The sequence below is a fragment of the Nocardia harenae NBRC 108248 genome (genome assembly GCF_001612885.1).
GTDB classification, from domain to species: domain Bacteria; phylum Actinomycetota; class Actinomycetes; order Mycobacteriales; family Mycobacteriaceae; genus Nocardia; species Nocardia harenae.
Window position 1 is genome coordinate 1 of the sequence record NZ_BDBH01000008.1, and the last position, 57,671, is coordinate 57,671.

The window sequence follows — 57,671 nt, forward strand, 5'->3', positions numbered from 1 at the left end:
CCCCAAGATGGAGGCCTGCCTGCGCGCGGTGCGGGGCGGCGTCCCCACCGCGCACGTGATCGACGGCCGGGTCCCGCACTCGGTGCTGCTCGAGCTGTTCACCGGAGAAGGAATCGGCACCATGGTGACCCCCGAGGAGACGATATGAGCTCGGCCGACCTGCAGGGCCGGTGGAACGCCGCCCTGATGAACAACTACGGCACCCCCAAGATCGCGCTGGTGCGCGGCGCGGGCGCGGTGGTCTACGACGCCGACGGCAAGCGCTACCTCGACTTCCTCGGCGGCATCGCGGTGAACAGCCTCGGCCACGCGCACCCCGCCATCCTGGCCGCGGTCGCGCAGCAGCTCGGGACGCTCGGGCACGTCTCCAACCTGTACGTCAGCGAGCCGGTGATCGAGCTGGCCGAGCGGCTGCTCGCCCAGTTCGGCGGGGGTCGCGCCTTCTTCTGCAACTCCGGCGCCGAGGCCAACGAGGCCGCGTTCAAGATCGCCAGGCTCACCGGGCGGCCGCACATCGTGGCCTGCGAGGAGGCGTTCCACGGCCGGACCATGGGCGCGCTGGCGCTCACCGGCCAGCCCGCCAAGCGGGAGCCCTTCGCGCCCATGCCGCCCGGCGTGCGGCACATCCCCTACGGCGATGCCGCCGCGCTGGAAGCAGCGGTGGACGAGCACACCGCCGCTGTGGTTCTGGAGCCGATCCTCGGCGAGAGCGGCGTCATCGTTCCGCCCATCGATTACCTCGCCAAGGCCCGCGAGATCACCGCCCGCCACGGCGCCCTGCTCATCCTGGACGAGGTGCAGACCGGCATCGGCCGCACCGGCGCCTTCTACGCACACCACGCCGCCGGCATCGTGCCGGACGTCATCACCCTGGCCAAGGGCCTCGGCGGCGGCCTGCCGATCGGCGCCGTCCTGGCCCGCGGCGCCGCCGCCGAGCTGCTGCAGCCCGGCGCGCACGGCACCACCTTCGGCGGCAACCCGGTCTGCGCGGCCGCCGCGCTGGCCGTGCTGCGCACCATCGACGCCGACGGGCTGCTCGCGCACGTCGAGTCGGTGGGCAAGCGGCTCGTCGACGGCATCGAACTGCTCGAGCACCCCGAGGTGGACCACGTGCGCGGCGCCGGGTTGCTGCTCGGCATCGGGCTTCGACGTGGCATATCGGCGCAGGTGGAGACCCGCGCCCGGGAGGCCGGCTACCTGGTGAACGCCCCCAAGCCGGACACCATCCGGCTCGCCCCGCCGCTCGTGCTCACCGAAACCCAGGCGGAGAGCTTCGTCGCGGATCTGCCCGCGATCCTGGATGCCGCCGCTGCCGACGCCAAGGAGGAAGCGTGACCTCGGATTCCATCGACGGCGGCTCCGTGACGCCGATCGAAGCCGCCCCCTCGGCCGCCCCGACCGCGCAGGAGTCCGCCGCCGATTCCGCGGCCGGGCAGGGCACTGCCGCGCATCCCGCGCCCGGGCGGGGGGCGGCCGCCGGTCCCGCGCCCGCGGCGGGGGTCGTCCCCGCAGTAGTCGCCGGCCCGCGCCACTTCCTCCGCGACGACGACCTCACCCCCGCCGAGCAGGACGAGATCCTCACGCTGGCAGCCGAACTCAAGGCGGCACCGTTCTCCCGCAGGCCGCTGGACGGCCCGCGCGGCGTCGGCGTGATCTTCGAGAAGAACTCCACCCGCACCAGGTTCTCCTTCGAGGTCGGCATCGCCCAGCTCGGCGGCCACGCGGTGGTCGTCGACGGCCGCGACACCCAGCTCGGCCGCGAGGAGACCCTCGCCGACACCGGCCGCGTCCTCTCCCGCTACGTGGACGCCGTCGTCTGGCGCACCTTCGCCCAGGCCCGCCTGGAGCAGATGGCCGCCGCCGCCACCGTGCCGATCGTCAACGCCCTCTCCGACGAATTCCACCCCTGCCAGGTCCTCGCCGACTTGCTGACGCTTCGCGAACGGTTCGGTTCGCTGCGTGGCCGCACCCTCGCCTACTTCGGCGACGGTGCCAACAACATGGCGCACTCCCTGCTGCTCGGCGGGGTGACGGCCGGGCTGAACGTGGTGATCGCCGCCCCCACCGGCTTCGTCCCCGACCCCGCCGTCGTCGCCGCGGCTACGAAGCGCGCCGCCGAAACCGGTGCGACCGTGCTCGTCACCGACGACCCCATCGCCGCCGCCACCGGCGCCGATGTCCTCGTCACCGACACCTGGACCAGCATGGGCCAGGAGAACGACGGCCTCGATCGCGTCGGCCCCTTCCGCCCCTTCCAGCTCAACGCCGCGTTGCTCGCGCATGCCGCACCGGAAGTCGTTGTCCTGCACTGCCTTCCCGCCCACCGCGGCGAGGAGATCACCGACGAGGTACTGGACGGCCCGCACAGCGCCGTCTGGGACGAGGCCGAGAACCGCCTGCACGCCCAGAAGGCGCTGCTGGTCTGGCTGCTGGATAAACGCACGGAGTCACTGCCATGAGCCGTCCTTCCGCCATGGAATCCGGCTGCCGACGATCGGGAGCACCACGATGACCGCTTCCCGAAGCCAGTCCGGCCGGGGCCCCGCCATCGCGCGGACCCGGGCCGGACGGCAATCCCGCATCATCGAACTGCTCGCCGCTCACCCCGTCCGCAGCCAGGGCGAACTCGCCGCACTGCTCGCCGCCGAAGGAATCGAAACCACTCAAGCCACCCTCTCGCGCGATCTCGACGAGCTCGGCGCGGTGAAGCTGCGTGCCGCCGATGGGGGAGCGGGCGTCTATATCGTCCCCGAGGACGGCAGCCCCGTCCGCGGGGTCACCGGTGGCACCGACCGCCTCTCCAAGCTCCTCGGTGACCTGCTGGTCTCCACCGATGCCAGTGGAAACATCGCCGTTCTGCGCACCCCGCCGGGGGCCGCGCACTACCTCGCGAGCGCGCTGGATCGGGCGGCGCTGCCGTGGATCGTGGGGACGATCGCCGGGGACGACACGATCGCGGTCATCGCCCGGGAGCCGCTGACCGGCACCGAGCTTGCCGCGAAGATCGAGGAGCTGGCCTGATCGCCACCCGACGAAGGAGCACATGAGGCCGGGAACCGAGCCTGAGAGCATCCGAGCGCCGGCGCCGGTGGCTTGGAAGGTGGCGATGGCGGTATCGGCCGCAGCCACCGCACAGCGCGGACGACTCGGACGATTCGGCGGCCAAACGCATCGACCAGCACATCGCCGTCGCGCGCGACCAACGCGACACCTTCCTCGCGGCAATTGGCAAACTACAGGCCACCGACCAACAGTCCGCAACCGATCTCGGCTCGACGGCACGCTGAGAACCGAGCTGGGCGCTGGGCCGAAAAGCACTCGGCCCTTCCGAAGGACGCGGATCACCGAAGGTCGGCGAGCAGCACATCCAGGAGGGACTCCTCGTGCACGACGAGCCCGGTGCGGTGCATGGCCGGTGCGAGGTCGGGATCCCATGGAGTCGGTGCCTGCTGACCGGTGAGCGGCAGCCGATGAACGCCGGAGTCGATGGCGGCCAGATAGTCGTCGGCGGACATTCGCCAGGGCTCGGCGCCGGCGGCGTGAAGCCGGGCGGCGATACCGATGCCGGGCCAGTCGAAGTCGCCGTGGTAGCGGATGCGGACACGTTCGGCGAGCGCGATCCCGGCGGCGGACGGATTGCCGCTGAAGCAGACGAGCGGTTTCGGTACGAGACTCTCCGCCGCGCGCTGGAGAACCTGCGGATTCTCGCAGGCGGCGACGGTGACGTCCCGGGCGGTCAGCGGGATGGGGTAGGCGGCGAGTTCGGCCAGTGTGAGGTGGGTGACCAGTCCCAGCTCGGTGCGGGTGCGGAGCATCGCCGACCACTGGTCACGCCCGGGCGGGCGCAGCCCCCAGGTGAGGACGGTGCCGGAGACCGCGTCGACGGTGATGCCCGCGAGCTGCCACAGCGTGCTGCGATCGCGGGGGGTGAGCGGGTCGGGCCGGTCGAAGGCCAGGCTCAGCGCGCGGATCGCCAGCCGGCCTGCAAGCCGGTCGCTGTCCAGCGCGTGCGCGTCACCGGCGACGTCGGTGGCCAGCTGGCCGAGCATCCGAGGTGGCTGTCGCTGGTCCAGCGCGATCGCCACCGCTTTCGCGGCGGTGGCGAATTCGGCGTGCTCGGGAGCGGCGGCGCGCAGCAGCAGACCGGTGCCGCGCAGCCACTGCTTCCACGCCTCGGCCCAGGGCGCTGCCGCCAGCCCGGTCTCCTCGAGCACCCGCTCGACTTCGGTCCACAGCGCGCTCACGGTGTCCCGGCGGGCCAGCCGCTCCGAGGGGCGATCGCGCAGCGGGCCGCCGGTCAGCTCGGCGAGCACGGTGATCAGCCCGGTTCCGGCGGCGCTGTGCCGCAGCGCCGCGTCGAGTTCGGAGATCGACACGGTGCGCCTGCCGGGGGCCACCCGGCGCGCGAGCAGACCTGAAATTCGCTCCGCCGCATCGGAATCGAGATCCCCCCTGACCGTGCCGGTGATGGCGTGACCGGTGCGTTCGAGCCGTTCGCGCAGTTTCGCCCAGAACTCGTCCAGGCTCGGTGCGGCGAGGAATTCGCGGGCCCGCGGCGGGAGGGCCATCAGCGGCCTACCGCGGTGAGGAAGTGTTTGTTGCGTCCGTCCCAGTGAATGTGGGTAGGGACGACGCAGCTGTCGCCCATCCGGCGGATCTCGTAGATGTCGAGCGCGGGCACCTCGGGGACGGTGCCCCACAGTGCGTGGCCGGTCATCACGAAGTCGATGTCCAACCGGACCAGCAGCCCCATGAGCTCGCCGATCGCCCGCTCGTCGACCTTGGCGAAGGCGTCGTCGAGCAGGACGAGGCGCAGTGCGCCCGCGGCATCGGGCAGCCCGGAGAGGTAGCCGTCCGCGGCCGCGAAGAGCGTCACGTACGAGACGAAGCGGGTCTCGCCCTGCGAGATCTTGGCGCGCCGCGAGATCTTCCTGGTCTGTCCCTGCTCCGGGCCGAGGATGGTGACCTCGACCGCGTGCCAGGAGCGGTAGTCGAGCGCTTCCCGCAGGTGGGCGGCGTACCCGGCGGCGGCGTCGGCGGCGTGCAGCCGCTCCACCCGCGCCCGGACCAGCGCGACCAGCTCCGCGCTGTCGTCGTCCGGACGCAGTTCGTCGGCCTTGCCGACGAGCTCCATGAGCCTGCGCAGCTCGGGGTCGGCGTCGTTCAGTTCCCAGCGGAGCCGCACGCCGATGTTGTGACTGGTCCTGGTGTGGGCCAGGCTCGCATTCATCGCGTCGACGAGCTGCCCGGCCTGCAGCGCGCGGCGGCGCAGCTCGTCGGTGATATTGCCGAGGATGAACTCGGTGAAGACCTCGCGTTCCCGCTCGGTCAGCGCGGTCCGGCCGCGCTCGACCTTGTCGGTGAGGTGCGCCAGCACCGCGGGAAGGTCGTGGTGGTGCTCGGCACCCTCGATGTGCACCAGGATCACGCCGGGTCCGTCGATCTGCGAGATGTCGAGCTGACCCGAGGTGTCGGCGCCGAAGCGGGTGAGCGCGTTCCCCAGTTGCGCCTCGGTCGTCGCCCGGTGGCCGCGCAGGCGGGCGATGATCGCGTCCGCGGTGTCGACGCAGGCCGCCGCGTCCTGCGGGTCGGGAATCGGGGCGAGCGCGGTATCGGTCGCGGCGGCGGTGAGTCCGGGGAGCCGGAGCCGCGCGGCCAGGAACTCGGCCGCTCGGCGCAGCGCCGCGGCGCCCTCGTGCACGGCCGCCTCCGCGAAACGGTGGTCGGAGGTCGCCTGGATCTTCTTCGCGCGGGCCTCGTCGCGGCGCGTGGTCGCCGCACCGAGCTCGACTCGGGTGCGCCCGAGTTCGCGCACGCTGTCCGCGATCTCCGCGTTCAGCTGCTGCTGCGGGAGCTCGAGCGCTTCCCGGCGCGCCTCCAGCTTGACGGCTTCGCGTTGCCATATGTCGCGCCCGTCAGCCGCCGTCGCCTCGTCCTCCGCCCGCCGGGTGCGGCTGTCGAGGAGCCGCCGGTAGGCGCTGTCCGCCGCGGTACGTTGCCGTTCGGCGTCCCGGCAGCTCCGCTCCAGCGCGGCGCAGGCGGCGCGAGCGGTCTCGCACCCATCGCGCGACCGGAGGAGGTCGTCGAGCTCGGCGGGGAGACCGAATCCTTCGCACAGCGCGCGGTGTTCGCGCTCGGCCGCGCTCCACGCCGCACGGTGCGCGGTGGCGTCCGCCCTGGCGGTGACCGCGTCGGCGCGCAGCCGGGTCGCGTGGCCTTCCTGGGTCCGCGCGTGCTGCCTGGCGGCCACCAGTTTCTGCGAGCGCGGTGCGGTGCGTACCAGGTGGTCCAGCTCATCGCGGCGGCCGCGCAGCTCCAGCTCTTCGGCCTCGAGTTCCTCGATCGCGGCGGCGACCACGTCCAGCTCGCGCTCGATCTCGCGCAGTTCGGCGCGGCGCGCGGCGGCTCTGGCGGTCGCGCCGATGTGGCGTGCGGCGGGCGGGTGGTGCCTGCCGCTGAGCATGCCGTTGCGCCAGCTGCCGTCCCCGGCGATGGCGGTCACCGCGTCCGGATCTCGCCACCCGATCGCGGCCAGAATCTGCTCGACCGCGGTGGTCGCCTCCGGTGCGGCGGGATCGGGCCGCAGCACCAGGGAGAGCGGTGTGGTGGCCGGCTGCCCCGCGCGCAGCAGGACCTCGCCGTCGTCGGCGTGCAGTTCGCCCTCGGTGGTGCAGTAGGCGGTCAGCAGCCCGGCGGCGAGCAGCGCGCCTTCGATTCCCGCGTGCTCGGATTCGGGCGTTTCGTCGCGGAAATCGATGGCCCGCCAGAGCGGGATGCCGCGGCCGGTGGATTGCCACGGCGCCGCCGGTGGTTCGGGGTCCTCGGCGGCCAGCAGCCGCACACGCCGCTCCCGCAGCGCACGCATGCCCGCGCGGTGCTGCTCGACCTGGAGCGTGATCGCGGCCGAGCGCCCGACGAGCTCGTCCCTGACCGGCTGCGCGAGCTCGGCCGCCAGCGTGTCCAGAGCGGTGAGCTGCGCATCGTCGGCATCGCCGCAGAGCGCCTCGGGATCGGCGAGTAGCGCGGCGAGGACGGGATGCGCGCGGTCCACATTCGGCAGCAACTGGGTGGTTCCCGGTGCGGCGAGCCAATCGCGCCAGCCGCGGTTGATCTCGACGGCGATCTCGTCCCTCGCCGCGGCGTCGGCCTCGGCCCGCGCCGCCGCCTCGGCGGCGCTGTGCTCCCGGTCCGCGGCGACATCCTCCAGGCCCCGGATCCGGCGGTGCTCGTCGTCGAGCCGCCGTGCCTCCCGTACCCGCCGGTCGGCCTTGTCCCGCCGGTCGGCGGCCGCCCGGCGTGATGCCTCCGCACCCGCCCGCGTCTCGGCGAGATCGCCGGGGACGAGGGTGCGCACCGCCACCCGCGGGCGGGTGACCTGGATCGGCGCCTGGTCGAGGGAGTCCATGACGGCGTCGATGGACTGGTCCTCGTCGGCGGATTCCACCCCGATCGAGTTAGGCAGCCTGCCGTGCGGGAGATCGACCGCGGTGAGCCCGGCCACCGCCTCGCGCAGTGCCGCCCCCGCTTCGGCGGCGGCCTCGCGGAGCCCGGCGGCGGCGTCGGCGTACCGCTGCGCGGCGGCCTCCTCCGCTTCCCGCGAACGCCGCGCGGCGCCGAGCCCCTGCTCCGCACCGCCGCGCAGCGCGGCCACCGTAGACTCGTACTGCTCCAGGTCTTTCAGGTCGTCGAAGAGCGGGCGTTCACGCAGCGCCGTGATGGCATCCTTCAACTCGGCCTTGGCCGCGGTCAGCTCGGTCACCTCGACCTCGGCGGCGCTCTCGGCCGCCTCGAATCCATCCCGCTCACCGGCGAATTCATCGCGGGTGCGCCGGGCTTCGATGAGGCCGATGGCCGCCGTCCGCAGCGCCGCGGCGCTCTGGGTGAGCACGCCGGCGGCATACCCGCGATAGACCGCGTGGAAGCGCCTGACCTGCTCCAGGGTTCCGGCCAGCTGCTCCTGCGCCAATCGGGTCGCGGTGAGCCCGTCCAGCCTTTCGCCCGCCGCTTCCAGCGTCCGCTCGTTCAGCGGTGGCAGCGCGTCGGAGAGAATCTGCGGGAGCTTGCCCTCGTCGATCCGGTTGCCGACGTCGGGGGAGCGCAGCGTGTGCAGCAGCTGGATCAGCCCGGTGAACCGGTCCCGGTCACCGTCGCCGCGCAGCCCGAACACCCGGGCGCGGACGTGCTCCCGATGCTGCTCGGCGTCGGTCAGCGCGTCGGCGCCGATCAGGTCGCGCAGCCGTTCCCTGGAGAGCGCCTGCCGGTCTTCGTCGAGCAGCGGCAGCTCCGCACCGACCCGGCGGCCGGTGACGAAGAACTGCACCTCGGAGCGGTGTGCCGAGGCGCTGTACCTGATGTGCGCGCCGAGCGTGAGATAGCCGCCGGGGCGCGCGAGTTCGAGCCACAGGTAGCCGATCCGGTTGGTCTGGCCGCGGGCGCCGGTGCGCATCAGTTCGTCGAGGCTGACCTTCTGCGACCCGGTCGCGTCCATCCGCCGCCGGTCCGCGTCGAACAGGAACGGCAGCAGCATCTCCAGCGCCCGAGACTTCCCGGAGCCGTTCGCGCCGCGCAGGATCAACCTGCCACCGGAGATGGCGAACTCGGTGTCCAGGTAGTGCCAGACGTTGACCACGCCCGCGCGGACGAGCCGCCAGCGCTCCTCGAAGTGTTTGACCGGCGTGGCGTTCACGGTGATTCCTCCCCCTGCACCTCGAGGGTGAGCTGCGTGGTCACGGTGATCCGCGGCCGATACCGGTGGGCGGGCGGCAGTAGCCGCAGCCCGCCGTCGTGCCGTTCGGCGAGGCACAGCGACCGCAGCAGCTCGACGATGTCCTCGCGCAGCCGATCCGGAGCCGCGCCGTACTCGGCCTTCCAGATCCGCCGGTGCCGCTCGATCAGCGTGCCGAGCACGGTGTCGACGAGATCGAACGGGAAGTACTCGCCGTCGCCCCGATCGGCGAGCTCGCCGATGAGCAGCAGCGCGGCCTGCTTGACGGTGCCGGGGCCGGGAAAGGCGATGTCGCCCAGTGCGTCGGCCGGGTCGTAGGCGAGCGCGCCCTCGGCCCTGACCTCGAGGGTCAGCCCGAAGTTGTCGTTGAGCAGCCGGGCGAGCTCGTTCCGCTCCCTGGAGAGCACGTCGAGCTCCTCCGGGCTCAGGTTCTCCCGCAGCACCGCCGGGTTCTCGGTGAGCCTGCGCCGGAGCCGCTGCCGGGGAGCCCCGGTCTCCGGGGCCAGCACGTCGTCCGGCCCGACAGCGGGCCCGATCGATCGAATCAGGATGTGCGGCAGCAGTGGCCTGCACACCGTCAGCAGCCCCTCGCTGTCCTGGCTGTCACCCCACTGCGCGACGGTGCCGTCGGTCTCGGTCAGCACACCCCACTCGATCAGCACCCCGAGCGCGGCCACCAGCCGCCTGCGCCCCGGCAGCCCGTCGGAGAGCGCGATCTGCTGTTCGGCGGCGTCGGCACGGATCTGGGCGACCAGTTGCGAGATCAGGATCTGCTCCCCGACACCGGGGGCGAGCAGTGCCGCGCAGGCCAGCGCGACGAGCGTGTAGGTCGCGGCGTCCAGCGGCGTCCCGCTGCGGCGCGCGAGATTGCGCAGCGGGGCATCGGCTTCCGGCGGTGATTTGGCCAGCCGCGCGAAACCCGGCTCGACGACGAGCTGGTAGCCGAGCTGGGTGCCGAACATCGTGCGCAGCGCGGCCGCGTGCCGCCGGATCAGCGCGAGCGATTCCGGGGCGCGCGCCGCCGTCACGATCGGCGTCTCCAGCAGGACGCGGGCGGCCTCGCGCACGGCGGCCGCCTCGTACGACCGGGTGCCGAGCGACCGGGCCCGGCCGGTGTCGTCGGTCATCGTGCCACTCGCAGATCCGTGGCGCCGCCCGCCTCCGCCACCGGTCGGACGGAGAGCGTGTACCCGTCGACGGTCAACGTGCCGTCCGGAGATTCCACCCGGGTGTGCCCGCCCGCCACCGCCGCGACCACCAGCCCCAGGTCGTGGTCGACGAGGACGATGTCGTCCGGGAAATCCGTGCGCACCGCCAGCAGCCTGGCCAGCAGGTCGAGGAGGACCGTGCGGGCCGCCGCCGAGAGCTTCCCGCCGTCGAGATTCCCGCAGGCGAGCAGCTCAGCGGCGGCTTCGCGGTGACGCTGCGCCTCGGCGCGGGCCGCGGCCTCGATGATCCTGCGATCGGCGGTGGAATCGGGGACCCGCGACACCCGGCCGCGCGACACCCGGTTTCCGCGTTCGCGCAGCGAGACCGGGACATCGATGGGGTCGGCGGCGCGCCACGATGTCGTTGGCGACACCCGCGGGTCGGGTTCGTCGGGGCCGAGACCGAGATGCCTGGTCGGCCAGGCGCCGAACGCCGCCGCGAACAACCGGCTCGCCTCGTCGTCGGCGGAGTGGTCGAGCCAGTTCGCCAGGCGCAGCAGGTCGGCGCGGCGCGAGTACCCGGTGCGGGACGAGTCGAGAATGCGCTTGGCATTGGCGATCAGCTGTCCGAGCGCCTGACCGGCGGCGTTGCGCAGCTGCCCTGGGCCGGAATCGGCCCCCGAATACCACTGGTGCAGCTGCGTCCAGTCCGTGCGCGACCGGCCCGCCGAGCGCTCGACCGCGACCTCCTCGCCGAGGCTCAGCCCCGGCAGCGCATCGAGAACGGCCAGCAGCTCAACGATGCGGGGCAGCACCCGGTCGAGTGCGCGGGCGATCAGCGGAGCGTGCCGGTTGACGTCGGCGTTGATCAGGTCGACGTAGTCCAGCAGCAGCTCCTTGAACCGGGCGTACTCGTCGCCGCCCAGATCGAACCGGGAGAGCATGCCGGACAGGTAGGCGTAGAAGTCGGTGACGCTCGCGGTGAACAGCCGCTGGTTGTTGAAGATCGTCGTCACGATGCCCGCCAGCCGCTCGTCCCGCTCGGGGGTCGCGACGGCGTCCAGTAACCGGGGGATGTCCGCGAGCGCATCCGCGATCCGGCCCAGCAGCTCGCGGGCGACCTCGCGCGCCCCATCGGCGGTGGCCATGATCTCCAGCGCGCTCCGGTGCACCCGGCCGCCCAGGGTGGACACCTGGTAGCGCGAGCGCGCCCGCAGGTACTCGGCCACCGTGCCGACCCGGGCGTCCCGCAGCGACGGAATCAGATTCCCCCAGCGGACGAGCTGTTTGCAGCGGGCCTCGACGAGTTCGGCGGGCAGCGTGGTTCCCGTCGCGGCCAGCTGCTCGGCTGCCGCCGCCGCCGACATGTCGGCGAGCAGCGACGCCGTGAACAGCGACATGATCGCCAGGTAATCGCCGCGCTCCTCCGCAGTCAAGTAGCGGAACAGGTCGAGGTTCGCCACCCCGCCCGGTTCCGTCTCCGATTGCGAACCACCCCCGTCGCGCATAGCGACCACCATAGAGCCGGGCACCGACATCGTGCCGAGCTTGTGCCCGGCGGAAACTCGAACCCATCCGACCGCGTTGTCTGGTTCCCTCTCCCACAGCTACGCTGTCCGCGCCGGGGACGTGAGCGTACGAAGGGGGCCGGGCGGATGCTGCATGCCGATATCGAGCAGATACGAATTCTCGCGGGGAAGCTGGGCGAGGCGGGTGATCGGATCGACGGGGTCGATGTCCGCACCAGCGCCGATGCTCTGGGCTCGGCGCTGCCGGATCAAAGCGCGCCGTCCGTGCTCGCGCAGGCGCTGGGGCAGGCCGCCGAATTCGTCGAGGGTGCGTACCTCCGTGCGGCGGACCGCTACCGGCAGGTCGGCACGGCGTGCGTGGTGTGCGCCGATCGCGCGGAGACCACCGAGGAAGAGTTCGCGGGCCGGCTCGCCGCGCTGGATGTGCACCGTGCTTAGGCGCTCCACCGTCGAGTCCTGGAATGTCGAGCCGGTGCGGGCGTGGGCGCGGCAGCTGGCCGAGTCCCGCACCGACGTGATGGACGAGGCCGATACGACCCGCAACCACTTCCAGGCCGCCGCGAGCGTGTGGCAGGGCCGCGCCTACGACGCCGCCTACGACCGGGTGGCACAGGATCACGACCAGGTGCGCAAGCTCGCCATGGAGATCGACGAGCTGGTGGGCGTGGTGGAGGCCGTGGTCAACGACGTCGAATACCACAGGCAGTCGCTGCTCGGCCGGGTCGCGGACGCGCAGGCGCTGGGCATGGTGATCGACGACGTGTGGAAGGTGATGGACTACGACACCGCCGAGCCCGGGGTCAGGCAGGCGCACCAGGAGCTGATCGACGGCGCCCGCTGGCCGTTCGAGGACGCGGTGTCCAAGGCCGCCCAGCGCATCGCTGAGCAGGCGGTCGAGATCCGCTCCGCCGGCGACCTGCTCGGCTCCAGCCTGGACGTGGCCGACGCCGACACCCAGGCCGCCCGCTTCGGCCGCGGCGACGGAGCCGAGCTCGCGGACGCGGTGCGCCGCAACGACGAGGCGGCGATCGACCGCATCACCGCGCAACTTCCGCAGCCCGTCCTGAGCCAGTTCGAGATCGACCAGCTGGCCCGCGGTGAGGAGGTGACCACGCTGCCCGCGAGCACCCAGGACTATTACCGGGCGTTCTTCGACAGTGCGGGCAAGGACGGCATCCTCGGGCTGAACGAGCAACTGCAGAACCGGGAGAAGGCGGGCGATCCGATCGCCGCCGTGCAGCGGGACAATTTGGCCAACAGCGTGCTCGCCGTTTCCAACGAGAACGTCAAGAGCAGCAATGGGAGCCCCGGCTCCTACGACGACCTGCCACCCGACCTGCAGACCCTCATCTCCGGGCACCCGACCGAATACGTGGGCGACACCCCTATGTCCGGCCCGGAACTCGCCGACCACTACGCCGAGGTAGGGGAGTTCGCCGATCTTCTCGACCAGTCCAGTCCCGGCATGCAGCCCGGCCACCAGCTCGGTGTCGAGCTGGGAAGGCAGAGCGAAGAGATCATCGACTTTCTGAACAATTCCGACGGGAAGCTGCCGCCGGGCTTCGACGAGGGCACCGACGAGGACATGCGGGAGTCCGCCCAACAGTTGCTCGGGGTCGCCACCCGCAACGATGACGTGAGCTACTCCCTGCTCACCGGCAACGACATGCCTGAACGCCCCGACCTCGGTCCGGACTACAAGCCGGGCAAGTTCGATGCCGACGATTTCCGCGACACCATCTTCCGCGAAGAGTGGCCCGACGACGGGAAGTCCGCCGCTGGGCTTCTCGACTGGATCGCCGAGGATTCGAACAAGCCGGGCGAGGAGGGTGATCGCGCCCGCCAGACGCTCACCGACCTCCCGGACTATTTCGCCCCCATGAGCGGCCCCTCCGACCTCTCGGTATCCGGTCGCCCGGAAATGCAATCCGAAGACGGCCAGACCTCCTACGAGAAGAACGTGCGCGCCTTCGCCGAGAACCCCGCGCTCGCGGACTCGCTCGCCAATGTCATGGGCAGCAATATCGACGCCTACATTTCCCCCAACGTCGTCGACAGCGGCGTCCGCGGCGATCAGGCAGCGCTTTCCCAGACCGATGCCGACCGCCTGCTCTTCCTCTCCAGCCAGTCCGAGGGCGGCAGGTTGATGCTCGAAGTGAGCAGGCAGGCCTACGAGAGCGACATGATCAGCCGGGCGCTCACCGAAGGAAACGGCGATCCGCAGCGCTGGCTCGACATCTACGGTTCGAACCTCGCCGACCTCAATGCCCGGCACACCAGTGCGATCACCAATGCGCTGACCTTCCAGGATCAGGAGAAAATCAACGAGCATAATGACGCGGCGCAGGAGACGTACGACAATCGGCAGAAAGCCGGGGACATCGCGAAGTCCGCGCTGCTCGACACTTTGGATCCCGGTGGTAAGGGGCCAGCGGGGGTGGTGGCCGGGCCGGTGTACGAGGTGTTGAAGGAGCAGGGGTACGAGGGGGTGATGGACAAGTGGAACCCGGAACCGGACCCCGTGTCCGCGCAGTATCCGGATGCGAGCCGCCTCGACGCCGAGACCAACGACAGAATGCGGCAGAGCGTCCTGACTCAGCTCTTCGAACAGGGAGAGCTGGCTGATCACGGCTATGACCTGGACGGACGCCGGGTAGACCTCATCGGTCCCGATGGACGATTGATCGAGACCGAAACGTCGGCGAGCCGGGATCAAGCATTGAACGAAGTCTTCGCACAGGCCGGCTTGATCGGATTCGTCAACGACTATTCGCGGGACTATTCACTCGAACTGCGAAACGGTATCGCGACACGTCCGGACGATCTCGAGATTCTCCTCACCGGAAAGTCGGCCCAATGATGATGAAGCAGTCCCACCCGCGCGCCCTGTGTGCACCCTTGGCCGCCGTGGTCGTGGCCCTATTCGTGTCCTCCTGCGATGCGGCTGAGGAGAACCGCCCGGGATCAGTACCGCAGACAACCGTGCAGTTGTCGGACTTCGACCCCTGTGACGACCACGTACGAGCTGTTCTAGCCGACTCCGGTCTTACGGACGCCAAGCGATTCGAGATGCAGAACATGGTCGGAGACAGGCCAGGGCGGGGTTGCTCGTATCGAAGGCAGTCTGACTACCAGCTCGAAATAGCCACCACAGCAGCGAGATTGGGCTATGTCGGCACCATTTATCCGGAACGATACGATGCGGTTCGGGTCGGCGGCAGGCCGGGGGAGATGGCGAGGGCGGAGGTCGGCATCGTGGGCTCGGCCGAGTGCAGGCTGATGGTCGAGCTCGCACTCGGCGGTCTGTGGTTCCGATTGAGCGACTATCGGTCGTCGGCGCCCGATCCGTGTGTGGAACTGACCGATATCGCCACCGAGGTGGTCGGTCTGCTCCCGTCCGGGAATTGAGATACCACTCGATTTCTCTGTTCTCAAGCCGATCCACTTGAATTCGTGGAGTCGTACTCCACGAAGTGCAGCAACAAAGTGGAATCCGGTACCGTGTCCGATCCGGATGACCCGTTGATTCTTCTCACAGGAAGACCTGCAGAATGAGCCGGTGGCTCGGGCTCGCCACAGCTGTCCTCTGTACCGCTGTGTTGTCGGGCTGCGCGACAGATGTTCGCGATGGTTCGAGTGCGACCACCTCACAGGAGCCGACCTACTCCGACTTCGATCCTTGCGAGGACCTGTCGCCAGAGTTCGCGGTGAAGCATGGCCTCGAGAAGCTCAGCGGGAGGGTGTCGGCGAATGCGGTGGGAAATCGACCCGGCCGCGTGTGCACGTACTTGAAGCCGTCGCCCGGCTACCGCCTGTTCATCGCGGCGACCGCTGCCGATCTGGGTTATCCGGGAACTTTGGACCAGGAGAGGTACGACCCGCTACAGATCGGTGGCAAGGAGGCCGAAATCAGTGTTCCGCAGATCGGGGCAGAGGGCGCCTACGAATGTCGGCTGGTTCTCGCTCGCTTGCCGAGGCCATCGAGATGTGATGAGCTGACGAGGTATCGCAGGGGGGACGGATATGAGGGTTGATCCACAGCAGCTACGCGCGCTCGCGGCGTCGATGACCGACATCGGCGGCAAAGTCGACGCGCTCGACGTCCGCACCAGGGGTGACGCAGTCGCCGCGGCACTGCCGGGGTCGCCGCTCGGCGCAGTCTGTGCGACGGCCACCGAGTACGTCGAGGGTGCGTGGCTGCGGATGGCGATGCGGCATCGGCGAGTCGCCAACCTGTGTCGGGGTAGCGCCGACAACTACGAGGTCACCGAGAACGAGTTTCGTGACAAGCTCGCGCAGATGGCCGAGAACCTGTGACCGAGGTCCCGACACGGACCCAGCTTCGATCGTGGGAACCGTGGAAGCTCTCCGAAGCGGGCACTGAGGTCAAGGTGCGCAACTCCGACTTCCTCGGTCTCATCGACAGCGCCGCCGCGCAGATTCGGGAAGCGGGCAAACAGTGGGAAGGCGACGCGTACTGGTCGGCCTATGACCGAGTCGTCGGCGATCGCGACAATGGCAACAAAGTGAAGCAAGCGGTCGATGAGCTTGCCGATGCCATGATCGACGGTGGCGCGGTGCTCACCGACTACCGCAGGGTCGTTCTCGACAAGGTCGCTCTCGCCACCGAAGACGGCTTCACCGTTTCCGAGAGCTGGGCGGTGGCCGCACAGGGCGGATCCTCGGACGATCGGGAAGCCGATCGTCTGGCCCACCAGACGGCTGTCGCCACTGCCCTCAACGAGTTGCTCGGCGCGCAGGCCGGAATTTATGCCGCGATTACCACCGCGGCGGAAGAGGTTCGCGTCCGAGGCGACGATCTCGGTGAAGGCGACAGCGCGGACAACTCGAGCGGCCAGTTGCTCGGGGTCTCGGATCCGGTAATTCTCGCACCCGGGCAGACCTCGCCCGCTCAGCAGGAGATCGATGCGAAATACGATTACTATGCGTCCCTGATCGAGAAGAACGGCGGCTCAGTCGACTCCGGACCGGACCAGAAGAATATGATCGCGATCCGTCGGGAAACCAGTGTCTACGCGAACAACGGGCAGGGAGTCTATGACGACAAGGCTGTCCTGATCTGGGTCGATGACCACGGCGTCAGGCACGTGAGCGAATACCGGGCGAATACGGACCCGACGGCGCGGTACATCGACAACCCCAGCGAGACCCGCGACGTGAACAGCGACGGAACGCGGGAACTGGGCCGCCTCCCCGCGGGAACCTACGAGTACGGACACAACTGGTTTAAAAACAAGCACGACACGGTGGGAGATGGAAACGTCTTTACGATGCCGGAAAGCGCTCGGGTCGCGGCGGAATACGACACGAACCACGACGGATTCTTCAATGACAATGCCACCGGGCCGGGCGGGGAGTCCATGTTCTGGCATTGCGGGCGAGAAGGCGACGTTGCCAGCGCAGGGTGCCAGACGATGCCTCCCGATGATTGGAGCCGCTTCACCTCCGATATGGGCGTGTCCGTGACCGACAAGTACACGGGTGAACAGGTTCCGCTGCGCTATACGTTGGTGAACGAGGATCCGGCCAACGGGAACACGGAGTACAGACATGTCGAAGAGGGAGTCGCCTGAGCATTCCAGGCCGCCGGCGCCGGCGGCCTGGAAGGTGCCGATGGTGGCGGCGGCCGTCGCGACCGCGCTGTGCTGCGCCCTGAAGCTATGGGCGGATGTGACGACGTTCGGCGATGAGGAATTCTGGCTGCCGCTCGGACTTCTGCTTGCCATACCGGTAGCGGTGTGGATGGTCCTGATCGCGGTCGGCTGCGTGCGGTACGCGAACTGGTGGCGCCTGGGGCTTCTGGTCCCGCTGCTCGTGGTGGCGACCGTGGCGCTGGCCGGATTCGCGGTACCGGGCCGGATCGGCTGGCAGTTGGCTCGAAGCGATATGGATCGGGCCGCCGCGGAATGCGACACGCTGCAGAGCGGACAGTCGGACAGCTCGTACAGAAGTGCGGCAATCGGGGTCTACGAGTTCCATCATATCGAGAGCGGGGGCGGCGGAGAATGCGAGTTCTATCTGTCGAAGCATTACCCGGGAGTGCGTAGCGGGTTCCTCTATCTACCGAATGCCGCGGCTCCGGTCAGCGATATCGATCACGAGTACGTCTCCCTCGGGGATTCCTGGTACTACTTCAGGGCATGATCTCCGCCGCGGCTTCGAGCTGCGTGCAAGAGAGTCTACCCCAGCAACTCCGACCGCCGCCCACTCCACGTCACCACCACCTGATCCCGAGCCCGGCTCGCCGCCACATACAGCAGCGACCGCTCCCGCAGCCGCGCCTCGTTCACCTCTTCCGCGGGCACCCCGCCGAGCCCGGCCTTCGCGGGCACGTGCGCCTCATCGATCCCGGCGAGGATCACCCGCGAGAACTCCATGCCCTTCGCGCGGTGCATGGTCAACACCTGGACGTGCCCGGGCAGCGCCGGGCTGTCGTCCAGCACCCGCGCGCTGACCCCGCGTTCCGCGAGCGCACGGACCAGCTGACCGCGATCACCGAGCCCGCGGGTGAGCACGGCGATGGTGGACGGCTCGACCGCCGGGTCGTCCAGCCACTCGTTGATCCGGCTCGCTACCGCTTCCAGCTCGTCGGCTGCCGAATCGCAGGGGAGAAACTCCGGTTTCGGCCCGGTGCGCGCCGAGCGGTAGTCATGCGCCGTCTCCTTGCCTTCTTCGAGATCGTGATACTCCGCCCCGCTGAGCACCCCGACCGCGAACGCTAAATTCTGCGCGGTGGTCCGGTAGTTCAACGTCAACCGCCGCGACCGCCCCACGATCTTGATCCCGAGCCGAGCGAGCACAACGGGCTGACCGTAGATCCGCTGATGCGAATCCTCGGCGATGAACAGATCGTTCGGCCCCTCGGCGACCAACGCCCGCAACATCAGCCAGTGGGTCGCGTGCAGATCCTGCGCCTCGTCCACGATGACGTGATCGGCCAGCCGTGCACTCTCACGCTGCCGTAGGTGCTCCGACGCGATCGCGAGAATCTCCGCGAACCCGAGCGTCTCGTCCATCCGGCTGCGCCGCCGATACGCCGCGACGAGCTTCCAGATCGCGAGCCGCTGCTGCCGGGACAGCCGCACCCCGCGCCCGGCCCGCGCGACCCGCGCGTACTGCTCGACCGTCGTGATCTTGTTCGCCAGCACAACCGAGGTGTACTCGGTCTCCAGGAACCAGGCCGAGGCCAGCCGCTGCTCCAGACCGCTGTCGATGGTCTGCAGCAGGTCCCGCCACACCTGGTCCTGTCGCGTCCGCGCGACCGGGATCTCGGTGCGCACCCCGAGCACCGCCTCGACCGCGGGCCCGATGTCGTCGGCCTGCCGGACGATGTCGTTGGCCAGCTTGTCCAGCCCCGCGACGTAGATGCCGCGGTCACCGGGGCGCTTCGCGATCTCGATGCCGGGGTCGAGCGCGCGCAGGTCGGTCTCGAGGTTCTTGGCGAGCGTCTTGTTGAAGGTGGTCAGCACGATCCGGGCGGCGGGGTTGCGGGCGAGCAGGTTGCGCGCGCGGTGGATCGCCACGACCGTCTTCCCGGTGCCCGCGCCGCCGGAGAGCCGGAAGGGGCCGCTGTAGTCCTTCTCGGCGTATTCGCGCTGCTCGGGGTGGAGGAAGACCCGCCAGGCCGCGAAGTCGCCGCCCTCGATCACCCGGCGCAGCTCCTCGCTGCCCTCGATGTAGGTGAACTGCATCCGGGAGGCGGGCCTGGTCAGCGCCTCGATGATCCGGTCGTCCTCGTCGGCGGTGGTGTCCACCGGCGTTTCGGGGAAGCGGTACTTCTCCCGGATGTCGTCGATGCTGGTGCCGCTGCCGAGCTCGAGCAGCGCGTCGGCCTGCCACTCGACGGCGTCGGCGGCGATGTCGGTGAGCTCGAAGTCGTCGGCGGCGGCGAGCGCGCGCCTGGCCAGCGAGGCGTCGAGCCCGAGCCGGTCGGTGAGATCGCCGAGCCCGAAACCGGCCGCGGCGAGGAAGCCCTGCGCCTGCTTCGGCTCGGCGGCGGGACGTTCCGGCTCGGCGGCGGGCACCTCGACGGCGTCGGCGACGACACCCTCGAGGATTCCGTTGACCGGATTGACCTGCAGGACGGCCCGCTCGGCGATGCCGTTGGCGACATCGTGCTTCCAGGTCCCCAGATAGACGTAGGTGGTGCCGCCCTCCTTCGGGTCGACCCGGAAGAGCACGGCGCGGTGGTTGAGATCGACCCGGCCGGTGCGCACCCGGCGGTCCACCGCGCCCTTCAGCGGCTCGATGTGCAGGCCGGGGGAGGTGTCGTCGGCCTGCAGCTTGGCCAGGAAGGCGAAGACCCGCTGCACGAGCGAGCCGTCGAGCTTGGCGGGCGCCTTGCTCTCGTTGGTCATGACGATATTGGCCATCACAGCGCTCCGTTCGCGGTCAGGGCCGCGAGGATCGGCGGCAGTTCCGGCGGGCAGATCGTCCAGCCCTCGGTGGTCAGGGAGGTGGTGGCGCTCTCGTCGAACAGCACGCCGACCAGGGGGCCGGGCCAGGCGAGGTCGACGACTTCGCCATCATCGGTCTCGAATCCCTGTGTGGGCAGCGGTGTTCCGGCCTCGGCCAGGGCGAGCACGAGGGTGCGCTCGGCGTCGGAGATGCTCTCCTCGACGAGCCGCTGCCACTCCGGGGTCAGCTCCGCCGCGCCCGCCTCGACCCGCGGCTCCGGCGCTGAGGTGTCACCGGCCAGCAGGCTGCGGGTGGTGACCAGGTGGCTGTCGTTCAGCCCCAACCAATTCGAGAGCCGCAGCCAGTCCCGCCAGCCGTCGCCTGCGCCGACGACGTCGTCGCGGTCGTCGAGCACGAGCACCGCGGTCACCGTCTTGGTGGCGGCGCGCAGGGCCGCGGTGAGGGTCAGCGGCCCGTCCACATACGAGGCGCACGCGTGGTCACCGGCGGGGATTCCGGCATCGGGCCGATCGAGCAGGTCCAGCGCCCACGCGCCGAGCGCACCGCCGTCGCCGCGCACCCGGTTGCCGAGCAGGAACAGCGCGGGCAGCCACTGCCCGACCTTCGCCCACTCGCCGATGTCGGGCTCGGCCATGAACTCGAACAGCTGGGTGATCGGGTCGGCGATCAGCAGATCGACCACCGCGCGGCGCAGCGTCCCCTGCTGCACGATGAACTTGCTGCCGTTCTCCGAGTACCAGGACGGCCGGATGTGCTCCTTGGCCTCGAACCGGTCCAGATCCTGGCTGCCGAACGCCCACACCATGACCCCGCCGGAGCGCAGGATCTCGCGCTTGCGGGCGTCGTCGGCGACCCGGTTGGCGCCGGGATCGGCGTGGTACCGCTTGCCGTCGGCGAAGATCGCGATCACCGGAATGTCCGGGTCGAGGGTTTCCAGCGCGAAGTCGGGCAGGCTGTTGCCCATCTGCACCTGCGGGGTCAGGGTCCAGGTCCGGGTGCGCGGGCCGGGCACGGTGATGGTGGCCTTGTTGGCGTAGGTGCCCGGCGTCTCCTTGATGGTGGCGCCGAGCAGCCGCAGCCGGTCCAGGAACGCGCGGTAGAACCGGCGCTCCAGCGGTGACTCCTTGCTGCCGACCTGCTTCGCCGGGCTCTCCTCGACGATCGACGCGGACCACGCCGCCCAGGACGGCTCCCCGCCGAGGATGCCGTCGAGGATCTTCGCCGCGGTCTTGCGCGACACCTTGTCCAGCTCGTTCGGCGGGGTGAACGGCAGCAGGCAGTTGTGGCAGGCCAGCCGGGACTCCTCGGCGCAGGAGCAGCCGTGCAGCAGCTCCCTGGCCGCGGCCAGCACCGACCACACCTTGGCCGGGTCGGCGAACTCGGCCAGGTACCCGGTGCCGCCGGGGACGGTGTCGTGGATGAGCAGCGCCTGCTGGTTCCGGTCGTGCAGCGCGTCCGGGATGGCGACGACGTCGAGGTGCTCCGGGGCGCCGCCGATCACCTGGCGCAGGCCGAGCAGCACGGCGGCGCTCAGACTCGGGTAGGCGAAGATGTCGTAGCGCAGCTCCGGCGGCATGTGCAGCAGCACCGCCTGGGTGCGCAGCGTGCGGGCCAGCGCGATCTCGCGCACGTGCGCCTCGTCGGCGGCCCTGCGGAACCGGCACCAGGTGCGGTGCTCGTACGCCTCGTTGCGCCCGGCGACCCGGTCGAGCTGGCCGCAGCCCGAGCACACCCGGAACAGGCCGGTGGTCACCTCGGTGCCCGCGATGCTGCGCCTGCTGCCCTGCGAGGTCCGCCTGCCCATGTTGAGCCAGCGAATGTCGATGTGGCGCAGGTACTCCGCGCCGAAGTCGTGGTCGGCGGCGAACCAGCGGCGGGTGATGTTGTCCGGGTTCACGTCGGCGGCGGTGAGCACCGAGTACACCTCGCGGTGGCGTTCGTCGCGCGAGTCGGTGATGGCGGCCTCGTCCCGGCGCACCTCCGCCGAGACCTTCGTCAGCTCCACCACCCGCAGCTGCTGGCTGACGTCGGCGATGGCGCCCTCGCCGCAGCGCGGGCAGCTGCCGCGGTGCGGCGGCGCCTCCCCGCCCGCGCTGATGTCGGCCCAGCCGCAGGACGGGCACATGCGCCAGGTGTGGATGCTCGCCTCGCCCGCGCCGAGGTCGACGGCGTCGATCCGCACGGCGAGACCCTGGGCGTAGAAGGTGGCGCCGGGGGCCAGCTCGGTGAGCGCGGTCCTGGCGCCGCGCTGGTAGGTCTCGGTGTCGCCCTGGTACTCGTTGCTCTCCGGGTCGATCCAGGTGATGCCGACGTCGAGCGTCACCGAGTCGTCGAGCAGGGTGTAGTTCGGCAGCACGCCGTAGCGTTCCAGCACCCCGACCCAGTGCTCGGCGGTGAGATCGCTGAGGTGTCTGCCGAGCAGCCGCAAGGTGCCCTTCGCCGAGCGCAGCGCGCGCTTGTCGTCGTCGGTGGCGGCGGGGGAGTTGGCGCGCTGCTCGAACTCGGGCATGGCGGCGTCGATGGCGGTGCGGCGTTCCACGAGCTCGTCGACGTCGCGCCGCCACCGGTGCACCGCCTCGGTCAGGTGCCTGCGCAGTCCGCTGCCGTCGTCCCCGCTCGGCGTCGCCCAGCCGCGCAGGCCGGTGCGGGCCGGGTCGTCGAGCAGCCCGCCGAACTGGGCGAGGAAACCGTCGAGCAGCTCGTCGGCCTTCGCCTCCGCGGTCCCGATGAGCCCGGCCATCCAGCTGTGCTCGTCCAGGCTGCCGAGCACCGCGCGGGCGTCCACCGGGTCCAGCGCGCCTGCCTGCCTGGCCAGCCGGTCCGCGATGTGCGCGACGTACTGGCGCTGCAGGATCTCCTCGGCGGTGAGGAAGGTCGCGGGCGGCCGCACCTCGCCGGAGATCACCGAGAGCGGTTCGTAGAGCTTCGGCAGGTGCTCGCCACGCCCGCGCACGAAGGCAAGTACCAGCGAATTGCCGGTGAGCCGCCCGGCGCGGCCGACTCGCTGCAGGTAGGAGGCGACGGTGCGGGGCAGGGAGCCGAGCAGGACGGCGGAGAGGTCGCCGATATCGATCCCCATCTCCAGGGTCGGCGTCGCGACCAGCACATTCGGCGCCGTCGGGTCGGCGCTGGCCTGCTTGAACTTGGTCTCGTACTCCAGCCGTACCGCGGTGGGCAGCAGCGAGGTGTGCTCGCGAGCGACCACCCGCTTCATCTCCGAGCGGTCGTAGAGCCTGCGGTAGAAGTTCTCGCCGCGGTGCGCGCGGTGCAGGGTGCCCGGGCAGCGGGTGAGCAGGCAGGGCGCGCCCTCGAGCTGGTCGACCACGGTCGCGCTGCCCGGATTCTGGGTCTGGCACACCCCGCACACCAGCAGGTGCCCGCCCGCCTCCAGATCGGCGAGCGCCGGGGCACCGACCAGAACACCCTTGTCGCTCAGCAGATACGCGGTGAGCCCCTTCTCGGTGGTGACCGTGGTCAGCACCCGCTCCTCGGCGAGCACGGCGAAGAGCGATCGCGCCAGGAACCCGCCCTCGAACGGCGACACCCCGAGGCAGCGGGCGGCCCACCGCGCGTACCAGGAGGAGGGCGCGGTGATCGGGTCGAAGCCCTCCGGGACGGTGCGCGCCCCGATCGCCGGGAACGCCGGCGCCGGGCGGCCCTTCGGGAAGGCGGGCATGCCCTGCCCGCGCGGCCGCCCGCCCCACACCCAGCGCCGGTTGGCGTCGCGCTGCACGAAGGTGTCCAGCCACGGGTGCCGGATCGCGCCCTGGGTGCGCATGCGCTCCACGGTGCCGCGCACCCACCGCCCGACCGCGGTGACCGCCGGCTCGGAGAAGGCGAGCTGGTGCTCCGCGCCGTCGAGCGCCCGCCGCCCCAGCCCGGCCGCGTCGTTCAGCGCGACCTCCGCGACGACGCTGCCGGTGAGTTCCAGGGTGCGGCCGAGGCGGGACTGCAACCCGAACTCGAGGTCGATGTCGAACTGCACCCGCCTGCGCACCCGGGCCAGCGCCGCGCGCCGCTCGGCGGCGGGCTTGTCCGGCTGCCAGAACGCGACGAACTCGTCCCGCTCCACGACGTCGGGCGCGAGCAGGTGGTAGCGCCGGGCCGGATCGCTCCCCGCGCGGTCGAGCACCGCGTCACACAGCTCGGCCAGCGTCACCATCGCCCCGCCGGATGCCGTCGCGCCCAACGCATTCCGCAGCGTGGAGCGCAGGCTCAGCGTGTGCGAGCGGGCCTGCACGAAACCGGCCCGGTGCGCGGCGTCCTGCACGCTGTCGGTGAACATGAGCGCCTTCTTCTCGTCGGCGTCCAGATCGGCGTCGCCGAACATGTTCGACAGCGCCACCGAGAGCTGCGTCGCCACCGCGCTGCCCAGGAACCGGATGCCGTCGGCGGCATTGCAGGCCGGGCAGACGTCCTTCTGCGACTCCTCGTCGGCGCCCGGCCCGGTGAGTACCAGCACCGGCAGCGCCTGCCCCTCGAGCACCTCCGCGCTCTCCGGGTCGGGCGTCTCGTCGCTGAGCTCCCGGTCGCCGAGCCGCAGCCAGCGCAGCCCCTCCACCGCCGCCTCCTGCCTGGCCTCCAGCGGCGCCGAGATCAGCGCGCGGATCCGCGCGTCCCCGGTGAGGTGCAGGCTGCGCACCGACTCCTGATCGGGGTCGAGCCAACTGCCGGTCGGCGCCATCCGCACCCCCCAGCCCGAGCGCCCGCAGTGCCGGCAGAACAGCGCGGGCTGGTATTCGACCTCCGCCCCCTCCGCGGCGCCGTCATCGGCCCAGCGGAACCCCGCCGACCCCGCGAGCGCCCGGCCGATCCGGGAGAGCTCCCGAACCCACAGGTGCACATCGACATTCAGCGCCGACCGCCCCACCACGGCCCGCAGGTGCGAGAGCGCCGCGAACACGAAATCCAGGTACCGCTGCCGGGTGGCCTGCGACTTCGGGCTGTCCCGTTCCCCCGACGACGCGGGCAGCAGCGCCGCGGCCAGCTCGGCCAGCGACACCGCCTCCTGCGAACGTTCCACCAGCCGCACGATCAGTTGATGCTGTTTCAGCAGGTCGAGCTGTTCGCCCTCATCGAGCCGCCGCAACTCCGCCGCCAGCTCGCCCGGCTCGGGGTGCCGGTCACCCGCGCGCTCGAACAGCGTCGCCAGCACCGCCGCCGCGAGCTGCGCATTGCCCGGGGAGGTCTGCTTCAGCGCGTCGAGCGAGGTGACCGCGTCCTCGACCGCGGGCGCGATCGGCAGGTAACGCCGGTCCGGCTCGGCCGCCAGCCACTCGTCCAGCCCCAGCCGCGTCTCCCCGACCAGCGCCTCCGATGTGAACTCCTCGCCGAACACGGTGTGCGCGAACTCCAGCATGGCCGTCGGCTCACCCTGACCGCCCAGCGTCGCCGAGGTCGCCACCGGCGTGATCCGCCCCAGCGGCCGCACCTCGCCGGGGTCCGTCGAGTACGACTTCACCGCCAGCCCGAGCCGCCGCAGCAGCATCGCCACATCGGTGCCCTGCGCCCCGTCGTAGGTGTGGAACTCGTCGAGCACCAGGTACTGCAGCGACTCCGCCGACTGCCGCCACATCGCCGCCCGATCCGGCCGCAGCAGCAGGTGGTCGAGCATCTTGTAGTTGGTGAGCAGGATGTCGGGCGGGGAATCGTGCATGAGCCGCCGATCCGTGATCAGCCCGTCCGCCGACACCATCGTCCGGCCACCCGACGACTGCTCGCCCGTGTACAGACCCGCACTCACCCCAGCCAGTTCAGGACTGCCGGTGATCAATCGGGCAAGCCGCTGCTCCTGATCGTTCGCCAGCGCGTTCATCGGATAGATGATCAGCGCCTTCAGCCCCGCGACGCCCCGCTTCTTCGCCCGCAGCACGTGATCGAGGATCGGAATGAGGAACGACTCGGTCTTGCCCGACCCGGTGCCGGTGGTCACCAGTGTCGGCTGCGGCCGCGGCTGGAACTTGGTGGAGAGCCGCTCGAACGCCTTCGCCTGGTGGCCGTAGGGGACGAAGCCCTTCGGCAGCCAGTCCAGGTGCATGCCCCAGTTCCCGCGGGCCGGGGCGAACGGGAGTCGGAGCCGGACGTAGGGGCCCTTGAACATGCCGTCGCGGGGATGGCCGACGAAGTCGATGAGCGCGGCCTGGGCGTCCGGGTCGGTGAGAGCGAAGGTGGTCGCGAGGTAGTCGGTCAAGCCTTCGCGCAGGTGGTCGGCCTGCAACGTAGGCAGGAGTGCCCCCATGTACTTCGCTCCTCGGTCGATGTCTTAGATCACCCGGTCCCCGCGGGTCGACGCTATCGCAGTGCGGTCGAGTCCGTGGTTGTCCGGAGGGCATCGTGCTGGAACGGGGGAAGGTTTCCGGCCGGTATCTCTGCCGGAGGTGGCTGGTACCGTCGTCCCATGAGCGATACCGGGGGGCGCTGTCCGTGGATGCACCTGTGCGAGCACTGTCATGAGTGAACAGTTCTCGGTGAATCTCCAAGAGCTCGACAATATCGTCAGCCGGATCTCCGGGCTCGCGAGCTTCGTAGCCGATCACCTCGACGAGATCGACGCCAAGGTCAACGGCCTGGTAGGCACCGGGTGGGAAAGCGTGGCCGCACAGGCGTACTCCACCGCGCACCGGGAGTGGCTGACCGGTGCGCGCGAGTTCACCGACGGCCTGCGCACGATGAGCGACGCCGCCAAGAAGGCGCACGGCCGCTACAGCGCGGCGGCCGAGATCAACAGGCAGATGATTCAGGGCAGGTAGCGATGACCTGGATCATCGACACCGGCATATACCTCGACGCGTCGAAGAAATGCCAGCAGCTCGCCTCCGACATCAACCTCGCCCTCGCGCCGCTGCACCGCACGCTGGTCAACGATTGCGCGGGCATGGCTGGTGATCACGAGAAGTCGCTGGCCTGGACCACCGGGTACGACCAGCACGCCCGCGACATCGTCACCCTGGCCGCGGCGCTGTGCAATGCCCTCCAGCGCTTCGGCGAGTTCCTGGCCGCGGCCGGCTACAACTGGTGGCACTCCGACAGCACCCGCGCCACCGGCGCCGAACCTGCTCGGCCGACGGTCTCGGAACCGTTCTACGACTCCGGGATGCAGCTGCCCGCGAGCGCGAAGGGCGACAACGGCCCCGGCATCGACACGTCGATCACCGGACTGATGGAGGAGGTCGGCCGGATCCCCAATGGGGACCTGACCAAGCTCGGTATCGCGAAAGACGCGTGGAAGGCCTTCGCCGAGCACAGCTCGATCACCGGCGCGGCCGATCGGATCAATGGCGTCACCGCGAAGTTCAGCGGCAGCTCCGATCCGCTCGTGATCGACATCGAAGAGAAGCTGACGACGCTGCGGAACGCGGCACAGTTGGTGGCCGACGCCGCGGCCGGCCTTGCCGCCCCGGTCGCGGACCATCACCAGGCGCTCGGCGAGATGCGCGGGGAGATCAATGCGGCGATTGCTTCGGCCACCAAGGAAATCGCTGCGGCGATCGCCATCACCGTCGCTGTCGTAGCCATCGTGGCGTTCGCCTCCGCCGGTACGGCCGCCGCGCCTGCTGCCGCCGGCGGCGCGGTGGTCACGATGGATATCGTCGTCGCCACCGCCACGGCGTATTCACCGGGATTCCCGACCTGACCCAGCACGGGATCAACTCAGCGCTCGCGTCCATCGCCGCGATAGAGATCCGTACCTCCGGACAGACTGTCGCCACAAGCTTCGAGGATCTGCCCGCGGCACCGGAGAATCCAGCCCCCCGGCCTCACCGACACGTCGGAGGAATATATCCTGGGCAAACATATCAAAGACGCGGAATACTACGATCCGACGAAGGGAAACTGGACCGACGAATCGGTCGACCTCGACGCGCTCGCCGACGCTGCAGCGGATTCTCCGGCTCGCGGCCCCAATGACGAGGGGAATTACGAGCGCGAAGTCGATGCCGGTCATGTCGTGGGTAGTGTGTCCGAGAAGTACGGCGGGAACGCCACCAGCCGCTACAAGGTGGTGACCGACCGTTACGGCTCGGTGGTGACCATGTATCCGATTCCATAAAGGAGACCGAGTTGGGAATTGCGATAATAATTCAGAACCAAGCGCATAGGCGTGTCGAACTCATTGCTGGAGAAGCAGCCGAGGTGCTGTATGAAACGGTCTCGAACGCTCCGCCGAAGTCGCTCATACGCGGAATCCATCCGCACGCCGATACAATGTTCAATTCGGCTCAGTTGCGTCAGCTTATCGACGAACTAGACGCGACTGTGGCGAGGGGGCAGGTCGAGCAGGAGTTGATTGCGACCTTGCGGGCCGCGGCCGAGTCGGCAATTCGGCAGCGCGGATACCTTTGGTTCAGTGGTGACTGAAGTTGTCGCGCTGCGGCGGGCCGCTGCCACGGTGGCTGGTAGCGTCACAGCCATGAGTGATATCGGGGGGACGCTGTCTTACAGCGCATGCGCCATGAACCTGCGGGGCGCGGCATGAGTTCACAGTTCTCGGTGAATCTGGAAGAACTCGACAATATCGTCGCGCGCATCTCCGGCCTCGCAGGCTTCATCGCCGACAATCTCGACGACATCGACGACAAGATCGCAACCCTCACCGGCACCGGCTGGGAGGGGCGCGCCGCGGCGGCCTACGCCGACGCCCACACCCAGTGGACCGCGGGCGCCCGCGAATTCGTCACCGGCCTGCGCGACATGAGCGACGCCGCCCGCACCATGCACGGCCGCTACACCCGCGCCAACGACCTGAATCGGCGGATGGTCAGCGGCGAATGAGCCAGCTCATCGACTGGCAGGTGTACTACGAAGCGGCTCAGAAGTGCCACGACCTGGCCGGTGAGATCCGGCGGGCCGACGCTCCGCTGCACGCGGTCCTGCAGAACGACTGCAGCGGCATGGCCGGTGACGCACCCGGTTGCCGCGAGTGGGGAAACGACTACGACGCCCTCTCCACCAGCACCCTGCAGACCTGCACCAATATGGCCGATGCCCTGTCGAACCTCGGCTACGTGATCGCCGCCTTCGGCTACAACCACGGCATCAACAACCGCAGCAATCCCGCACCGGCCCGCCCGGCTGTCGGAGAACTCGAGCAACACCGGGTGGCGCTGCCCAGCGCGGTAGGCGACAACGGCCTCGGCACCAGCCGCGACGACGCCGACAGCGAGGGCCTGTTCGACCTCTTCGCCGACAAGATCATCGAGGCGTTCGGCAAGCTCCCCAACGGCAATGTCTCCGACCTCTCGAAAGCGAAGGACGGCTGGGAGAAGTTCGCGGCGAACACGACGATCACCGGCGCCCCCGCCCAGATCGCCGCGATCAAAGCGATGTTCGACACCATGCAGGACCCCAACCTCGATCCGATCCTCCGGCACTTCGACTCCCTGCACAGTGCCTCAACTCAGCTCGCGTCGACGTCGATGGAGTTGTCGAAGCGAGTCACGGCGTTCCGCGACGGGACCGAGAAGATCCGCGATCAGATCTCGACCGATGTGACGACGGCCGCCGCGGCGATCGCCGCCACGGTGGTCATCGGGGTGGCGACGGCGTTCTTCACCTTCGGGGCAAGTGCCGTGGCAGCCTCGGGCGGAACCGTTGCGTTGATCGCGAACGCGGTCAACGCGATCCGCACCGCATATGTTTCCACCAGATGGCTCGAACTGGTTGGGCTCAGTGCGGCCACCGCCACGGCCTACGTCACTCTCTCGGCGTTCGATGGCATTCCCAGCCTGACCGAGGTCGGCAGCGGACTGGCCTCGATCATCGCGATGCGGGTGTACCTGGACGACGAAACCGATGCGGGTGATGAGAGCGCGAGCGGCAAACCCGTCCCGGCGACCGGACCCACGAACCGGGATGAAGTCCAGGACATCCTCTTGGACCGAACTGATCGGGGGAGAAGCAAACCCCACAGGCAGATGGAGACGGAAGCCGAAATACGGCAACTGTACGACGACCTGACTGTCAACGGCGAACCCGTGACGGGAAGCAATGCTCCGGGAGAGCGGAGCAGGCTATCGGACGGAACGGAAATCGCACTACGCGAGTCCAGTACGAGTGGAGGGGTTACGATCGAAATCAAATACCCAGGGGGTCAAATTCGAAAGGTTCATCTACCCTAATGAACGAGAAGACCGAGAACTTTCTCTTGTACGCGATCGCTGACGACTGGACACCGCTGAATGATTTCGATGTCCTGGTAGCGAGGCTCGAACCCGACAATTACTCCCGCGCTTACGTTTTGGACGTGATGCGAGACCTAGGGGAACGCGGCCTTATCCGGTTCGGTTCGTTCACTGCGCCGGTCCGACCTTGGACTGCTTGGGACATTCCCGTCGCCGATTCTATCGAGCGCGTGGCCAATGGCTATAACGGCGAGCCCGGCTATCTGCAGATAGCGGACGGCGAGATTTATGTAAACGAAGTCCTTCGCGCAGAAATTACCAAAGCAGGGCTCGCTCGGCTGCGTCAGCTCGGCGACCCTTACGAGAAGTACGGGGACCCATGGGCCGACGACCCCTACTCGCGTGCAGATCCGTGAGGTTACCTGTACCCAGGGTTCTAAGTTTCAGAGTGATATTCCCTTGAGATGATGAGACCGAAATCGGCGACGACACGTCCAGCGGGAAACCCGTTCCGGCCAGTGGCCCGACAAACAAAGACGAAGTTCAAGATATTTTGCTGGAACGGACGGATCGTGGGAGAAGCAAGCCTCATCGTCAGATGGGCACGGAGGCTGAGATACGGCAACTCTACGACGACCTGACTCGTAACGCAGAACCTGTCGCAGGAACAGATTTCCCGGGGCGAGTCGGTCGACTACCGGACGGGACAAAAATCAGCCTGCGAGACGAAAGCTCGAGCGGAGGGGTTACGATCGAAATCGAATATCCTGGGAGCCGACCCCGAAAGGTTCACCTGCCATGATGAACGAGAAGGCTGAGCATTTTCTGCTGCACGCTATTTCGGACGACTGGACTTCACTGAGCGAATTCGATGTCATACTGGCCAAGTTGGAGCCGGAAAAATACAGTCGCCAGTTCGTCCTGGATTCGATTCGCGATCTCGGCGAGCGAGGACTGATCCGTTTCGGTTCTTTTTCTGCTCCGATTCGGCCTTGGACCCCGTGGGATATGACGGTGACAGAAGCCGTGGACCGGATTGCGAACGGCTACGGCAATAAGGTCGGATACCTGGATCTGGCAGATGATGAGATATATATGAGTGAGCTTCTTCGTGCTGAGATAACAGATTCCGGAAGAGCTCGGCTACACCAATTGGGTGACCCGTACGACAAATATGGAGATCCCTGGATCGATGACCCCTTTTCGCGCGCCGATCCCTAGATGAATAATCCTGCGGAAATAAAGGAGTTCGAAGACAGGTGGATTATAAATCCGCTTCGTAGATGTGAACTCATCGAGTGCGGTATCCGGCCTGACGACAACGTTACCTTTAGGTTCGGATCGGAATTCGAACTGTGCACCGGCCTCGGAGTGGAGGTGGCCCGAGGCTCCATCTCCGAGGATGCAACCTGGGCGCCGCTCTCTGGTCGATTGGAGTGCCGTCGAGATGCGCCAGCTTCTGGATGCATCTGTCACCTCCCCTGTGTTCTTCAAGGACGGTGGGTTGCGTATCGCACTCTCGAATGGATGGAAGATATTCGTTTCTGCCAGGCGGCCGGCTGTGCGTGCGGAACTGTTGCACAATGGGGCAATCGTTTGGACTCGGGCAGGGCTCGCCGATGATCCGTGCTTTCCTGTCGTGCAGATCGATCCCTGGACGGGCCGCAACATATCCGCCCCGCCCTGGCCGGGGCGTCCGGACGGCATCGGCTCCAATCGCACCGACGATATCAACGGATGAGGTGCGGGATCGCGGATCGCGACAGGTGCCTCGGCGCGAGTTCGGTGAGTTTGGAGCCAGTCCGTTGCGGATACTGCGGGGAGTAGCATGAGGAGATCGAAGTGGGAATCGCGATAATAGTCCAAGATCAAGCCCACCGGCGCGTCGAAATCATTGCCGGAGAAGCTGCCGAGGTGCTCCACGAAACAGTGTCGAACGCGCCCCCGAAATCTCTCATGCGCGGCGTGCATCCGCACGGTGATACGATGTTCAATTCCGTTCAGTTGCGCGACCTGCTCGCGGAGATCGACGCCATCTCTCCGAGAGGGCAGGCCGAAACGGACTTGATCGCGACGCTTCGAGTTGCGATCGAGGCGGCGATCCGGCATCGGGGATACCTGTGGTTCAGTGGTGACTGAAGACTGCGGAGAGTTGCGGCTCTTCTCCACCGCAAACCTGGAGGTGATCAGGTCCCATCCGGTCTTGTTCGGGGGCGCGGAGCGAGACGTGATCCAACTGAGGGATGCCTGGGCGGCGCATGTTCGGAAGATCGATGCGGACCGCGCGCTTCCGTACGAAGACCACACCGTGTGGAACGAGCACGACCTGTGCGCCGCACTCATCATCCGTGACTGCCTGCAGCTCGCGATCGATGGCTTGCCCGCCGAGGTGGCGAGCAAGGCGACCGAGTACGCGGCGACCGTAGATGAATCGTTCCGGTCCTATACGGTCGCGGACTCGGGCAGGCGAATGGCCGCCGTGGCGGAGATGGGCCTGAGGGATCGAGGCTGGTGGTGGTTCCGGGTGCCAGACTCGGGGCCGATCGTCCAGGATTTGGCCCGATGGGACAAGTTCGAGCGGAGAAGGGGGACGAGGGTAGCGATGAGCGAGGTCACCGGTCGGTCAGTGTGCGATGTCCGCTGCTGGCCGCACGACGTGCGAGCCCGCCGCGCTTTGGAGGAGTATTTCGGGCAGCCCGTGACCGGTCCGCATGGAGTTCAGATGCTCGAAGTGCCGCTCGAGGCTCGTGGTCTCGACTTCTCCGGCGCCGATCTCTCCGAGCTGGATCTCGACTGCGCGATCTTCTTCGAGGCCGGCCTGGCGGATGTCCGGATGATCGACGCCACGCTGGATCACGCTTGGCTCATCCGCACGGACCTGACGCGAGCAGATCTGAGCAGCGCCAGCCTGGTCAAGACTCAAGGGCGGCACTGCCGAGCACCGTATGCGAAGTTGCACGGCGCAGATGTGCAGAAGTCTGACTTCGACCATGCCGACTTGCTCGGCGCAGAGTTGGACGGTGCTCGACTACGGCTGACATCGTTCGCGGAAGCCGATCTGCGGTACGCCAGCCTTCGGAGCTGTCGCCTTCACTGGGCGGGTTTCGAGAAAGCGCGTATGGCGGACTGCGATGTCGCCGAAGCGGCCGGCACCCTGTTGGGACCGATCGATGTGGGCGTCGATTCGCTCCACCTGCTCGACGGACAGGAGCTGCAAGAGTGGTTCGCCGCCCGGGGTGCGCCAGAAATCGAAGTTCTCCAGCGAGTTCGGAGTCGATAGATGTCGCCCGCGCCGGGGAGGGGTTTGTCGCGATGAACAAGAAATCTGAGCACTTTCTGCTCTACACGATCTCGGACGACTGGACACCGCTCAACGACTTCCACGTCGTGCTCGAGAAGCTGGAGCCGGAGCGTTTCGACCGGGTCTTCGTTCTGGACGCGATGCGCAGGCCGGGGGATCGGGGATTCATCCGAGTCGGTTCGTTCACCGCGCCGATCAGGCCATGGACGCCCTGGGAACTGTCGGTCGAGGATTCGATCTCGCGCGTCGCCCACGGGTTCGACGATCATGTCGGATATCTGAACCTGGACGACGCCGAAATCTACCGCAGCGAGATCCTGCGGGCGGAGATCACCGCGGCCGGCCGCGAGTTGTTGCGAGAACTCGGCGATCCGTACGACATCTACGGCGATCCGTGGGCGGACGACCCATGGAGGTGAGACGTCTCCTTCTCGTCCCGGCAGCAGGCGGTGTCGAAGGGGCGCGTCACCTCCTGAACTCTGGCAACGCGCCGCCGCGTTGGGGCTGACCTGACCGCCTGCGGCGAATCGCGGCGGAGTGCATGGCGCGTTCGCGTCATGGCCCGCTGCGGAGGTCGGGACCACGGGCACAGAACCCGGAGCGGTTCAACCTCGAGCGCGAGCGGCCCGGCGCAGCAGATGGCATTGGAGGAGCAAGCCGGCGACGAGACCCGCGAACAACGGTGACATCCCGGGTGGGACTGTGTCGGAGCTGGTTCCGAAGGCGAATATCACGGCTCCGGTCGCCGCGAGCAGGAGCAGCGGGACGAGTGCGTTCCGTTGGCGTTCGCTCACCGTCCCTTGCCAACTCACGACAACGCCCACCGTCTGCACGACCATCACACCAACCAATGCCGCGATAACAGTGACGTGCGCGAAACCGTCTATCCGCCAGATAAGCACGGCGATGATCCCGGCCAGCGCGACGAACGGCACCACAGTCCACCGATCCCTGTAACCGCTCCTCGCCGTGATCAGTTCAACCGCCATTTCGACTCGCCGTCACCCTCGACCGAGGCATCGGCGAAAGTGCCCGCGAGCGAGTCCGGCCAACCCGGCTTGCCCTGTGCGTCGTCAGGGAATGTCCCGTTGTCGGCGGCGAGACTTTCGAGATCTCGCAGCGCTGTGGCCTGATTGCTGACGATTACACCTATCGCAGTGACAGCGGCGGTGACCTGTGCGGTGGTGATCCCGGTGGTCTTGAGGAAATCGGCAAACCCGCCGATCGCAGTGAATCCCGCGGCCAGCAAACCGATATCGATAGCCAATGCGGTCAGGAATTGTTTGACGATCAGTGCCATGCCGATATAGAAGGCGAGACCGGCGCCCGCTGCCACCAACAGGGTCGTCCTCGTCTTGTCCGCGATGTCGCCCAGCTTGCCCGCAGCGGCGCTCTGTGTGGTCGCCGTCCGAAAATAGGACTGCTGCGCGGCACCTTTCCACAATCGCACGGCAGGCAGATTGTTGGCATCGAGCGTGCTCTGCGTGCTGGTGACCGTGCTGCGCACCTCGCTCCACTCGCCGCTCAGCCGGTACATGAAATAGGGAGCCAGGGCTCCCTTCAGGATCTCGATCAACTTGTCCAGCAGCCAGGTGCTGACCTCGACCATCACCCGAGCGAATTCGTCGAGTAGATCGGACAACCCGAAAGCCAACCGGACATATGGCAGGGATTTGGCCGTGTTCAGCGCGTTAGGGATTTTAGTATCGATCGAATCGCGCAAGGTGACCAGGTACTCTTCGAGCTCCTTCATCACGGATTCGTACGTTGCGACATCGAAATTCACAGGAAGGCCCTCCCGCTACCAGAGATTGTCGATGTTGTGCATACCCGTACGCTCTTCGGCTTCGTAGGTGTCAGCGCAGACGATCAACACCTCGGCGACCTGATCGAACCGTTGCGAAGCCTGGCCGGTCAAGGTCGCCATTTTCTGGACCAACGCGGTGTGGGGGCCGACGATCGCCTGGAAGATCCCCCCTTCGATCCGGCTGAACTCCATTCCCTCGATCTTCGCCTTGACTGCGGTCATGACGTCGGCCTCACATGCCCAGGTCGAACTCTCGGTTCGCAGAGCGTCGGTCGCCACCGACACTTCCTGGGGCGTGGGACTCATCGCGAACCTCCGGCTGCTTGATTCTGCATGGTGGACAACTCGCTCAACACGCTCTCGATCAACACGTCCATCGACGGGACGTTCGGGTCCGATCGGCCCGCGCCGGACCGGCGTGCGTCGGTGTAAGCGTCTCGGAGCGAGCGCGCTATCTCGGCGCCCGGCATACTTCGTCCCCAGTCGACGCGGATCTCGCAGTCCGATACCCCACGAGCGTCGAGGGTCAGCCGTGCCTGGACGTTCACGCCGCTCCCGTTCCCGACCGAGGACAGCAGGCCATTGGTGATCGGTTGCCCCAATTCCCGAACCGCATATTCGCCGAGTGCGTCGCCGACGATCGTACCTTCGGGGCGCCGAGGCTGTTCAGCAACCCGCAACGGGTATGAATCCGCTGTCTGCTCGCGCAAGAACTGGACAGTTCGGCGGTCGGTGAGGGCGGTCACGATCGCGACCGACCTTCGATCCTCCGCATCGCGAAAGGCACTGAGGACCGCTCCGCTCAGAGCAGAGCTGTCGACCTTGCGACCCCATTGCTCCGAGACGATCACGTCAACCAATATCCCTTCGTGATCGATGCCGATCTCGATCGCGCCGGAGCTGTCCCGCCCGGTGAACCTGGTTGGTACGTTGCGTTGCGCGCGTCGCAGCATGCCCGAGATGGCTTCGATGTAGGAACTGCCCCGGCTCAGATCATCGATGAGGTTCTCGATCGATCGGGTAGCGCCTGAGGACCCCGGAAGCGGGGAACGGTCGCCCAATCCGCTGTGTGGCGGAGACATCGGCGAAGAGGCGGCGGGGATCGGTTCTGATGCGGGCGACGCGCGATACGGGGCGACATCTCGTTGCACCGGCCGAGCCGTCGACGGGCCGGCGTCGGGCGGCGAGGTTCGGGCGGGAACGGTGCCCGGGACCGGCTCCATCGGTGCCTCGTCCCAGAACTCGTCGGGATCGTCGTAATGGTTGAAGAACCCTCCGGCCCCCATCAGCGCTCCTCCCCATGCGATGCGCTCCCCGCCCGTTGGGCAGCGCGTCGTTGTACCCCGACACGCGCTTGCCGTCTATCGCAACGTTGCCGAGCGAACTCGGACTCGTCCAGAGTTTTTCTGCTACGGCGGAGCTTGTCAAGCCGAAACGTAGGTCATGGCCGCAGTTTCCGCCCTCGCCCCCCGAGTCATTCGCGCCTGCACCCCACACGCCGCCTCCACCGCCATTCGGCAGCGTCGAGCGCTGGCCACGATTCGCGGATCGAGGCCGCGGCCACGGAATCCGTCGCCGTTCCGCCTGCCCTATGCTGGCCGCAGACCTTTGGGGAGGAGTTCGTCCATGAATCCTGAGCTGCCGCAGTCGCAACCCGCACACCGGCCGCCGCCGTTTCAAGCTAGAAGCGATCGCGATGTGCTGACGCCGAACCAGCGGACCGTATTCTTCGCGGCCTACCTTTTCCTCGGGGTCGGATTGTTGATTGCGGCGATAGTAACGGCCTATCTCAGCTGGAATTCGGATCTTCGCGTATGGGCGGCTACCGACGCGCGTTCTCCACGTGATTCGCCATCGCTGCTCGATTATTTGGTGGGTGCCGTTGGTTTTTTCGCTGCTGCCGCGCTCCCGCTGTTTCTGGTAATTGCTGTGTTAAAAGAGCGGCTGCGAAAGTATATGATGGAGAGCCCGTTTCGACGTTGACTACGGTTCGCGGTGGGTTTGTGGTCCACCCGAATAGGCAAACCTGCCCGGGCTGGATCTGCTCGGGCCGTGTTCAGTCAAGCGGTCCGACCTACAGCGCGCGGACTTCAACGGCTCAGATCTGTATAGTGCGGATTTCCGCCATGCCGGGCTCGAGCGCGCGGCACTGTCCGATGCCGACCTGCGGGAACCTTGCAACGAAGTGGTGGCAGCGTTGTTTTGTGTTGCCCGACGATCTCCGAATCGGAGAGCCGGAGTCGCTGTGAGTATCGAACAGTGGGAAGGCTCCTGGCCGGACCCCGGCCCCGAGGCCACCGAGTTGATCCGGACTGTCCACCGGCTGCGCCGCCTTCCGCTGTCGAAGCTGACGGCCGAAGATATTCGGATCTTGCTCGCCCAACGAGTGGCGGTGCCGATTCTTCTGCCGATAGCACTCGACATCATCGATGCCGCCCCGTTGGCGTCGGGCGACATGTACCCGGGCGATCTGCTCGTCGCTGTGCTCCGAGCGGCCGTCTCCTACCCCGGGACCGCACCGCATCACGACCGCCTGTCCGTGGCGATCGAGCGCGTCCGCGCGCGCGGAGGCGAATCGGTGCCGAATGAACTCTGGGAGCATGCCGCCGCGCTCGGGCTGTGCTGATCGGCAGCAGGTCCCGCAACTGCGCCTGTCAAAATAGGTTCCGTGTCGGCAACCATCGCGCAGGAGGACAATTGCTGAGGATCGTCGCCGTAGTGGCCGGAGTAGTTCTGTGCTTCGGTGGCCTGCGGGGAACAGCGGCGGCCGAGCCCGCGGTGGTCGAGTGCCTGGAAGGCACACCCGGCCCCGCCCTGTGGAGCGATGGAACCACCCGGTTCTCCCAGTGGTGCTTCGACAACAACGGCGGTCGCGAATATCTCGACGAGGAGTCGAAGTCCGGACTGGGCGGCAATCCGGGCCCCCGCGGCTACACCTGCTACGAGGACGCCTGCTACTGGCCGGACGGCACCCCCGTCCCCAATGCCGAGCGCTGTGGTACCGCCTGCGGCGAACCGCCGACCTCCGGCGATATCCAGCGGGCGTGGTGGAATTGCGTCGAGGTGAAGCCCGAGGCACAGTGCCGGGAAGAGCAGCGTCCTCGGTAGTCTGACCCCCGAGCCAGGGAGGGGCAATGACTCAGCAATACCAGCACATGAAGATCCGGCATTTTCGTGACGACTACCTGGAACGGATCTACGACCCGCACATCCGCGAGCTGAACGAGTACGTCGACGAGCTGCGCGCCCGGAAGCCGGACCAGTTCGTCCCGCACGTCTCCCCGGAGTTCGGCGGCCGCGAGGCACGCCTGCTCCTGCTGACGTTGTCGCCGGGGGAGAAAACGAAGCTCGATATCGCGGGCGGTTCGGGCATGCTCTCGGTCGAGAACAGCGACCCGGCGGCAGCGCGGATCGCGGAAGCGCTCGACCACGCGGACATCGACCGGTCGGACTGCGTCGGCTGGAACATGTATCCCTGGTTCGTGCAGGGGCTCGGCGAACTCCGCAAACCGGTGCAGGACCCCTACCTGCTGGAGGGCACGGACCACCTCATCCAGGTGATCGCCCGGCTGCCCCGGCTACGTGCCGTGTTCGTCTTCGGCACGGTCCCCGAGCGCGGGTGGGGCTTCTTCCGGCGGTCCTATCCGCGAACGGCGCGCAGCCTTCGGCACTTCTGGCATCGGAGCACCGGGCCGAAGGGGTACATCGGCTCGGTCCAGCAGCAGGAGATCTGGCGTCAGGAGCTCTTCGACGCGATGAGTGCGGCGAAGCAGGCTATCGACAGCTGACCGGAAGCGCGCGGGCCGGGTTGTCGATCGGTGCGGCGCCGCTGCCCACGGGTGCCGTGCTTCGATGGTCGGTGGAACCGCGAGCGGTTACCTCGCGTCCAATCAATCTGACGGGTGCGTGTCTCGTCATCGAATCACAGGGGAGTGGTTGTGTCGAAAGCCGTTGTCTTCCGAGCCGTGATCTGCGGGCTCGCCGGCATCGCCGCGCTCACCGGCTGTACCGGTGATGAGGGGTCGGCGGGTCCGACGACGACCGTGCGGGATCTGGACAAGATCGAGGTATTCAATCCGTGCCGTGGTGCGCTGTCGGATGAATCGCTGCGCGCGGCGGGGCTCGATCCGGCCACCAAGAGCATCACTACCGATCCCCCGACCGGGGTGTCGACTTGGCGGGTCTGCAACTGGGCGCCTTCGGACGACCGGTACGGCTCCGGCGAACGCCGAGTCGCGATCTTCTCGACCAGCCACATGCTGGACGAGGTGTACAAGAAGGAGTCGGCGAGGGTCCTTCGGGAGACCACGGTCAACTCTCGTCGAGGACTGGTCTCTACCGAGAAGAACGATCCGGACAGCTGCTATGTCTCCTTCGAGGCCGAGCAGGGCATGTTCGAGATCAATGCGGCATGGCTGAGCTCTGAAGGTCCGCGCGTGGGTGATCTCTGCGACATGGCCGCTCGCTACGCGGCTGCTCTGGAACCCTACCTGCCCCGCTGATCGACTCGAGGCGTTCACCATGACCGAGGACCAAGCAGCCCACTGGCGGAATTTGAAGCAACAGGCGATCAATGGGGAGCTGAGGCTCGACGAAGGAATCGGGCAAGCGCTCGCCGATGTAGTCGATCAATACATCACCGCACTCAAGCAGCAGAAGCGTGAAGCGGGGTATCTTCAACGCCTCACCGGCTGGGGCACCCTCCCTTCAGCCCAGACCATCCGCCAGAAGCTCGAAGCCAAAGCCGTCGCCGGCAGTCCCGAAGACGCCGACGATTCGGCAAGCAAGCGCCTTGACCAACACATCGCCATCGCCCGCGATCAACGCGACACCTTCCTCGCGGCGATCGGCAGGCTACAGGCCACCGACCAGCAGTCCGCGGACGATCTGGGCTCGTCCGGGCAGTGACATCGAACTCGAACACGGCTCTGCGCGATCCCGACGCGAGGCGGTGACCTCCGTCTGATCGGGTGAGCCGGGCACCGTCGCGCGCCCACTACCCGATCCGATTCCACCGCGTCCGCACCGAGTGCACCGCCGTGAATTCCTCGACGCTGCGCAACGCTCGCCCCGCGACCAGGTCCAGTTCGACCGACTCTGCGCGCCGCCCGGTGGTGGCGACGATCATGCGCCGAGCGGTGGCGCGGATCGCGGCCTTCTCCCCGATGATGGTCCACCGTGCCACGGACGGCACGTGGATGAGCCAGCGCGGTCCGCAGCAGTGGACATCGACGCGGTAGTGGGTCAGTCGATCCACGAGAGCGCTTCGGTGAGGGTCACCGGAGGCGGGGGAGTGGGCACCCCGCCTCCGGGACGTTCGGGTGCGGCGGCCCACTGCCGCAGCGCGCGGGCGTAGCGCGCGAGAACGGGGGCCGGGACGGCCCGGTACGGTGCGCGCGACCGGGGGAACGGAACCCGGCGCGGTAGTGCGTTGGTCATGTGCCCTCCGCGGGTCGATTGGGGGCGGGCGGGGCAGCCCGGCCGGGTCATCAGAGCACCGGAGACGGGCCGCGGGGAATGCTCCGATGGAAATTCCCGGAAGAAACTCGCGAATGCCCTGGACATCTTCCAGCGACCCGGCAGAATGGTTTCCAGACGGCCGAAAATTGTTCTTCCACAATGTTTTCGGCGATATTCCATGTCGTGTGGACGGATATTCCACAGAGGGGAGCAAACAGGATGGGGGAGCGGGTTGCCGGTGCTGATGATCGCCAGCTCAGCGCGGGGATTCGGGGGACCGGGGGCGTTCCACACCGCAGCTTGGGGCGGTGTCTGCGTGGGATGCGGCAGGAGGCGGGGTTGTCGATCGAGGTGGCGGCGCGCGCGATCGGGCGCGGGGCGGGGACGTTGCACCGGTTGGAGACCGGGGCGCCGAATGTCGTCGTGCGGGATGCGGATCTGCGGCGGTTGTGTCAGTTGTATCAGCGGGTGGATATGTTGCCGGTGTTGAAGTCGCTGGCTGCACAGGGACGGACGCCGTCCTGGCTGGACGAGTTTCCCGACCAGGTGAATCCGACGTTCAATGCGTACATCCAGATGGAGTCCGCCGCCGCGCACCTGACCTTCTACCGGCCCGACATGGTTCCCGGCCTCTTCCAGATTCCGGACTACGCGCGAGCGCTCGACCGCGCGTACTTCTCGGGCGACACCGCCGAAGAGATCGAGCGGCGTGTCCGTGTCCGCCGCAATAGGCAGGCGCTCATCACCCGCGAGTTCGCGCCTCTCACCGCGGTACTTCTGCTGGACGAGGCGGCCGTCCACCGCGTTGTCGCCAGCCCGCGAATCATGGCCGCGCAGTTACGGCACTTGGCCGACCTCCCGCCGAACGTCCGGGTGCAGCTCGTGCCCTTCGGGGCCGGATTCCCGCTAGGAACATCGACCGGACCTTTCACCATCCTCGACTTCGCGGTCGATGGCGAAGGCCAGCCGCTCGAGCCGCCGGTGGTGCACATTCAGAGCTACACCGGTGACGTGTACCTCGAGCGGGCCAGCGCGGTGCAGCGGTACAGAACCGGTGCCGGGGTCCTGGAGCAGGTAGCGTTGAGTACTGTCGACAGCAAGCGTCGACTGCGGCAACTGGCGAAGGAGTTCGGCTGTGTCCGTTGATGTATCGAAAGCAGTGTGGTTCAAAAGCAGTCACAGCTCGGCCGGCAGTGAATGCGTGGAGGTCGCCCATCTGAGCGGTGGGCTGGTGGGAGTGCGTGACTCCAAGGCGCCCGACGGGGGTGTGCTGGTGTTCGCATCACCAGCGTGGGCGCGGTTTCTGGCGGCAGCGCGCGGTGGCGAGTTCCGCGATGCCTACTGATCTGTCTGGCGTGCAGTGGTTCAAGAGCAGCCACAGCTCCGCGGGAAGCGATTGCGTCGAACTGCGCATCTCGGGTCCGGCTCGATCGATGTCCGAGACTCGAAGAGTCCAGGCCGCGGTGCTTTGAGGTTCACCTCGTCGGCGTGGACCGTGTTCTTGTCCGGTGTGCGTAGAGGGGAGTTCGACTGCCCCTGACCGACTTCCCAGTCCAGATGCGGGAACGTGGCATACGGGCCGTCCATCGTCAGGTAGAGGAAGAGATGTCAGTAGCGTTTCCGGACTCGGTGGCCCGATAGGCGGCACCTGCTTTGCGGAACATATCGGCCATTGCCTCGACGACCCCGATGTGTTCCTCCAACGCGGCAGCGAAGGAGCCGCTGCCCGGCCCGCCGATCGCGAGCTGTTCGAACTTTGCGCCGAGTTCTCGTGCCGAGCGTAGTGCGCCGAACGAATCGACGTGCATGATCGTTCGGGTGCGATTTCGCAAGTCGATCAGTTGCTCGGCATAGTCGTCGCACAGTTGCGCGCATCGTTCGGCCACACCCTCGGCGAGTGCGATTTCATTGGCCGCTGCTAGCTCGGCGAGGCGCGCGAACTCCTGCGCCGTCGAATTCTGGGCCACGACTCAATCCTCACCGAGGTAGGTACGGGTCGAGAGCCGTTGCCGCTCGGAGGGCGAGGGTGCACGGTTCCTCGGCGACAGTGGTACTCAAATTGTAGGTGACGTAGAAGTCGATCGTCCCTCTCGGCGTGGGGTACACAATGCTGCAATTGTCGTCTGGTGTTGGAACTTTCTCGTGAAAGGAGTACGCATCGCGGCCGGGTATGGTGATCGGGCCGAAGCCGCCGAAGTTCGCGTTGTCGCGGAACTCATCAATGCCGCGCGTCGTGGCGAGGACGCGGAGCGCGTATTGGTCCGCACCCCAGGAACAGCCGGTCCAGTTCGTACGTTTGGTGCCGAGTGCTTTGTCGTCTCGCCGTTCCGGATTCGCTCCGGCAGCGCGGATCGCATCGTCCGGCAGCGTGCACGGATCGAACAGCGCTTCCGGCGCGATCGTAGAGGTCGATGGGGTTGCCGATGGCTCCGACTCGCATGCCGGCACCACGGCTATCGCCACCAACGCTGCAATCAGCACTGAACGCCCCCGCATGTTCCACCCCTCAGCCGTCGATGCCGCCGTATGTCGCAATGTACTGGACGGTCGGCACCGTGGCCATCGGCCGTCGTCGCCAGTCGCGAGCGCCACGTTCTTGCCGCACGCGTAACCAGCGGCTGGTGAGCAATGTGGATTGGATCAGTCGGAGAACGTCTGGTCTACCTGGCTCAGGAAGTAGCCCTCGCTGTGAAGTGGTCGTGAGCGCGCAGCATGTCCTGCTCGCGGTCTACGCCCGTGAACGGGGCCGTGTAGGTGATGCCGTCGGCCGTGATGTCTGTGCGACCGAGTGTGGGCTCTTTGCGGAGTTCCGACGCGACCTTTGTGGGTAGCTGGCGGCCCGTGGCGTCATAGCGGGAGTCGCGTTCGTAGCGCTGGAGGACGGGGAATTGGGTTCGGTAGATGGTGAGGAGTTCTTCGGCGGTGATGCCGAGCATGACCGCAACGATAGCGTCGATTTCGATCAGAGCGCGGCGGCGGTCTGCTCCCGTGCGGAGAGCGGCGTCAACGTTCCACGCCGGGGTGACTTCGCCGAGTCGAGGGGCCGAGTCCGGGGCCGATCCCGGTACCCAGGAATCGAGCTGCCAGGAGGACTGGTAGAGCGAGTTCCAGAGGTCGGTGAAAGGGGCGACGACGCAGTTCAGGCGGAGTGTGCGCAAGACTAGATGCTCCGCGAGGGGGTGTTCGGTCGGGCAGGGAAGTTGGAGCCATGTGGACGCCTTGATGTGCGCATTTCCGATCACCTTGATCATGAAGTCGGCGATGAGGGAATGGCTGATTCCGGCGAGCATGGTGAGGCGGCGATTGTCACCCGCGAGGGTCAGGGTGTGAACGGCGTGAACGTGGGTGGGGCCGGGGGGTAGGAGAGCGGATTGCAGGGTGCGGACGGTCGCGGTGTCGCACATTTCGCGCCAGGCGAGGCGGTAGAAGTTCGAACTCGGCTCGCCGTTCCAGTGCGGGTAGGCCGCCTGGTACTCGGCGTCGGGGCGGGCTACTTGGTAGTTCGTGCGGGGGATGAAATCTTCGGGCAGGGATTCCAGGTCGAGTGGTGAGTAGTCTGCGTTGCTGCGCATGGTCGGGTTGCCCTGCTGGTAGAGCGGGGTGGCGACGGTGAGGTGGGGGCCTTGCAGGATGACGTCGGACCAGCGGGCAGGGATGGCGGAGCGGGATTCGAAGTAGCCGAGCTTGCGGTCCGCGGATTCGTGCCAACCTGCGGTCCATTGGAAGCCGATGTCGGACAGCCGAGGAGCGGCGGCGATCTTGTCCAGTACCTCGGCGCTTGCGCGGTTCACCGGGTACAACATGCGTGCTTCGGCTGCGGGAGTTCCAGGTTCGTCGATCAGGGCTGCCCAACCTGCGAGGCCGACTTCCGTCACTTCGATGATGCGTTCGGCGTGCGGGCGCACGTCCCATCGGCCTTCTGGATCTTTGATGCCGGGGGGCGGACCCGAGCCGTCATGCCTCATGGAACGGGAAGCGACGTCGGGGTGGTACAGGGCCGCCGCATGGAGGAATCGAACCGCTGAGTGCTCGCCGTATACGTGAACTCCGTAGAGTCGCGTGTCCTTGATCTCGGTGAAGAGCTTCTGCTCATTGCGAAATTGCCAGTGCCGTCGCAACCGATGGTAGGTCTCGCGCCGTAGCCTATTGGCACGTGCTTCGGTGAAATGACTCTCGGGATGGATCAGCGAGACGATTCCGCCAGGTGCGCTCGAGCGCCAGGTCCGCTCCATGAAGCACCGGTACGAATCAGGTTGCAGACCCGCGAGTACTGGCCGGTCGATCCCTGACCTCAGATGCGCGCTCTGCCCGGCCTGCTTCGCCCGCTCGTCCAGGAACATCGCGCGAACTCTGTCGGACGCTGTCGCCTCAGAGAACTTCTCCCGCTTCGCGGCTTCCGAAGGTTTGTGCGCCAACTGCCACCACGGATCGAAATCTGCGAGTACCGCCGCCTCATCCCAATCCGGCCGAACCCACGGCGGATTTCCGACCTGCAGGTCGAACCCACCCCTGGCGAAGACCGGTGCGAAATCCAGCTCCCAGTGCAGGAACCCCTGCTCGCCCGCGATCTGAGCGGCGACCCCCAACCACGGGTACGACCGCAACGCGGTGTCGACCGGCTGCGCCCGGGCGAAGGTGCGATCGGTTTCCTCGGCGAAATCGAGGTCGTACCAGCTCAAATCGGCGGCGATACTGATCTGCCCGTGCTTCTCGAACTTGCCCGCCTTCGGCTGCGTCCCGAGCACCGCTTCCAACCCACCGACCCACTCGTCCCAGCCGGGCGCGGGGATATCGCCGGTCACCGGCCAGGACCAGAGGGCGCACCAGGCGTCCATAACACGCCGCAGGCGCTGGTACGCGCCGGAAGGTTCGCGCAGAACCTTTTCGATTTGTTCGCGAGTGACGGCGGGGGCGGGGTCGACGGCCGCCCCGCCCCAGAGGTGCAGGTCGCGGCGGATGGCGGATTCAGCGATGGCGAGGCGGCGGGCGGTGAGCTCCCAGAGGGTCTCCACGCGCTGGGCGAGGGCGGCCAGGCGGCGGGTGATCTCCTTGCTTGGCGTCTTGCGGATGTCGTTGCGCCACAACCGGAGTTCTTCGCGGCGGTCGGGGGCATAGGTCTTGGCTTCGGCGGTGTCGATGATCGCGCCCCACCCGTCGGCCGGGAGCAGGAAGTGGTGGATCCCCGCACCGACCCCGGTGCCGAGCGGCACATCCTTCGGGACGGCGCTGAGCCACGCCTTCTTCGCGAGCTGACCAGGCTGATACACCGCCCGGCGGGCGCCGATCAGCGAGTTGCCGCGGCGCAGGTGCAGGCCGAACCAGGGCGCCTGCAATCCGGCCACCATGGTGTCGAGCCAGAGCGAGATTTCGGCGAGTTCGACGGCGGTGGCGTTCAGGTCGACCCCGTACACCTGGTGCAGGGCGATGTGCGCCTTCACCTTCTGCAATTCGACGGGGTAGCGGTCGGCTTCGATGAGTTCGCCGAGTTCTTCCTGCTTGCGTTTCAGGTATTCGGCGGCGAGCTGGCGCACGGCTTCGATGGCGAAGGCGCCGGAGCCGAGGGCGGGTTCGCAGATGGTGAAGCGCAGGATCTGCTCGGGGGTGGTCTCCGGGGTGAGCAGTTCCTCGAGGGCCTGGGAGACGACGAATCGGGTGAGCACCTCGGGGGTGTAGTACGACGCCGACTGCTGGCGTTCGCGGCCCGCGAGGCGGAAGACGAAGGTGCCCTTCTCGTGCACGACCGGTTCCAGCTCGTGGGTGTGCGGGTTCTCCTTGCGGACGAAATCGGATTCCGCGAGGTGGTCGTGCCGCCCGTAGGGGACCACCCAGGAGCCCTTTTCCGGATTGCCGTCCTTGGCGACCTCGTACAGGTCCTCCTCGGCGAAGAAGCCGGTGTACGACATCAGCCCCTCGTAGACCGCGCCGAGCTGGTTGATGCCGAGTTCGGCGTAGCTGATGAAGCCGCGGTCGGCGCCCTTGCGGGACTTGCTCTCCTTGGTGAGCAGCAGGTGCTCGAGCACCTGCTGCACGGCCTCGTTGCCGAGACGAACCTCGTCGATGAGAGCGGTCGCCGCAGGGGCGAAGAGGTCGGCGCGCAGCGGATTGAATTCGAGGCCGGGGGTGGGGTCGTCGGCGGGGGTGTGGCCCTGATCGACCAGGTCGAAGAGTTTCTTCAGTGACTCGTAGAGGTGGGTGCCGGTGCGGGCGCGGTGCGAGACGAGTTCGGTGAGGGTGAGTTCGCGGAGGCGGTCGAGGCCGTAGCCCTCCTCGTACTCGGCGGCGCCGGTGGGCAGCACCCGCATCTCCGGCGACGCCTCGGCATACAGCAGGAACAGGATGCGGTAGAGGAAGCGCAGGGCGTGCTTGGCGAGGTCGTTGCCGTCGACGCCGTCCATGCTCGACCGGCGGCGCACGACCTCGTTGGCGATGATCTCGATCGAGAGGCGGATGCCTTCGCGCAGGTCCTTGGAGACGCCGACGGTGTGCTTGACCGAGTCCTCCAGCACGCCGGTCCACCAGATCGTGCCGTCGGCGTCGGGCCGCAGGGCCTGGTGGCCGAAGATGGCGGCGCAGCGGTCGATTTCGCCGCCGCGGGGGTCGTGGCGGCGTTCCGTGACGACGAGCAGGTCGACGGCGAGGTAGCGGCCCTCGGCCCAGCGTTCGGCCTCGGCGAGCAGGTGCCAGCGGCCGGCCTGGACCACGACGAAGGCGGGCGGGGTGTCGGAGCGGAAGGCGGCCGAGACCGCCTTGGAGACCGGCTCCAGCGGCTTGCCGTCCTCGGTGGCGGGGGTGATCAGGTGGCCGGTCTCGGGGGCGAGCAGGGCCTCCACGGTGTCGGCGGGGTGCGCCTGCAGGAAGAGGACGCTCGCGGTGCCGGGGAGCTGGGCGTCGGGGATGTGCAGGTCGGCGCCCGCACGCTCGGCGGTGAAGGCGGTGAGTTCGCCGTCGTGGCCGAGGGCGGCGCGGACGAGGGCGTGCGCCTTCGGGGCGGACTCCGGGTTCTCGGCGAGCGCGGCGAGGCCGGTCTGCAGGTCGCGGGCGGCGGCGAGCAGGCTGCTGCGGACGGTGGCGCGGCCCTCCTTGGCCTCGGCGTCCCAGGCTTTGCGCAGCTCCATGACCCGGCCGTGGAACGACTCCTTCACCGAGTCGGTGGTGAAGTAGTGCTCGCTGATCCAGTCCTCGCCGACGACGATGGAGTCGAAAGAAGGCACGGTCACTGATCCTTTTCCGGGACGATCACGAGCAGCGGGCGCACCAGCTGCTGGGTGGGGGCGAGGGATTCGGCGAGGCGCTGCTCCTCGGCGATGCGGCGAGACAGCCTGTCCACCTTCGATTTCCGGGTGCCGATCAGCTCGAGCTGTTCGGCGGCGCCGTACCAGCGGTTCGCGCGGGCGCGCCAGTGCTCCAAGCGTTCGGTGGCGGACTCCTCCTGCTTGTCCAGGATCAGCTTCATCGCCTGCGCGGCCTGGTCGACGGCGCGCGGGATGAGGGGGCGCAGGGCGTCGGCGGCGGCGAGCGGGCCGGGGTTGGCGGTGCCGGGTTTCAGGCCGGTGTCGGTGAGCAGGAAGTCGAGATCCTGGTGGGTTTCGACCATCGAGAAGGCGGGATTGTCCGGCATCGGGAAGACGGCGGTGGCGAAGACCCGGGAGACGAGCTGGCCGCGGCGGTTCATGAGCGTGCCCATGAGCAGGACCGTCGGGTATTCGAGGGCGCCGCGGATGGCGAAGACCTGGTTGCGGCCGAGCGCGCCGAGTGCGCGGTCGCCCGCCCAGTCGAGCACGGGGTGCAGTGGTCCGAGGTAGTGCGCCTCCGGCCAGGTGGTGTTGTCGACGCCCTTGCCCTGCTTGGCCGCGCGCAGCTGGGCGTCGCCGACCTGCGGGGTGGTGGCGAGCTTGAGGCGTTCCAGGACGCGGCCGTGCTGCAAATAGTTCTGCGGGAGCTGGGCCAGGCGCTGGCGCAGGTCGCGGGGCGGGACGAGTTCGGCGATGCCGTGGTTGGCGTGCACGGTCCAGCCGACGCCGCCCGCGGTGGGGGCGGCGTGCGGGACGTCGTCGAAGGCGGCGCGCAGGGCCTCGTCGAGGAAGGTGAGGTCGTCGGGGTAGAGGCTCTGGCGGGGGAGTTCGGGTAGTTCGGGGGTGGCCTCGGCGAGCTGGTCGAGTTCGGCGAAGAGGGCATCGAGGTCGTCGCCCGCGCGTACCTCGTCGACGGTGCGGACCTCGTCGTCCAGGTCGCGTTTGCGGGCCAGCACGTCGCGGATGGCCGACTCCTCCTCGCTCACACTGTGTTTGCCCATGAGCGAGGCGACGTCGCCGAGCGCGGTGTGCGCCTCGTTCTCCTTCTCCAGCAGGCGGGAGAGCACCCGCAGGTCGCCGGAGAAGTCGGGGTCGGAGGGTTCCAGGACGAGCGAGGAGATGACCGGGGGGCGGCGCTGGCCGTAGCGGTCGATGCGGCCGTTGCGCTGCTCGATGCGGATGAGCGACCAGGGGATGTCGTAGTGGATGAGGTGGTGGCACTGGGCGTGCAGGTTCACGCCCTCGGAGGCGACGTCGCCGGTCACCAGGACCCGGATCGGTGAGGTCTCCAGCTTGAAGCTGTCGACGATCTCCTGCTGCTCCACGTCGGAGAGGCCGCCATGCAGCATGACCACGCTCTCCGGCTTGGTGCCGAGGGCGCGCGGCAGCTGCTCGGTGAGCCAGCGCAGGGTGGCGATGCGCTCGGCGAAGACGACCGCGCGGGTGTCGCTGCGCGGGCCGACGCCGATCTCCTTCAGCCGCTCGACCAGCGCGGCCTGTTTGCCCGCGCCCTCGGTGCAGGCCTTGTCGTTGAGGTCGGTGAGCGTGGTGAGCGCGTCCAGCTCGGCGCGCTGCTCGGGGTTTCGCGGGTCGAGCTTGGCGCGGCGCTGGTCGATGGACTCGCGCAGCGCGGCGGGGGAGGAGAGGAACGCCTTGGCCAGCGTCCACGGGAACAGCGACTTGGTCTCGCCGGAGTACGGCGAGCGGCCGGACTCGGGGTGCAGCCAGACCTGCGAGAGTTCCCGCGCCACCGCGTCTTCCGCGCCGGACGGGCGGACCAGGCGGTGCACCGGTTCGGCGCGCTCGGCCCAGTCGCTGCCGACCTCGGCGGCCACCTCGTCGTGATGCCGGTGCCGACGGATCAGCAGCGGCTGGATGTCGGTGCGCTGGAACGAGCCGTCGGGGGCGACGGCGGTCGGGTCGAGCAGACGCAGCAGCTCGGCGAAGGACTCCTCGCGGCCGTTGTGCGGGGTCGCCGAGGCCAGGATCAGGGCCTCGGTGTTCGGGGCGAGGACGCGGGCGAGCTCGTTGTTCTGGGTGCCGGCGTTGGTGAGGTTGTGCGATTCGTCGATGACGACGGCGTCCCAGTGGTGGCGTTCCAGGTGCGCCTTGTAACGGGGGCTCTTCAGGGTGTCGATGGAGATGATGGCGCGCTTGTAGAAGGTGAACGGGTTGCGGGTGGCGGGCAGCTTCTGGCGCACCTTCTGGATGCCCGCCGAATCCAGCCGCACGAACGGCAGCGCGAACCGGCACCACAGCTCGTGCTGCATCTGCTCCAGCACGTGCCGGGGGGTGACGATGAGGATGCGCTCGCCGCGGCCGCGGCGCACCAGTTCGGCGAGGATCATGCCGATTTCGAGCGTCTTGCCGAGGCCGACGGCGTCCGCGAGCAGGATGCGCGGGCGGATCAGCCGCGGGTCGAGCGCCTTCGCGACAGCCGCGCGCTGGTAGCCGAGGGAATCGGCGAGCATGCGGGTGGCGACGGTGAGCGTCTGGTCGCCGTAGGGGAACGGGGTCTTGCGCAGCAGCGCCTCCAGCCAGAGCCGGGCGTCGCGGTAGCCGGAGGAGCCGTCCGGGACGATCTCGGCGGCGGCCGGGTCCTGGACCTGGATGTCGTCCAGGCTGGAGTAGAAGGTGGCGGTGGTGTCGGCGACCAGTTCGGAGAGGCCGCGCACCCGCAGCAGCCAGCCGTCCGAGCCCTGCTCCGCCGAGGTCACCAGCCATTCCTCGTCGCGGACCACCACGATCGAGCCGGGGGCGACGGTGAGGTCGGGGCGCGGGGGCGCGGAGGTCATCGAGGCGGCTCCTGGTCTCTGGTGGTCGGAACGGTTCAACTTAGTACCGTTCGGCATCGGGGTGGTGTTTCCGGGCGAAGCGGATTCGCTCAGGTGCTCTGCTTCCGGCGGCCCCGAGCGCGGACGGTCCGATACCGTGGTGCGGTGGCGTGGCCGTGCGGAGCGCCGGTGCGACAGGGGGTGGCCGTGATTGTCGTCGGGGGACGTTACGACCTCATCCGGCAGGTCGGGGCAGGCGGCATGGGGCAGGTCTTCGAGGGTTTCGACCGGAATCTCAAGCGGCGGGTCGCGGTCAAACTGACCCATATCGACCTCGAAACCGACAGCGAGTGGACCCGGCGCTTCCTGCGTGAGGCCGAGCTCATGGCCACCGTCAGCCACCCCGGCACTCCCACCATCCACGACGCGGGCATCACCGACACCGAGCCGCACCGGCCGTACCTGGTGATGGAGTTCGTGGACGGAGTGACGCTGGAGGACCTGCTCGCCCGGTACCGGCGCCTGCCCATCGGGGTCGTCGCGGCGCTCGGCGCGCAGGTGGCTGCGGTGCTGGCCGCCACCCACCGGCACCGGATCTACCACCGCGACCTCAAGCCGTCGAACCTCATGCTGTGCGACAACGGCACCGTCAAGGTCCTCGATTTCGGGCTCGCGGTCGTCCCGGACGCCGACCGCAGCCGCTACACCTCGACCGGGCAGACCATCGGGACGCCCGCCTTCATGGCCCCGGAGCAGATCGAATCGCAGGAGATCACACCGCAGACCGACCTGTACGCGCTCGGCCTCATCCTGCACGAACTGCTCACCGGGGAGCGGGTGTTCGCGGGTACCAACGCGTTCAGCGTGTGGACCGAGCAGGTCTCCGCCGCGCCGCCCGACATCCGCGCCGCGTGCCCCGGCATCCCTGCCGACCTCGCGGGCGTGCTCATGTGCATGCTGGAGAAGAAGCCGGAGGCCAGGCCCGCGGGCGCCGCCGTCGTGCACGCCGTGCTGCTGCGGCACGCCGCCGGGCTCGCCGAACTCGTCGACGACGCTGACAGCCCCGCCCGGCTGTACGCCGCGGCGGTGACTGCTCCGGCCCGTGTCGTCGCGGCAGAGCAGCTCCTCGGTTCCGCACCGGCGGAGTTCGCTCCGACCATGGGGAAACCGGTGCTGACCGACGACGTGAGCCGCGGTGATCTGCACCGCGCCGTCGAGAAGGCCAGGCATCTGGCAGACGAATCCCGCTACCACCCCGCCGTTCGGCATTTGCAGACCGCCGTGCGCGCGGCCGTCCCGCTGCTCGGCGCCCGCGACGCCGACGTGGTCGACGCCAGGGTCCAGCTCGCCGGGCTCCGCTTCGAGTCCGGCGAGTACGCCGAGGCGGCCCCGCTGTACCGCGCGCTCATCGACGACCTCACCGCTGAGCGCGGCCCCTACGACGAGCAGGTCGCCTCCTGTCAGCGCAGGCTCGCCGAGTGTCTGCTGCACCTCGGGGACACCGGGGAAGCGCGCGAACGGCTCCGGCGGCTGCGGACCCAGCTCGAAGCGAAGTACGGGCCATCGGATCGGCGGGTGTCGGAGATCCGAGCGCTCGCCCGCGATCCTCGGCCAGAGGGGTCGCCGTGATCGACCACCCCGGTGCGAGGCGCCACCGTGGCCGTGTCGCCTCCCGCCGGGAAGGGACGCTGTGATCACCCCCGAGCCGGTGTCAGCGGTCAGGCTTCCTCACCCCGGTGCTCGACGTTCTGTCGGACGGTCAGATCTGGCGCAAGCGTGACCAGCGCACAGCGCTGCTCGCGGCTCATCCGGCCGGGATCACCGAGAAGCCCCTGAAAGCGCTGCCCGAATACCGCGACTACACCCCTCGCGCCCGAACTCGTCGAACGTCGCGCCTGCCATCGCCACCGAGGAAACCGACGAGGGCGTCGACCCGCTCGAGCAGATCGAGCACGGCGTCGAACGCCTGCACGCCGAGGTCGCGACAGACCTGCTCGCACGGCTGCGCGGTCAGGACCCGGCCTTTCTGGATCAGTCGGTGCTCGGCGGCGTCGCGGTTCAGACTCGACAGATCCACCGTCGTCGAGGTCGACGAAGACTACTTCGAGTAGTTCCGGCACTGCCCCGACCGCGGTCGGGAGCACAGTTCTGTCTACGGCGTGTCGCGCCCCGGCGCGGTGTTTCCCTCGATGATGTTCAGCTCGTACGACGTACTTCGTCCGTTCGAATCGGAGCGTCGTAGCACGCCGAGGTCGACGAGTTCGTTGATGTCGCGGAGGGCGGACGCTTGGGAGGTTTTCGTGATGATCGCCCATTTCCGGGTGGTCAGTTTGCCGTCGAAACCATCGAGGATGCGGTTGAGCATCTCGATCTGACGGGGGTTCATCGCTGCCGTGTGCCAGGCCCGCCAGAAGTGCGCTCTCGCGAGCGCCGCGTCGATGATGCCGTCGGCGCTGCTGATCGACTGGTGCAGTGCGTCGAGGAACCAGAGCAGCCAACCTGTGACGTCCAGGTCGCCTCGTTGCGTGCGTTCGAGGATGGTGTAGTAGTTCTTGCGGTCGCGTTGGATCTGCGCGGACAGGCTGTAGAAGCGGCGGGGGCTGTGCTCGGATCGGGCCAGCGCGAGATCGCCTATTGCACGGGCGATCCTGCCGTTCCCGTCGTCGAATGGGTGAATCGTCACGAACCACAGGTGTGCCAGGCCGGCCTTGAGCACCGGGGGTTCGGGTGTTTCCGCGTCGAGCCAGGTCAAGAACTGGTGCATATCGTCGTCGAGGCGGGAGGCGGGCGGGGCTTCGAAATGGACACGCTGCCTGCCGTACGGGCCGGAGATCACCTCCATCGGCCCGGTCTCGTCGGTGCGCCAGGCGCCGACGGTGATCCGTGATATGCCGGAGTAGCCCGTGGGGAAAAGGCCTGCGTGCCAGCCGAACAGACGCTCCCTGGTCATGGGGCGATCGTGGTGGCGGGTCGCGTCGAGGATCATTTCCACGACGCCGTCGACTCTGCGGTCGGTCGGTGCCGCCGCTCCGACATCCACGCCGAGTCTGCGGGCGATGGACGATCGGACCGATGCCGCATCGAGCAGCTCGCCTTCGATGGCGCTCGACTGCACGACGTCGGCGGTGAGGGCCTCCAGTCCGGTGCGTTCCTGGGTGTCGCCGTCGGCGTGCATGAGCCGGCCGTGGAGGCGCCCCTGTGCGAGCGCGACGGCTGCGGTCGGTTTCGCGAGCAGCGCGGCATCGTAGGTGAACTGCGGCCAGTCGGTGGTCTCCCAGATGTACCGGCGATGTGCCATGAAGCGATAGTATCCGCTATTCGCTTCAAAAACTGACGTGAATAGCGAATCAGTCGCTGTTCGGGAGCTGCGGCTCATCGCTGCGGAGCAACCTCCCGCAGTACTCTTCCCCGAACACCCCACCCCCGCCGATGAATGGCTTTGCAGACTCGTGCATAATCATTTGCAGAGGGCAGACCCCACAGAAACCTAGGAGCACACACACCATGTCGGATCGCGTCGTACTCGCCTACTCCGGTGGCTTGGACACCTCCGTCGCCATCAGCTGGATCGGCAAGGAGACCGGCGCCGAGGTCGTCGCTGTCGCCATCGACCTGGGCCAGGGCGGCGAGGACATGAACGTGGTGCGCCAGCGCGCGCTGGATTGCGGCGCGGTCGAGGCGATCGTGGTGGACGCGCGGGACGAGTTCGCGAACGAGTACTGCCTGCCCACCGTGCAGGCGAACGCCATGTACCAGGGGAAGTACCCGCTGGTGTCGGCGATCAGCCGGCCGCTGATCGTGAAGCACCTGGTGGAGGCGGCGAAGTTCCACGGGGCGTCGACGGTCGCGCACGGCTGCACCGGCAAGGGCAACGACCAGGTGCGGTTCGAGGTGGGGATCGGGGCGCTGGCGCCGGATCTGAACGTCATCGCCCCTGTCCGCGACTACGCCTGGACCAGGGAGAAGGCGATCGCCTTCGCCGAGGAGAACGCGCTGCCGATCAGCGTCACCAAGAAGTCGCCGTTCTCCATCGACCAGAACGTGTGGGGGCGCGCGGTCGAGACCGGGTTCCTGGAGGACCTGTGGAACGCGCCGACCAAGGACGTCTACGACTACACCGCCGACCCGACGGTCAACTTCGAGGCGCCGGATGAGCTCATCGTCACCTTCGACAAGGGTGTTCCGGTGGCCATCGACGGGCGGCAGGTGTCGGTGCTGGAGGCCATCGTCGAGCTGAACAAGCGGGCGGGGCGGCAGGGCGTCGGTCGGCTGGACATGGTCGAGGATCGGCTGGTCGGCATCAAGAGCCGGGAGATCTACGAGGCGCCGGGCGCGATCGCGCTGATCACGGCGCACCAGGAGCTCGAGGCGGTCACCGTGGAGCGGGAGCTGGGGCGGTACAAGCGGCAGGTGGAGCAGCGGTGGAGTGAGCTGGTCTACGACGGCCTGTGGTTCTCGCCGCTCAAGCGCGCGCTGGACGCCTTCGTCGCGGAGACCCAGGAGCACGTCTCCGGCGACATCCGGATGGTGCTGCACGGCGGCAACGTGGTGGTCAACGGCAGGCGCAGCGAGCAGTCGCTGTACGACTTCAACCTGGCCACCTACGACGAGGGCGACACCTTCGACCAGTCGCTGGCCAAGGGCTTCGTGCAGATCCACGGCCTCTCCTCGAAGGTCGCCGCGCGGCGCGACCTGAACCAGAAGTGAGCGGCGGCACCAATACCGGCGCGCTCTGGGGTGGCCGGTTCGCCGACGGTCCGGCCGCGGCCATGGCCGCGCTCAGCAAGTCCACGCACTTCGACTGGGCGCTCGCGCCGTACGACATCCGGGCGTCGAAGGCACACGCCCGGGTGCTGCACAAGGCCGGGCTGCTCTCCGCACCGGACCTCGAGGCCATGCTGGGAGGGCTGGACGGGCTCGACGCCGAGGTGGCCTCCGGTGCGTTCGGCCCGGCGGAGTCCGACGAGGACGTGCACGGGGCGCTGGAGCGCGGGCTGATCGAGCGGGTCGGGCCGGAGCTGGGTGGTCGGCTTCGGGCTGGGCGTTCGCGGAACGACCAGGTGGCGACGCTGTTCCGAATGTGGCTGCGGGACGCCGCCCGCCGGGTCGAGGCGGGGCTGCTGGACGTGGTCGAGGCGCTGGTGGCGCAGGCCGAGGCGCACCCGGACGTGGTGATGCCGGGCAAGACGCACCTGCAGGCGGCGCAGCCGGTGCTGCTCGCGCACCACCTGCTCGCGCACGCGCACCCGCTGCTCCGGGATATCGACCGGCTGCGCGACTTCGACAAGCGGGCGGCGATCTCGCCCTACGGCTCCGGCGCGCTGGCCGGTTCCTCGCTCGGGCTGGATCCGGAGGCGATCGCGGCCGACCTCGGCTTCCGCGCGGCGGCGGCGAACTCCATCGACGCCACCTCGGCCCGCGACTTCGCGGCGGAGGCGGCCTTCGTGCTCGCCATGATCGGCGTCGACCTGAGCCGGATGGCGGAGGAGATCGTCGTCTGGAGCACGCCGGAGTTCGGCTACATCACGCTGGCCGACGCCTGGTCCACCGGGTCGTCGATCATGCCGCAGAAGAAGAACCCGGACGTCTCCGAGCTCACCCGCGGCAAGGCGGGCCGGCTGATCGGCAACCTCACCGGGCTGCTCGCCACGCTCAAGGCGCAGCCGCTGGCCTACAACCGGGACCTGCAGGAGGACAAGGAGCCGCTCTTCGACTCGGTGGCGCAGCTGGAGCTGCTGCTGCCCGCCATCGCGGGGCTGGTCGGCACGCTCACCTTCCACCCGGAGCGGCTGGCCGCGCTGGCCCCGGCCGGGTTCACGCTGGCCACCGACATCGCGGAATGGCTGGTGCGGCAGGGGGTTCCGTTCCGGGTCGCGCACGAGGCGGCCGGTGGGTGCGTGCGGGCGGCCGAGGCGCGCGGGGCCGGGCTGGACGAGCTCACCGATGCGGAGTTCGCGGCGGTCGATCCGGCGCTCACGCCCGCGGTGCGGGAGGTGCTCACGGTGGCGGGGTCCATCGCCTCCCGCGATGCCAGGGGCGGCACCGCCGGGGTGCGGGTCGCCGACCAGCTCGCCGAGGTCAAGGCGGAGGTCGCGCGGCTGCGCGGCTGAATCGCGGCGCGGCCGACCGGCGGGCACCGCGCGGCTGCGGCTCGATCCGCCAACCGGCGGGCGAACGGCTGCGGCATCGAAGCGCGTCGGCACCGCGGCCCGGTCGCGAACCCGGCGTCAGGCCCTGTTTCTTGTCGGACCCCCCCGGTAGAATCGACAGTGTGTTCGAACGCGAGTCCGTGCGTTCGACGCCGTCAGGGATGGGAGGGCCCCGTGACCGAATCCGCCACCGCCCGCATCGGAAGCGTCACCGAACTCCGCAGCGCGAGCCACCGCTACCGGCGGCCCGCGCCGGAACCACTCACGCCGTACGCGCCGCTGGCCCGGCGCCCGCTGCCCGCGGGCAGGCCGCGGCACTGGTACATCACGCACAACCGCAGGCTCAAGGCCATGCGGCTGGCGATCGCGCTGCTCGACTCCGGCACCTACCTGCCGACCCAGGCGAGCAACGAGAAGATCCGGCGCACCGCCGAGCAGGTCGGCATCCGGCCGCCGTCGGACGCCACCTGCCGGATGGTGCGCACCATGCTGCGCTACAGCCGGTAGCGGAGACGACGCCGGCCGGGCGCGCGCGATGTGCGCTACCCGGCCGGTATCCCGCGGGCCCGTCTCCGCGACGGGCGAGTCTTCAGGCCGCCACGGCGGCGGTCAGCTTGTCCAGCTCGGCCTCGGGGTCGGCTACGTCGACCACGAGCCGGGTGTACTCGCCGCCGGCGAGGTCGATCCGGATGGCGCGGCCGGTGAAGGTGGTGTCCCAGAACTCCTTGCGGCCCTTGCCCCGGTAGGTGCCCGCGGCGATCACGCCGGGGAAGAAGGTGCCCGGCGCGCGCACCCACGGCGGGCGCAGGTCCACCTCGGCGGCGGTGATGGTCTCGATATCGGCGACGTCCAGGATGAGCTGCCCGCGCAGCGCCAGGATGCGGTGTCCGCCGAGCACGTTCAGCGTTACCGTCGACTCGTCCAGC

At 68.3% G+C, this 57,671-nt stretch carries 49 protein-coding genes and 3 pseudogenes (1 of these 52 running past the window's edge); 34 read left to right on the forward strand and 18 right to left on the reverse strand.

The window, feature by feature from the left end:
- From NH2_RS29910 to NH2_RS19080, 4 genes and pseudogenes are all read left to right on the forward strand, one after another.
- Positions 1 to 148: pseudogene (locus NH2_RS29910) on the forward strand (acetylglutamate kinase); the annotation flags it as partial.
- The gene (locus NH2_RS19070) at positions 145 to 1,335 is read left to right on the forward strand and encodes an acetylornithine transaminase (RefSeq protein WP_067655943.1); all 1,191 of its coding nucleotides are present in this window, start codon (positions 145 to 147) and stop codon (positions 1,333 to 1,335) included. The pseudogene NH2_RS29910 and the gene NH2_RS19070, both read left to right, overlap by 4 nt.
- Entirely contained in the window at positions 1,332 to 2,459 is a 1,128-nt protein-coding gene (gene argF / locus NH2_RS19075; RefSeq protein ID WP_281202044.1) for an ornithine carbamoyltransferase, read from the forward strand. The genes NH2_RS19070 and argF overlap by 4 nt, the downstream gene beginning before the upstream one ends.
- 49 nt (positions 2,460 to 2,508) lie before the next feature.
- Positions 2,509 to 3,021: an arginine repressor gene (locus NH2_RS19080; protein ID WP_067655946.1), complete on the forward strand. Its 513-nt coding sequence runs from the start codon at positions 2,509 to 2,511 to the stop codon at positions 3,019 to 3,021.
- A 320-nt stretch (positions 3,022 to 3,341) separates the two neighbouring features.
- On the opposite strand, the gene NH2_RS19085 is transcribed toward NH2_RS19080, so the two are convergent.
- From NH2_RS19085 to NH2_RS19100, 4 genes are read right to left on the reverse strand one after another with little or no spacing between them, the layout of a single operon-like run.
- Positions 3,342 to 4,568: a TIGR02679 family protein gene (locus NH2_RS19085; RefSeq protein ID WP_067655949.1), complete on the reverse strand. Its 1,227-nt coding sequence runs from the start codon at positions 4,566 to 4,568 to the stop codon at positions 3,342 to 3,344.
- Entirely contained in the window at positions 4,568 to 8,686 is a 4,119-nt protein-coding gene (locus NH2_RS19090) for a TIGR02680 family protein (protein ID WP_067655952.1), read from the reverse strand. Before NH2_RS19090 ends, NH2_RS19085 begins: the two co-directional genes overlap by 1 nt.
- Positions 8,683 to 9,852: a TIGR02678 family protein gene (locus NH2_RS19095; protein ID WP_067655955.1), complete on the reverse strand. Its 1,170-nt coding sequence runs from the start codon at positions 9,850 to 9,852 to the stop codon at positions 8,683 to 8,685. Before NH2_RS19095 ends, NH2_RS19090 begins: the two co-directional genes overlap by 4 nt.
- Positions 9,849 to 11,381: a DUF2397 domain-containing protein gene (locus tag NH2_RS19100; protein WP_067656101.1), complete on the reverse strand. Its 1,533-nt coding sequence runs from the start codon at positions 11,379 to 11,381 to the stop codon at positions 9,849 to 9,851. Before NH2_RS19100 ends, NH2_RS19095 begins: the two co-directional genes overlap by 4 nt.
- 147 nt (positions 11,382 to 11,528) lie before the next feature.
- Here NH2_RS19100 and NH2_RS19105 point away from each other — a divergent pair, with 147 nt between their 5' ends.
- The 6 genes from NH2_RS19105 (at position 11,529) to NH2_RS19130 (ending at position 17,567) form a co-directional block, all read left to right on the forward strand.
- Positions 11,529 to 11,840, forward strand: a complete 312-nt coding sequence (locus NH2_RS19105) for a hypothetical protein (RefSeq protein ID WP_067655958.1) — start codon at positions 11,529 to 11,531, stop codon at positions 11,838 to 11,840.
- Positions 11,824 to 14,262: a TPR repeat domain-containing protein gene (locus NH2_RS19110; RefSeq protein ID WP_245650655.1), complete on the forward strand. Its 2,439-nt coding sequence runs from the start codon at positions 11,824 to 11,826 to the stop codon at positions 14,260 to 14,262. The genes NH2_RS19105 and NH2_RS19110 overlap by 17 nt, the downstream gene beginning before the upstream one ends.
- Positions 14,259 to 14,810: a DUF3558 family protein gene (locus NH2_RS28305; RefSeq protein ID WP_084505687.1), complete on the forward strand. Its 552-nt coding sequence runs from the start codon at positions 14,259 to 14,261 to the stop codon at positions 14,808 to 14,810. Before NH2_RS19110 ends, NH2_RS28305 begins: the two co-directional genes overlap by 4 nt.
- Before the next feature lie 657 nt (positions 14,811 to 15,467).
- Positions 15,468 to 15,719, forward strand: a complete 252-nt coding sequence (locus NH2_RS19120; protein ID WP_245650656.1) for a hypothetical protein — start codon at positions 15,468 to 15,470, stop codon at positions 15,717 to 15,719.
- Positions 15,716 to 16,996, forward strand: coding sequence for a hypothetical protein (locus tag NH2_RS19125; protein ID WP_067655967.1), 1,281 nt, complete (start codon positions 15,716 to 15,718; stop codon positions 16,994 to 16,996). The genes NH2_RS19120 and NH2_RS19125 overlap by 4 nt, the downstream gene beginning before the upstream one ends.
- Positions 16,974 to 17,567: a hypothetical protein gene (locus NH2_RS19130; protein WP_157103859.1), complete on the forward strand. Its 594-nt coding sequence runs from the start codon at positions 16,974 to 16,976 to the stop codon at positions 17,565 to 17,567. The genes NH2_RS19125 and NH2_RS19130 overlap by 23 nt, the downstream gene beginning before the upstream one ends.
- 35 nt (positions 17,568 to 17,602) lie before the next feature.
- Here the strand turns inward: NH2_RS19130 and NH2_RS19135 are convergent, their stop codons facing one another.
- Complete coding sequence (locus NH2_RS19135) at positions 17,603 to 19,795, reverse strand: 3'-5' exonuclease (protein ID WP_067655973.1); 2,193 nt, start codon at positions 19,793 to 19,795, stop codon at positions 17,603 to 17,605.
- Positions 19,795 to 26,079 (reverse strand): DEAD/DEAH box helicase, encoded by a 6,285-nt coding sequence (locus NH2_RS19140; RefSeq protein ID WP_067655976.1) that lies wholly within the window; start codon positions 26,077 to 26,079, stop codon positions 19,795 to 19,797. The genes NH2_RS19135 and NH2_RS19140 overlap by 1 nt, the downstream gene beginning before the upstream one ends.
- A gap of 211 nt (positions 26,080 to 26,290) precedes the next feature.
- Between NH2_RS19140 and NH2_RS19145 the strand changes: the two genes are divergently transcribed.
- From NH2_RS19145 to NH2_RS19180, 10 genes are all read left to right on the forward strand, one after another.
- On the forward strand, positions 26,291 to 26,590 hold the full coding sequence (locus NH2_RS19145; RefSeq protein WP_067655979.1) for a WXG100 family type VII secretion target: 300 nt from the start codon (positions 26,291 to 26,293) through the stop codon (positions 26,588 to 26,590).
- Between the two features lie 2 nt (positions 26,591 to 26,592).
- On the forward strand, positions 26,593 to 27,474 hold the full coding sequence (locus NH2_RS19150; RefSeq protein WP_067655982.1) for a hypothetical protein: 882 nt from the start codon (positions 26,593 to 26,595) through the stop codon (positions 27,472 to 27,474).
- A gap of 839 nt (positions 27,475 to 28,313) precedes the next feature.
- Complete coding sequence (locus NH2_RS19155) at positions 28,314 to 28,613, forward strand: WXG100 family type VII secretion target (RefSeq protein WP_067655985.1); 300 nt, start codon at positions 28,314 to 28,316, stop codon at positions 28,611 to 28,613.
- On the forward strand, positions 28,610 to 29,959 hold the full coding sequence (locus tag NH2_RS19160; protein ID WP_067655988.1) for a hypothetical protein: 1,350 nt from the start codon (positions 28,610 to 28,612) through the stop codon (positions 29,957 to 29,959). Before NH2_RS19155 ends, NH2_RS19160 begins: the two co-directional genes overlap by 4 nt.
- Positions 29,959 to 30,378, forward strand: coding sequence for a hypothetical protein (locus NH2_RS19165; protein WP_067655991.1), 420 nt, complete (start codon positions 29,959 to 29,961; stop codon positions 30,376 to 30,378). Before NH2_RS19160 ends, NH2_RS19165 begins: the two co-directional genes overlap by 1 nt.
- A 382-nt stretch (positions 30,379 to 30,760) precedes the next feature.
- Entirely contained in the window at positions 30,761 to 31,183 is a 423-nt protein-coding gene (locus NH2_RS28900; protein ID WP_157103860.1) for a hypothetical protein, read from the forward strand.
- 226 nt (positions 31,184 to 31,409) lie between these two features.
- Entirely contained in the window at positions 31,410 to 31,703 is a 294-nt protein-coding gene (locus tag NH2_RS28905) for a hypothetical protein (protein ID WP_157103861.1), read from the forward strand.
- 101 nt (positions 31,704 to 31,804) lie between these two features.
- Entirely contained in the window at positions 31,805 to 32,101 is a 297-nt protein-coding gene (locus NH2_RS28910) for a hypothetical protein (protein ID WP_157103862.1), read from the forward strand.
- Complete coding sequence (locus tag NH2_RS19175) at positions 32,091 to 33,242, forward strand: pentapeptide repeat-containing protein (RefSeq protein ID WP_067655997.1); 1,152 nt, start codon at positions 32,091 to 32,093, stop codon at positions 33,240 to 33,242. The genes NH2_RS28910 and NH2_RS19175 overlap by 11 nt, the downstream gene beginning before the upstream one ends.
- Positions 33,243 to 33,274: 32 nt before the next feature.
- Positions 33,275 to 33,682 (forward strand): hypothetical protein, encoded by a 408-nt coding sequence (locus NH2_RS19180; protein ID WP_067656000.1) that lies wholly within the window; start codon positions 33,275 to 33,277, stop codon positions 33,680 to 33,682.
- 186 nt (positions 33,683 to 33,868) lie between these two features.
- Here NH2_RS19180 and NH2_RS19185 read toward each other — a convergent pair whose 3' ends face one another.
- The 4 genes from NH2_RS19185 to NH2_RS19200 form a co-directional block, all read right to left on the reverse strand.
- Entirely contained in the window at positions 33,869 to 34,201 is a 333-nt protein-coding gene (locus NH2_RS19185) for a hypothetical protein (protein WP_157103863.1), read from the reverse strand.
- A 35-nt stretch (positions 34,202 to 34,236) separates the two neighbouring features.
- A complete protein-coding gene (locus NH2_RS19190; protein WP_067656006.1) occupies positions 34,237 to 35,016 on the reverse strand; it encodes a hypothetical protein in 780 nt (259 codons plus the stop codon).
- A gap of 48 nt (positions 35,017 to 35,064) precedes the next feature.
- Positions 35,065 to 35,292 carry a hypothetical protein gene (locus tag NH2_RS19195; RefSeq protein ID WP_157103864.1) on the reverse strand — a complete coding sequence of 76 codons (228 nt, stop codon included), beginning with the start codon at positions 35,290 to 35,292 and terminating at the stop codon, positions 35,065 to 35,067.
- Between the two features lie 80 nt (positions 35,293 to 35,372).
- A complete protein-coding gene (locus NH2_RS19200) occupies positions 35,373 to 36,356 on the reverse strand; it encodes a hypothetical protein (RefSeq protein ID WP_157103865.1) in 984 nt (327 codons plus the stop codon).
- Positions 36,357 to 36,696: 340 nt separating this feature from the next.
- Between NH2_RS19200 and NH2_RS28915 the strand changes: the two genes are divergently transcribed.
- From NH2_RS28915 to NH2_RS19225, 7 genes and pseudogenes are all read left to right on the forward strand, one after another.
- On the forward strand, positions 36,697 to 37,053 hold the full coding sequence (locus tag NH2_RS28915) for a hypothetical protein (RefSeq protein WP_157103866.1): 357 nt from the start codon (positions 36,697 to 36,699) through the stop codon (positions 37,051 to 37,053).
- Between the two features lie 58 nt (positions 37,054 to 37,111).
- Positions 37,112 to 37,228 (forward strand): annotated as a pseudogene (locus NH2_RS30340) (pentapeptide repeat-containing protein); the annotation flags it as partial.
- Positions 37,229 to 37,315: 87 nt separating this feature from the next.
- Positions 37,316 to 37,696 (forward strand): contact-dependent growth inhibition system immunity protein, encoded by a 381-nt coding sequence (locus NH2_RS29270; protein WP_169811505.1) that lies wholly within the window; start codon positions 37,316 to 37,318, stop codon positions 37,694 to 37,696.
- Between the two features lie 92 nt (positions 37,697 to 37,788).
- The gene (locus NH2_RS19210; RefSeq protein ID WP_084505688.1) at positions 37,789 to 38,178 is read left to right on the forward strand and encodes a hypothetical protein; all 390 of its coding nucleotides are present in this window, start codon (positions 37,789 to 37,791) and stop codon (positions 38,176 to 38,178) included.
- A gap of 26 nt (positions 38,179 to 38,204) precedes the next feature.
- A complete protein-coding gene (locus NH2_RS19215; RefSeq protein ID WP_157103867.1) occupies positions 38,205 to 38,858 on the forward strand; it encodes a uracil-DNA glycosylase family protein in 654 nt (217 codons plus the stop codon).
- Between the two features lie 150 nt (positions 38,859 to 39,008).
- Positions 39,009 to 39,572, forward strand: a complete 564-nt coding sequence (locus NH2_RS19220) for a DUF3558 domain-containing protein (protein ID WP_169811506.1) — start codon at positions 39,009 to 39,011, stop codon at positions 39,570 to 39,572.
- 19 nt (positions 39,573 to 39,591) lie between these two features.
- On the forward strand, positions 39,592 to 39,978 hold the full coding sequence (locus NH2_RS19225) for a hypothetical protein (protein WP_067656024.1): 387 nt from the start codon (positions 39,592 to 39,594) through the stop codon (positions 39,976 to 39,978).
- Between the two features lie 88 nt (positions 39,979 to 40,066).
- On the opposite strand, the gene NH2_RS19230 is transcribed toward NH2_RS19225, so the two are convergent.
- A complete protein-coding gene (locus tag NH2_RS19230; RefSeq protein ID WP_067656026.1) occupies positions 40,067 to 40,327 on the reverse strand; it encodes a hypothetical protein in 261 nt (86 codons plus the stop codon).
- A 422-nt stretch (positions 40,328 to 40,749) separates the two neighbouring features.
- Here NH2_RS19230 and NH2_RS19235 point away from each other — a divergent pair, with 422 nt between their 5' ends.
- The 3 genes and pseudogenes from NH2_RS19235 (at position 40,750) to NH2_RS28315 (ending at position 42,070) form a co-directional block, all read left to right on the forward strand.
- Complete coding sequence (locus NH2_RS19235; protein ID WP_281202045.1) at positions 40,750 to 41,676, forward strand: helix-turn-helix domain-containing protein; 927 nt, start codon at positions 40,750 to 40,752, stop codon at positions 41,674 to 41,676.
- Positions 41,666 to 41,875: a DUF397 domain-containing protein gene (locus NH2_RS28310; protein ID WP_084505691.1), complete on the forward strand. Its 210-nt coding sequence runs from the start codon at positions 41,666 to 41,668 to the stop codon at positions 41,873 to 41,875. Before NH2_RS19235 ends, NH2_RS28310 begins: the two co-directional genes overlap by 11 nt.
- Positions 41,865 to 42,070, forward strand: a pseudogene (locus NH2_RS28315) (DUF397 domain-containing protein). Before NH2_RS28310 ends, NH2_RS28315 begins: the two are co-directional and overlap by 11 nt.
- 49 nt (positions 42,071 to 42,119) lie before the next feature.
- On the opposite strand, the gene NH2_RS19240 reads toward NH2_RS28315, so the two are convergent.
- The 4 genes from NH2_RS19240 to NH2_RS19250 form a co-directional block, all read right to left on the reverse strand.
- Entirely contained in the window at positions 42,120 to 42,497 is a 378-nt protein-coding gene (locus NH2_RS19240; RefSeq protein WP_067656032.1) for a hypothetical protein, read from the reverse strand.
- Between the two features lie 10 nt (positions 42,498 to 42,507).
- The gene (locus tag NH2_RS28320) at positions 42,508 to 43,011 is read right to left on the reverse strand and encodes a DUF3558 domain-containing protein (RefSeq protein ID WP_169811508.1); all 504 of its coding nucleotides are present in this window, start codon (positions 43,009 to 43,011) and stop codon (positions 42,508 to 42,510) included.
- A 188-nt stretch (positions 43,012 to 43,199) separates the two neighbouring features.
- Entirely contained in the window at positions 43,200 to 47,645 is a 4,446-nt protein-coding gene (locus NH2_RS19245) for an Eco57I restriction-modification methylase domain-containing protein (protein WP_439951764.1), read from the reverse strand.
- A gap of 98 nt (positions 47,646 to 47,743) precedes the next feature.
- The gene (locus tag NH2_RS19250) at positions 47,744 to 50,617 is read right to left on the reverse strand and encodes a helicase-related protein (protein ID WP_067656035.1); all 2,874 of its coding nucleotides are present in this window, start codon (positions 50,615 to 50,617) and stop codon (positions 47,744 to 47,746) included.
- 168 nt (positions 50,618 to 50,785) lie between these two features.
- Here NH2_RS19250 and NH2_RS19255 point away from each other — a divergent pair, with 168 nt between their 5' ends.
- Complete coding sequence (locus tag NH2_RS19255) at positions 50,786 to 52,225, forward strand: serine/threonine-protein kinase (protein ID WP_245650657.1); 1,440 nt, start codon at positions 50,786 to 50,788, stop codon at positions 52,223 to 52,225.
- A gap of 229 nt (positions 52,226 to 52,454) precedes the next feature.
- On the opposite strand, the gene NH2_RS28920 is transcribed toward NH2_RS19255, so the two are convergent.
- Together NH2_RS28920 and NH2_RS19265 are read right to left on the reverse strand one after the other, a co-directional pair.
- Positions 52,455 to 52,673, reverse strand: a complete 219-nt coding sequence (locus tag NH2_RS28920) for a hypothetical protein (protein ID WP_067656041.1) — start codon at positions 52,671 to 52,673, stop codon at positions 52,455 to 52,457.
- Positions 52,674 to 52,748: 75 nt separating this feature from the next.
- Positions 52,749 to 53,894 (reverse strand): Fic family protein, encoded by a 1,146-nt coding sequence (locus tag NH2_RS19265; protein WP_067656044.1) that lies wholly within the window; start codon positions 53,892 to 53,894, stop codon positions 52,749 to 52,751.
- 206 nt (positions 53,895 to 54,100) lie between these two features.
- On the opposite strand from NH2_RS19265, the gene NH2_RS19270 reads away from it, so the two are divergent.
- The 3 genes from NH2_RS19270 (at position 54,101) to NH2_RS19280 (ending at position 57,252) form a co-directional block, all read left to right on the forward strand.
- Positions 54,101 to 55,303, forward strand: coding sequence for an argininosuccinate synthase (locus NH2_RS19270; RefSeq protein WP_067656047.1), 1,203 nt, complete (start codon positions 54,101 to 54,103; stop codon positions 55,301 to 55,303).
- Positions 55,300 to 56,706, forward strand: a complete 1,407-nt coding sequence (argH, locus tag NH2_RS19275) for an argininosuccinate lyase (RefSeq protein ID WP_067656050.1) — start codon at positions 55,300 to 55,302, stop codon at positions 56,704 to 56,706. The genes NH2_RS19270 and argH overlap by 4 nt, the downstream gene beginning before the upstream one ends.
- Positions 56,707 to 56,919: 213 nt before the next feature.
- Positions 56,920 to 57,252 (forward strand): hypothetical protein, encoded by a 333-nt coding sequence (locus NH2_RS19280; protein WP_245650658.1) that lies wholly within the window; start codon positions 56,920 to 56,922, stop codon positions 57,250 to 57,252.
- An 82-nt stretch (positions 57,253 to 57,334) separates the two neighbouring features.
- Here NH2_RS19280 and NH2_RS19285 read toward each other — a convergent pair whose 3' ends face one another.
- Positions 57,335 to 57,671 carry the 3' portion of a hypothetical protein gene (locus NH2_RS19285; RefSeq protein ID WP_067656053.1) on the reverse strand. It continues 14 nt past the right edge of the window, so 337 of the gene's 351 nt are visible here — the last part of the coding sequence; its start codon lies off the right edge, out of view; its stop codon occupies positions 57,335 to 57,337.

What these genes read in the sequence shown, in the direction of transcription:
- NH2_RS19070 (WP_067655943.1), top strand. Translation starts at nt 145, where the DNA reads ATGAGCTCGGCCGACCTGCAGGGCCGGTGGAACGCCGCCCTGATGAAC.
- NH2_RS19080 (WP_067655946.1), top strand. Translation starts at nt 2,509, where the DNA reads ATGACCGCTTCCCGAAGCCAGTCCGGCCGGGGCCCCGCCATCGCGCGG.
- NH2_RS19085 (WP_067655949.1), bottom strand. Translation starts at nt 4,568, where the DNA reads ATGGCCCTCCCGCCGCGGGCCCGCGAATTCCTCGCCGCACCGAGCCTG.
- NH2_RS19095 (WP_067655955.1), bottom strand. Translation starts at nt 9,852, where the DNA reads ATGACCGACGACACCGGCCGGGCCCGGTCGCTCGGCACCCGGTCGTAC.
- NH2_RS19100 (WP_067656101.1), bottom strand. Translation starts at nt 11,381, where the DNA reads ATGCGCGACGGGGGTGGTTCGCAATCGGAGACGGAACCGGGCGGGGTG.
- NH2_RS19105 (WP_067655958.1), top strand. Translation starts at nt 11,529, where the DNA reads ATGCTGCATGCCGATATCGAGCAGATACGAATTCTCGCGGGGAAGCTG.
- NH2_RS19110 (WP_245650655.1), top strand. Translation starts at nt 11,824, where the DNA reads ATGTGCACCGTGCTTAGGCGCTCCACCGTCGAGTCCTGGAATGTCGAG.
- NH2_RS28305 (WP_084505687.1), top strand. Translation starts at nt 14,259, where the DNA reads ATGATGATGAAGCAGTCCCACCCGCGCGCCCTGTGTGCACCCTTGGCC.
- NH2_RS19120 (WP_245650656.1), top strand. Translation starts at nt 15,468, where the DNA reads ATGACCGACATCGGCGGCAAAGTCGACGCGCTCGACGTCCGCACCAGG.
- NH2_RS19130 (WP_157103859.1), top strand. Translation starts at nt 16,974, where the DNA reads ATGTCGAAGAGGGAGTCGCCTGAGCATTCCAGGCCGCCGGCGCCGGCG.
- NH2_RS19135 (WP_067655973.1), bottom strand. Translation starts at nt 19,795, where the DNA reads ATGGCCAATATCGTCATGACCAACGAGAGCAAGGCGCCCGCCAAGCTC.
- NH2_RS19140 (WP_067655976.1), bottom strand. Translation starts at nt 26,079, where the DNA reads ATGGGGGCACTCCTGCCTACGTTGCAGGCCGACCACCTGCGCGAAGGC.
- NH2_RS19145 (WP_067655979.1), top strand. Translation starts at nt 26,291, where the DNA reads ATGAGTGAACAGTTCTCGGTGAATCTCCAAGAGCTCGACAATATCGTC.
- NH2_RS19150 (WP_067655982.1), top strand. Translation starts at nt 26,593, where the DNA reads ATGACCTGGATCATCGACACCGGCATATACCTCGACGCGTCGAAGAAA.
- NH2_RS19155 (WP_067655985.1), top strand. Translation starts at nt 28,314, where the DNA reads ATGAGTTCACAGTTCTCGGTGAATCTGGAAGAACTCGACAATATCGTC.
- NH2_RS19160 (WP_067655988.1), top strand. Translation starts at nt 28,610, where the DNA reads ATGAGCCAGCTCATCGACTGGCAGGTGTACTACGAAGCGGCTCAGAAG.
- NH2_RS19165 (WP_067655991.1), top strand. Translation starts at nt 29,959, where the DNA reads ATGAACGAGAAGACCGAGAACTTTCTCTTGTACGCGATCGCTGACGAC.
- NH2_RS28900 (WP_157103860.1), top strand. Translation starts at nt 30,761, where the DNA reads ATGATGAACGAGAAGGCTGAGCATTTTCTGCTGCACGCTATTTCGGAC.
- NH2_RS28905 (WP_157103861.1), top strand. Translation starts at nt 31,410, where the DNA reads ATGCGCCAGCTTCTGGATGCATCTGTCACCTCCCCTGTGTTCTTCAAG.
- NH2_RS19180 (WP_067656000.1), top strand. Translation starts at nt 33,275, where the DNA reads ATGAACAAGAAATCTGAGCACTTTCTGCTCTACACGATCTCGGACGAC.
- NH2_RS19190 (WP_067656006.1), bottom strand. Translation starts at nt 35,016, where the DNA reads ATGAAGGAGCTCGAAGAGTACCTGGTCACCTTGCGCGATTCGATCGAT.
- NH2_RS19195 (WP_157103864.1), bottom strand. Translation starts at nt 35,292, where the DNA reads ATGACCGCAGTCAAGGCGAAGATCGAGGGAATGGAGTTCAGCCGGATC.
- NH2_RS19200 (WP_157103865.1), bottom strand. Translation starts at nt 36,356, where the DNA reads ATGGGGGCCGGAGGGTTCTTCAACCATTACGACGATCCCGACGAGTTC.
- NH2_RS28915 (WP_157103866.1), top strand. Translation starts at nt 36,697, where the DNA reads ATGAATCCTGAGCTGCCGCAGTCGCAACCCGCACACCGGCCGCCGCCG.
- NH2_RS19215 (WP_157103867.1), top strand. Translation starts at nt 38,205, where the DNA reads ATGACTCAGCAATACCAGCACATGAAGATCCGGCATTTTCGTGACGAC.
- NH2_RS19225 (WP_067656024.1), top strand. Translation starts at nt 39,592, where the DNA reads ATGACCGAGGACCAAGCAGCCCACTGGCGGAATTTGAAGCAACAGGCG.
- NH2_RS19235 (WP_281202045.1), top strand. Translation starts at nt 40,750, where the DNA reads ATGGGGGAGCGGGTTGCCGGTGCTGATGATCGCCAGCTCAGCGCGGGG.
- NH2_RS19245 (WP_439951764.1), bottom strand. Translation starts at nt 47,645, where the DNA reads ATGGAGCTGCGCAAAGCCTGGGACGCCGAGGCCAAGGAGGGCCGCGCC.
- NH2_RS19250 (WP_067656035.1), bottom strand. Translation starts at nt 50,617, where the DNA reads ATGACCTCCGCGCCCCCGCGCCCCGACCTCACCGTCGCCCCCGGCTCG.
- NH2_RS19265 (WP_067656044.1), bottom strand. Translation starts at nt 53,894, where the DNA reads ATGGCACATCGCCGGTACATCTGGGAGACCACCGACTGGCCGCAGTTC.
- NH2_RS19270 (WP_067656047.1), top strand. Translation starts at nt 54,101, where the DNA reads ATGTCGGATCGCGTCGTACTCGCCTACTCCGGTGGCTTGGACACCTCC.